Below are 57671 nucleotides of genomic sequence, written 5' to 3' on the forward strand. Positions count from 1 at the left end.
TCCATATTGTAGCACCGGAAAGCGAGAGCGTTGAAGATCTTGAGAAAATAACACTCGACGAGGATGACGTGGCGCTTTTGTCCGCTCGTTTCGAAGCGCAGTGGAAACGCCCTCCAAGCGATTCGGAACTGAAGGCTTTGGTCGACGCATCCATTCGTGAAGAGGTTCTGGTCAGGGAGGCAAGACAACTTGGTCTGGATCGCGGAGATCCCTTGATAAGGACCCGGCTGAGCCAAAAAATGGATTATCTGACCGAAGCCATTGCCACTTCCATCGTTCCGAATGACGAAGATCTGGAGGTTTTTCTTCAGGAAAACGCGGAACGCTATGCAACGCCTGTCATGGTGGCCTTTAATCAGGTCTTTCTTGGAGAGGAGCCCGGAGAGGCCGAAATCGAGAAAGCACTGGCCACCCTGCGCGCCAAGCAGGAAATCTCCGAACTGGGCGGTTCGACCTTGCTGCCGGCGTCAATGCCTTTGTCCGCGACGCGGGTTGTCGAGTCGGTCTTTGGAGGAGGGTTTTCGCAAAGCATCACAGAGGTCGAAACAGGTCAGTGGACGGGTCCGATCCGGTCAGGTTACGGTATCCACCTTGTCGAGGTCGTTGCTGTCGAGCCCAGCCGAACACCTCCTTTGGCTGAAATCCACGACGCGGTGCTGCGGGATTGGCGCCGCGCGATGAGTGAAGACTTGGCGCAAGCGCAATATCAGTCTCTGGCCGAAAAATACGAGATTGTGGCCCCCGATCTTTCAGGCCCAGCCAAATGAGAGCTTTGATCTGCTTCCTGCTTGCGCTGCTGTTTGTGTGGCCTGCAAATTTCGCTGCTGCGCACGCGCTTGATCCGGGATTTCTGGAAATTCGTCAAATTGCCTCTGACACCTGGAGCGTTCATTGGCGAAAGCCCGACGTGAATGGCCAACCGATGGCGATTGACGCAATTTTGCCAGATGGCTGCACTCCGGCGCGTGGCCCGGATCCCATATCCGACGGTCGAGGGTGGGTTTCGTCCTGGGTCGTCGAATGCCAGGCGGGTATCGCGGGCCAACCCATTGCCATCGAGGGCCTTGAGACTCAAAGAAACGATGTGCTGGCGCGTGTGCATCCCGTTGATGCTCAACCTTCTACCCTTCGTTTTACACCGGATATCAATGCCCAAATCATACCTTCTGAACAGTCGACATGGTCAGTGTTTGCCGCATATTCCCGGTTGGGTTTTGAACACATATTGGAAGGTTGGGATCACCTTCTGTTTGTCTTCGCGCTGTTTGTTTTGGTCCGCGACCCATGGAAACTTGTCGGAGCCGTAACAGCGTTCACACTTGCGCATTCAATAACCTTGGCGCTGGCAACGATGGGCGTTTTGAATGTTCCCGGACCACCGGTCGAGGCCGTTATCGCACTGTCCATCGTTTTTCTGGCGATGGAGATCGTCAAAGGCGGCGAAGAACGGTTCCGGCTTTCAAAGCAGAAACCCTGGATCGTATGCTTCGGGTTTGGGCTTTTGCACGGCCTTGGTTTTGCAGGGGCATTGGCAGATATCGGGTTGCCCCCTGACGATATTCCCGCGGCATTGCTGGCCTTCAACCTCGGTGTCGAAGCCGGGCAACTGAGTTTTATTGCGGCTTTGGCTCTTCTGATGGCGACCTGGCGGCTGATCGCGCTTCCGGTTGGCAAACATGCCACGGTTTTGACCGCCTATGGCATCGGGTCAGTGTCAATGTACTGGCTGATAGAACGCGTAAGCGGTTTTTGAACCGCAGCGAAGTCGCGAGAGTTGAGCAAGATTTTGTGGATCATGACGGCGCATGACCCTGAAAAGTAATACGGCCCGGGCCTGACCTGCTGAGCTTTCGCGCGGTTTCGGATTTGCTTCGATGAAAGGCCATGGTCACAAACAGCACAAAGCCCAGTGTTTTCAATCGACAGTTGCTGATGGCAATTCGCCGAAACACTTTTTGTAATCTTGTGAGAACTGCCCGATATGCCAAAAGCCGTATCGGTTTGCGGCGTCAGAAATCGACAGATCTTTGCCTTGTTCTGCAAGCAGGCTTCGAACCCTGTTAAGGCGGAGCCTTGTGTAATAGGCCTTTGGGCCGATACCGAATTTTTCGTTGAACGCGCGTTCCAATGTGCGCAATGACACGCTGATATCCCCGCAGATCTCGCTGATGGGGACGTTTTCGTCCGGGGTCGCCGTCATCCGATCAATGGCCGCAGCAAGTGCCAGCGCTTTTCGGTTTATCCGCGGCTCCCTGCGATCCGCCCCGCCCCCCAAAGCGATCCGCAGTATCTCTTCGATCAAATGGGTTTCGCCCTGTTCTGACGAATTCGGGTTCGCCAACAAAGTCTGAATGTCGTTCAAAAGCGCAGCCGAGCGATCAGGTGGCGTTGCAGGCAACAAAAATGCCCCGAATTCTGTATCAGAGACTGCGATCCCCAGCTTCTCGCCTATTTTCATCGCATTCTCAGTTTCAACGGTCATCGTATATCCGCCGAACCCGCTGTCGCTGATACAGTCGAACTCATCGCCGCTGCCGAAGGACAGAAACGGTGGCGTTTCGATGCTGGTACCGTTCCAGTCCGTCAGTCTTGAATGGGTAGGGATGCCAAATGTGATGTGCCCCTTCGGAGACGCGCCGATCTGGTGCACACGCCGCGAGAAACCAAACTTCATAACGGAAATCAGTGGGCCGGATCTGACCTTGAAATCCGCCTGCATTTCGCCGTCTTCGATCTGACGGAAATCCATATCCCATTTGGATATTGCGGCGATTTGGTTCGGATCACGGAAAGTGGCCGCAAAAAACCGGGGCGCTTCGGGCGGGGCCAAGTCTGGTTTTGTCGATTTTTTGATGCGGTGCAAAATATCTCCCCTGTAGTTTGCATGAAAAGCTTAGTCGAAACATAGGAATATGTTCAAATGAAATTGCCCGATCCGCTTGCCGCGCCCAAACGTGGTCGCCCTCCGCTTCCGAAAGCAGAACTGCGGTCGGAACGGATCGTGACCCTTCTTACACCCTCACAGCGTCACAGGCTTACGCGTCTTGCGGATTCAACCGGTCAGACACTGTCCACTATCGCCCATGATCTTATCGCACAGGGTCTGGAGCGAGAAGAAAACCCAAGGAAAAAGGATACCTAAAAATGGATCTCAAGTTGTTTTTGCTGGGTTCTCTGGCGATCAGCGCACCTGCCCACGCGCAGGATGCACCCATTGCGCATGATTCCGAGTTTTATATCCTTCAGGCCCAGAACAAGGATGCCTGGGAACAGGACGATTCCGCCGTTGATCAGGCTCTCGCGGCATTTCGAGACGAGAACGGTGGCAACCCCCCGAACATCATCAGTATTCTGGTCGATGACATCGGTTTTGGGGATATGGGTATCCCAGAATTGAACGCGGTACGCGGCATCAGCACCCCAAACATCAACGATTTTTCTGACGAAGCGATGCGCATGGTGCGCATGTATACCGAGCCATCCTGCACCCCGACACGTGTGGCCCAGACGACCGGTCGTCTGCCGGTTCGGATCGGAATGGGTGATACTACCGTCGACATCGCCGGTTTCGGTTTGCCCGGAGAGGAAGTAACGCTTGCCGAGGTTCTGAAGGCCGAAGGATATGCAACCTCGCATGTCGGGAAGTGGCACATGGGTGACATTGCCGAGAGCTGGGCAATGAACCAGGGGTTCGACTATGCGCAGCACGCCGTTCATCAACAGGGCCAGTTGACGATTTTCAATGACGATGCAATCCGCGAGCAGGTTTCGGTTGGTATCGCAGATTTTGTCGACGATTACACGATCGACGACTGGTTCCGCCCCGATGCATCGGCCATGGCCACGGTGATCGAAGGAAATGCCGGCGGACCTGTTCGTGAGATCCGAATGGAGCCGGGTGAGCGTTGGAACGCAGCCAAATATGATGAGATGAACCAAGCATTTCAGGACAAAACCCTGAGTGAACTGGACCGCTTGGCCGGCGGTACTGAGCCTTTCTTCCTACAGTACTGGCCGATGATCCCGCTGGACAACACGCGGGCCGGGCGTGACGGGCCGGAAAGCGTCAATGGAGGTCTGTACGCCGACAAACTGCAAGAGCTGGACACGTATTTGGGCGAAATCTTCACGCGCATGGACGAGCTTGGCGTGGCGGATAATACGATTGTCGTGTTGATGGGCGACAACGGCCATTTCACCAAGTATTCACCGGCATCCGGTTTTACGCCAATGGTCTTTCGCGGAGGCAAAGGCGATACGACCGAGGGCGGGGTTCGGGTGGACGCTTTCATAAGGTGGCCGGGTCTGATTGAACCAGACAGCATGATCAACAACATTATTCATGTGTCTGATCTTTATACGACGCTGGCTCGGTTCGGCGGTGCGGTTCAGCATATTCCCCGGGACCGGTTGATTGATGGCGTGGATCAATCAGCCTCGATCCTGTTTCAAGATGAAAGCAAAGGTCGGCGTGATCACGTGATCATCTATTCGGTGAGTACCCCAAAGGCGGTCGTCAAGGACAAGCTGAAGCTCAACCTGCCCGGGCCGGGGCAAAACGCGATCATTGCTGATTTCTTTGATGTGATGCGCGACACGCATGAAAAGTACCCGGTTTCGACCGAAGTTGGTGCTTGGGGCGGGCAGGAGTTCGTCCGCATACTGGGACGCCACATGGCGAGAAAAGAGCTGTTCCCCGATACTGGCCCCGCCACAGGTATGCCTTATGAAGGAATAGAAAACCTGCGGCCGGAAACGCAACAGGCAGTCGAGGCTTTCATGGTCAAACGATCTGCGGCGCAACAATGAAACAGGGCCGCGCGCGTCAACAGAAATGCGCGGCCGCGAAATCGACACGCAAATAGGGCAAGCGTTGGCGTACGTCGTGGCCGCATCCGAAACCAATATTGCGCCCCGCTGGTATCAGCAGCTCTGCGCAATGGAGTAAACATATGCTTATTGTCTTGGGTCTCTATTTCGGAGTGATCTGGGTGGTGTTTTCCAAGCTGGGGCTGCTTCCATGGAACCGGTTCTGGAAATCTGTCGTCTATGGGGGGGCCGCAATCATTGCTCTGGTTGTAATCGGAGCCCTCAACCACACCACACCGACAGGGCCTGTTTCGGTGCAAGGCGTTGCCACCAACATTGCCCCCAATGTGTCAGGTACCGTCGTTGAGGTTTCGGTCCGCCCCAACGAACGGGTCGCGAAAGGGGATCCGCTGTTCCGGATTGACGATACACCCTTTCGGATCGAAGTCGCCCGGCTGACAGCCAGTCTTGAAACTGCGCGTTCTGCGGCAGATCAGTTACAGTCCGACCTGGCAGCGGCGGAAGCCGACATTGAATCCCTCACCGCGCAATTGACCTTTGGCGTCCAGCGCCGTGACGACATTGTCGATCTTGAAAAGCGGGGGGCATCGACGACCTTCCAGTTGCAGGAAGCCGTGTCTGCCATCGATCAACTGTCCGCAAGCCTGCGCGCGGCCGAGGCGCGCAAAGCCGGTCTGGAGCGGCGGATTGCCGCCAAGATCGACGGCATCGATGCCGGCGTGGTAGAGGCTGAGCAGGCTTTGGCGCAGGCGCTTTGGAATCTGGAACAAACAGTCGTGCGCGCACCGGAAGACGGCTTTGTCACCGCCGTTTCTCTGCGTCCCGGAAATCGTGTATCTATCGCACAGGGGGCGATCTCTTTTGTTGTCCCCGATGACCGCCATCTGATCGCAAGTTTGCCCCAATCAAGTCGCATGAACGTTTCCGTCGGCGACCAGATCCGCCTTGCGCTGCGAATCCAGCCGGGCGGCGAAATACCTGGGACCGTCATATCGTTGCCCGTAGGAACGGCAGAGGGCGTTGTTGACTCGCGCACGGGCCTTCCTTCACTGCGCGATCTGGCTGGCGTGTCCAGCTATCCGGTGCTGATCGAAGTTCCGGACCAGATCAATATCGAAGATTTTCCATTCGGGACTTCTGGCACGGCACTGGTAATTACGGGCAAGGCGGGCGCAATCAGTGTGTTGGCGGAAGTCCTGTTCTGGATCACCAAAAAGCTGAATTACATCTGAAACATTGGAGGGACGAGATGAAAACAGAACTAGCAATGAAAGGCGCGGGTTTGGCCTTGGTTGCGGCGTTTGGCACAACCGCTTCCGCGCAGCAAAGCGATTGGTCCTATGAAGCGACGATTTACCTTTTCATGCCTGAAACGGAAACGTCTATCGAAACCCCGTCAGGAACATTGGACGGCACGTTGAGTTTTTCTGACGCTCTGAGCAACCTGGATTTCGCCTTTATGGGCGCGTTTGCGGCATCCAATGGGCGTTGGAGCCTGCTGGCTGACTACAATTATACAAATTTATCCTTCAGCAACAGTGGTCTCGGTCCGTCTGGATCCACTCTCGACACATCATTCACCACCCAGTTCCTAAGTGGGTACGTGGCCTATCGGGTCTATGAAGATCCTTCCGTTCAACTGGACATTGCCGGTGGTTTCAGATGGTTCAGCACCGAAACCAATTTCACACTAACGTCTGGTTCGGCACCTGGGCGCACGACCGTTGTTGACGACGATTGGGTAGACCCGGTCATTGGCGCAAGAATACGTTACGTTTTTTCTGACAAATGGACGGGAACCGGGTTCGTTGATTATGGCGGCTTCCGCAGTGACAGCGAAACGTGGCAGGTTCTGTTGACGGCAGATTATGCCATCAATGACAGATGGGTCATCCGTGGCGGATATCGCTATATCGCCTTCGACCATGAGATCGGCGGCAATGATTTCGAGTTCCATCAATCCGGGCCGGTGATTGGGGCGACCTACCGATTCTGATTGATTGTAAACGAATATTGTCTTCGGCTTCGACTTGGTACAAGACGTCAGTCGGGGAGGCGTGCATGTTTGGTCGGTGCAAACCTCCTTTTTTTCAAGTTGTTTGCTGCGTTCCGCGAGCAGGAGTTCCAGCAACCATCCTGCTTTTCGGCGTGATGAAGGGCTGCAAATCTGGTGGCGCGGGTAAAAGCGGGATGGGTCGCAACCGGTCTGCTGCCGGATTGGCCGCCTGATCCAGTATCCAGGCGGCCCTGCCTGTCAGAACCAGCGACCAATGGCTGTGACGGATGGCGCCAAGGCTGCCGCATCCGAGATCGCCGAGAAGACAATGAATGTCGATTGGGACGACGAAGGTGTATCAAACCCGGTAAATCGGGTTGCAACGCCTCCAGTGCCGTTCAGGTTCGGGGGCGTCGAAAAGTCAGCCGGAAAATCCCAGGTTATTGGGCTGCTTTTGAAAAGAGCACCCTCAGCAGTCGTACAGGCCACGGGCGCAAGCATGGCCGTACAGATCTGAGTGCCGTCGGCAAACCGCACATAATCTCCGTTGGCGTTGCTGCCGCGCTCAATGACAGCGCCGGTCGGAACACCTGAGTTTTCGGTCACTGTTCCAAGAAGGTTTCCAGGCCCGTATCCATAGTCGGCGCGCATCAGTCGGCCCGAAGTCGTATCGCTGGCATCGGCCTGAACAGCTGCCCCCGACACGGTTCCGGCTACGGGATCAAAGGTCATCGCTTCAGTCCAATTGCCGCCGTCAGGAGACACTTTGATGGAAAATCCGGTTGTGCCAGACAGTCCCATTTCCGCGTGACCCGTCCAGTTCGATTGGAACAACAGCGACGCGGTATCACCTGCGCTGGCTTTGTTGATCTTCAGCTGATGCCCGCCGCCTTCGTGGCTCAGCAAGGTCGCCGGGCTGCGAACGGACAAACGGTTCGTACTGTCTGAATTGGTCGCAACCCCGACTCCGTCCAGGTTCTGAGTACTGACAGGCAGGGGGGCCCAGGCTGTTCCTGTCCAGTATTTCAGATCTCCGGCCGCTTCATCCCAGGCGCGCCAGCCAATGTCGGGGGTCACGAAATGCCAGGCGTTGTCCAGCCAGGCGGCAAGTTCACCGGCATGTCCTGTCCAGTCCCCGGTCGGGTTGGCGCCAAGGGCATGAACTTCGCCTTGCTCGGGGACAACAGGAGGTGTCGCGGAATCTGTTGACCGTACCGAGAGTTGCACGACCAGATCGAGCTGTCTCAGGGCTTCGTTGTGGGTAACGTGTTTTTGCGCTTGTGCCGGTTGCAGCAAGGGCAGGTTCAATCGGGGGGATGTTTGTGACACGGGGGGTCCTCCTGTGGCGTCGGTCCGAAGCTTCGGTTGCGCGCTACCCTGCCGCAAAGCGCGTCAATCCTGTCTGACCGGGCCGACCGCCCAGGGAAGATTTTGGTAAGATTCTGATGTCTGCGGGGAACCCGCCGATGGGTGTTCCCGTGCAGAGCAATGCCCGGGAATCAATCGCGGGCGTAAATGTCTTCGTATCGGATGATGTCGTCTTCACCCAGATAGGTGCCAGTCTGTACTTCGATCAAAACCATGGGAACTTTCCCGGGGTTTTCCATTCGGTGTGTCGCTCCCAGTGGGATATAGACGGATTGGTTTTCGGTTACCAAACGCTCCTGATCATCGATGGTGACCTTGGCCGTGCCTTCAACCACGATCCAATGCTCGGAACGATGATGGTGAGATTGCAGGCTGAGCGACGCGCCAGGATGCACATGGATGCGTTTGACCTAAAATCTGTCTCCGATCACAAGGCTTTCGAACCAGCCCCACGGACGATGATCCACCGGCAGGGATTCTTCCTGCTTCGCCCCCTTGGCCTTCAGCGCTGCAACGGCCTGTTTCACGTCCTGTGCCTTGTCCATGCTCGCGACCAGAACCGCATCGGGCATCGCAACGGCGATTACGTTTTCAAGACCCATTGCCACGACTTCTTGCGCCGGCGACTCGGACCGTATCAGTGCATTGCGGCAGTCGATTGCCGTTACTTCTCCGTTGGTCGCAACACTGTCTTCATCGGGGTTCGACAGCTCTTGAACCGCGGTCCAGCTTCCGACATCGGACCAGCCAGCGGAATAAGGCACCACGCTCAGGTTCAGGGCCTTTTCCATCACTGCGTAGTCTATTGAAATGTCTTCCACACCCGCCCATGCCGCTGGGTCCAGTCGAAGAAATCCCAAATCCGTTTTTGCCTCTGCAACGGCCTTTTGAACCGGCGGGATCAGTTCGCTCGCGTGCTGTTCAAAAGCTGCCAGGATATCGCGAACTGCAAACAGGAAGATCCCCGAGTTCCAAAGATAGCTGCCATCTGACAACATCGCCTCGGCCGTTTTTCGGTCAGGTTTTTCCACAAAACGATCCAATGGGACAGCCTCATGGGTCGTATCCGGCGGATGGCGGAGTTTGAGATAGCCGTATCCGGTTTCCGGGTGCGTTGGAGTGATGCCGAAAGTTACCAGATCGCGCCGTTCACTTATTGCCCGTACGCCTTCGGCGACGGCTTGATGAAAGGCGCCCATGTCCGGAACCACGTGATCAGACGGCGCCACCAGCATGATGCCATCCGGATCACGCGCCGCCAGATACAAGGCTGCGGCAAGAACAGCGGGGGCGGTGTTTCGACCTTCGGGCTCGATCAGAATTGGACCGGCGTCAATTCCGACGGCCACCAATTGTTCCGGGACAATAAAGCGAAAAGCCTCGTTGGTCAGAACAAGTGGCTTTGCATACGGTGCCTGAGAAGGGCCGAGCATCCGTTCCGCGCAATTCTGCAACAGGCTTGTTTCGCCGACCAGAGGAACGAATTGCTTGGGATAGCTTTTGCATCACAGGGGCCACAAACGTGTTCCCGAATCACCGCAAAGAATGACGGGGTAGACTGTACTGGTCATGCACGTGCCTTTGAATTGCGGGTGACTGACGGTATTGCCATGTTTTTAGTCAAGTAAAACAACCTGTGGCTACTGAGCAGCTTTCCCCGTGGCGACAATGTCATTCAGATATTGGCTCAGATCATCGCGCAGGTCTTCGCGGGCAAGAGCAAAAGCAACGGTGGCTTGCAGAAAGCCTGATTTTGAACCGCAATCAAAACGCTGACCGTCGAATTTATAGCCGTAGGCCGGCACTCCCGCGGCAATGTCCTGGGCGATGGCGTCGGTCAGCTGGATTTCACCGCCGCTTCCGGTTTTTTTTGCGTTGAGGTTGTTCAAAACGGACGGCCGAAGCACATACCGACCGATGACCGCCAGATTGGATGGTGCTTCCGATGGGTCAGGCTTTTCAACCATTCCTCGGGTAGGGACGACAGACCCGATATTGTCGCCAACATCGAGCACGCCGTAGGAACTTGTCTTTTCTTTTGGAACTTCCATCGCCGCGACCATGTTGCCACCGGTGTCTTCGTAGGCCTCGATCATCTGTTGCAGACAGGGTTTGTCGGCGGCGATGACGTCGTCAGGCAGCATGACGGCAAATGGTTCATCGCCGATCAGCCGTCGGGCGCACCAGACCGCGTGTCCCAGCCCCAGAGCTTTGTGCTGGCGGATATAAGCTATCGCGCCGCTTTCCATATTCGTTTTGTTCAGCACATCCAGAAGTTTGTTTTTGCCTTTGGCTTTCAGCTCCTGCTCCAGCACCAGGTTGTGGTCGAAATAATCTTCCAGCGCGGATTTGCCGCGTGACGTTACAAAAATAAACTCCTTGATCCCGGCGGCACGGGCCTCGTCAATTGCGTATTGCACCAATGGACGATCCACCAGCGTCATGATCTCTTTCGGAACGGATTTGGTTGCTGGCAAAAAACGCGTTCCCATGCCCGCTACTGGAAAAACCGCTTTGGTAACTTTGCGTGTCATGGTGCCTCTCAATTATCAAGTTTTGCCAGCAGAGCAGGAAATGTCCGGAATGTCCTCATAGGCTGCAATACCCTGTCAATCAATGATGCCTGATGGATCAGGCTGCTATCAGTCAAATCGTGCCACCTTGCCAAGGAGGAGTCAAAAGCCCGGTCTGATGCGGTATCAATACAATACTTGTGCACAAGGTGCTTGGATCATTGGCTGACTGCACGGCGTAGAGCGGGACACATCACCGCCGGTCCATTACGAAAAATTCATAGGCTTGTTCTTCGCGGCTTGTCTTGCAGCTCATGGCGTTCCCTGAACCGACCCGACCGGGTTGCCGCGCCGCGTATCATGTTATTTTTGCGTGGTTTTCCGACGCGGAAAACCGCAACCCGCCCAAAGTCGCCCACAACCCTCTTTTCGGAAGCAAACGGCTTGAAGGACAAGCCGCGTCAAAGGGTGCAGACGGACAGAGTATCTTCCTTGGCAAAAGGGCGGCTGACCGCCTTGTTCAACGCATCCGAGTTTTTGATTTGCCCTTTCAAATTCTGTTCTCGAATGGGCAACAATTGTCACGCGGTTCCATAGATAGGTTCTGGGAACGCCTGATTGTTGCACATTGGATCGATGAGCAGGCCGGATGTCAGAGTCGGCTGGACACCTTGGTTTGCCTCACGGGGCCAGGCTTGTTTTCATCAGCGCATCCGGAAAGCAGGTCTGTTCGATGCCCACGGTCTCTTGCCATCGACCTATCGAACGACGCGTTTTGAACCCCGGCAGTCCATCGACTCCTCCGACATCATGTCCTTTTTGTTCCAACGCCTGCTGCATCTTGGCAATATCGGATCTGTACAGCCCGCCGACCTTTCCCCAAGCGCCATTGAAATCGCCGATTCCGTATTGAATACGGTCGCCAACATGGCCGACAAACAAGGCATACAGGTCGCTTTTGTTGTATTCCTTTAGAACGTAGAAGTTTGGCGTAACCAGAAAAGCCGGACCATGTCGTCCTGCGGGCATCATCAAATACCCGTCACCACGCAGCTCATGGGCCGGAAAGGGGTTGCCCGAGACGCGACGTACACCCATCTCAACCCAGTCCTGAATAGGTCGCCCCTGATCAGGGCCTTCCAAAGCGCAAGAGACATTTTGGGGTACGAAAACCTCGAATCCCCAGTCCCGTGCAGGAACCCAGCCGTGCTTCATGAGGTAGTTTCCGATTGAAGCAATCGTATCTTCGGGTGACCCCCAAATATCAGCCGCCCCGTCGCCGTTGCCGTCGACAGCATAAGACAAGTAGTTGGACGGCAGGAACTGAGGCTGACCCAAAGCGCCAGCCCAACTGCTTTTCATTTGCCGGGCGGGCTGGTGCCCTGCCTCTGCGATTTGCAGGGCGGCAACAAGTTCGGTTGTGAAATAGTCTGCACGGGTGCTCATAAAGGCCTTGGTCGACAGTACCCTGAAAGCATCATGCCGGATCGGAACCTGTCCGTATCCGCTCTCTCTTCCCCAGATCGCCAGAATAATGCGGGCAGGAACGCCGGTTTCGGCTTCGACCGCCGCCAGAGTTGCGGTATGGCGCCGTGCCATTCTACGTCCTGCCGATGTTGCGCCTTGTACCGACCCCGGATTGAAATAGCGACCGGGTGAGCCAAACTCGGCCTGTTTCTGGACCTTGGGAGTTATGCGCGTGCTTCCCGGTGGCACCAGATCCGGCAATTTCCAGTCAAGGGTCACGTCAGAGAGGGCTTGTCGCATCGTCTCTCGTGTCACACCTTTGGCCTTTGCCCGGGGCCAAACGGTTTCCTGCAACCACGACTGAAACTGGCGTTCGATCGCCGCACGATCCTGCGCCAACGAGGGCTGAAAGAGCAGGATCAACCCGAAGGAGAATACCAGAATACGCATCTTCATTTTGTCTGTCCCGGTTGGGATTGCAAGTCAATGGGAAGATACCGCGCATCCTTGGTTCTATATACCCGAAGTTGAATCGGGTTAGACTTGGGCAATTTGTGGTTTGAAAAACTCTTGAGAAAATTCACGCACTTGTCGATAGTCGAATGATATTTTGTTTGAGGAAAGGGCAGTCAGTTGTGGCACAAGTAAAAATGCCCAATCAAGTCCCTCGGCTCGCGATGGCGTTGATCCTGTTTGTGTCGATGCCGCACATGGTTTCCGCCAGCGACAGTTTCATGGATCCGCAAGGACCCATTGCCGCCATCCAGAAAACGCATCTGCTGCGGGCGACCGCTTTGATCATGGTGGCTGTTATCCCTGTCCTGATACTGGTGCCGTTGATCGCGTTTCGTTATCGACGCCGAAGGAACAGTCACGCGGCCTACCGACCGGATTGGGATTTTTCCGCAAAACTGGAATTTCTCATGTGGGGTGTGCCCGTTGTCATTGTGGCGCTCCTGTCGTTCTACCTTTGGAAGGCCACCCATCGGCTTGATCCGTATACGTCGACATTTGGCGAAGACCCGGCCTTGCGCGTGCAGGTTGTCGGGCTGGATTGGAAGTGGCTGTTCATCTACCCCGATCTTGGTATCGCCAGTGTGGGCGAGTTCGGCATTCCCACCAAAAGGCAAGTGGCCATGACGCTGACCACCGATACCGTCATGCAATCCTTCATGATCCCTGCGCTGGCGGGCCAGATTTACGCGATGCCGGGAATGACCACCCAACTGCATCTGGTCGCAGACGTCCCCGAGGTCATGCAAGGCGAGAACACGCAGTACAACGGGCGGGGTTTTACCAAGCAGAAATTTCGTACCGTTGCCATGAACAGTGATGAATTTGAAAGCTGGGCCCGGAAAGTCCGCGAAAATGGTATCCGACTGGACCCGGAAACGTATCAGATGCTCGCGATGCGGACAGACAGGGATGAGGTGCAGGCAGCGCTGGGCACCGACAAGATGCCAAAGGACGCGCTGTACTTCACGATGGAACAAGATTTGTTTCAAACGATCCTGCACCGCTATCACAGCGGCAAAGCGCTGCCGGTGGATCAACAGCCGGGAACGGCATCCTTCGGGCAGGAGGTGCAGCAATGACGCCGTCCTATTCAGGATTCCTCGGCCGCCTCGACTGGGATGCGCTTCCGATCACAGGGTTGATCCAGAACCCGAACGCGAATGAGATCGTTGCCAACGCCGCGGCCGCAATCGTCTTGGTTGGCGTTGTCGTCGTGGTCGGCTTGCTCAGCTGGTTTCGGTTGTGGACGCCCCTTTGGCGCGATTGGCTGACCAGTGTTGATCACAAGAAGATAGGGATCATGTATGTCGTCTTTGCCATCGTCATGCTGGCGCGCGGCGTGTTGGAAGGCGTTGTCATGCGCGCGCAGCAGGCTGCCGGCCCGGGCGACGGGTTCCTGGAAGCCGAACATTTCGCCGAGCTGTTCAGTACCCATGGCACGATCATGATTTTCTTCGTCGCGGTGCCCTTTGTCTTTGGCATCGCGAACTATGTCGTCCCGCTGATGATCGGGGCGCGGGATGTGGCGTTCCCACGCTTGAACCAGATCAGTCTGGGCCTGACGGTGTCCTCCGGCATGATGCTTATGGTTTCGCTGGTCGTGGGGCGGTTCTCGACCGGTGGCTGGACGGCCTACCCACCGTATACCGGCGCCGCTTTCAATCCGGGAGTTGGGCCGGACTATTGGATCTGGGCGATCGTTGTTTCGGGTGTCGGCACGACGCTTACCGGTATCAATTTTGCCGTTACGATCTACAAGATGCGCGCGCCGGGCATGACCTTCATGCGGTTGCCGATGTATTGCTGGACCATCATATGCAGTTCGATCCTGATCGTCTTTGCCATGCCGCCGTTGGGCGTCGCGGCGCTTTTGCTGGCTGCGGACCGCTATTTGGACTTCCACTTTTTCACTAATGACCTCGGCGGCAACATGATGAACTACGCCAATCTGTTCTGGCTGTTCGGCCACCCCGAGGTTTACCTGCTGGTTCTGCCCGCTTACGGCATCTACTCCGAAGTTTTTGCGACTTTTTCGGCCAAGAGGCTCTACGGCTACAACTCGCTCGTCATCGCTACGATGTCTATCGCGGTTTTGTCGTTTACCGTCTGGCTGCACCACTTCTTCACCATGGGGCAGAGCGCCCTGATCAACACCGTTTTTGGCATCGCAACCATGCTGATCGCCATTCCCACCGGTGTAAAAGTCTATGACTGGATGGCGACTTTGTGGCGGGGGCGCATCCGATTCTCGGTGCCGATGCTGTATGGATTGGCATTTTTGATGTTGTTCGTGATTGGTGGCCTGAGCGGGGTGATCCTGGCCAATCCGACCGTGGATTATCAGGTACACAATACACTGTTCCTGGTGGCCCACTTTCACAACGTACTGTTGCCGGGTGTGCTGTTTGGACTTTTGGCCGCCTATAACTACTGGTTCCCCAAGGCATTCGGATTTCGCCTGAACGAATTCTGGGGCCGCGTGACTGTCGCCCTCTGGACCATAGGGTTTTTGCTGACCTTCATGCCGCTTTATTTCGTCGGGCTGATGGGGATGCCGCGCCGTTCTTTCAGCTATGATGACCCATCTTTCCATCCCTTCATGATGGTGGCGATCGTCGGGGCGCTGGTGATTACCTGCGCGTTGCTCTCGGTTCTGATCCAACTTTGGGTCAGCATCCGCGACCGCGAAAAGACCCGCGTACCCGTTGGAGATCCATGGGATGGGCGGACGTTGGAATGGTCTATATCGTCGCCGCCGCCGCCGTACAACTTTGCGATCATCCCAACCGTTACGGACCGGGATGATTTTGCGGCAGCAAAGGAAAAGGGGGCAGCCTACCCAACGCCCGACGCCTATGAAGATATCGATTTGCCGCGCAATACAGGCATTGGTTTCGTTCTGTGTGTCATGAGTGGTATCTGGATGTTCGCGCTGGTCTGGTGGATCTGGTGGTTGGCTGCATTGATGACGGTTCTGATGATCCTGGCGGTGATCGTATGGACGTTCGACGACAGTACCGAGCTGACCATACCGGCGGAAGAAGTGCGCAAGGATCACGAAGCCTGGCTCGCACTGGTTCACGGTGAAAAGGCGGTGGATCGCGATTTCGAGACGTCTCCGGAAAATCGCGGCCTCGCCCGCCCCGATCTGGAGGCGGCGACATGAAGCGCGCGCCCACCCACAGCTATCCGGGTATCAACCTGGGGGAACGTCACGCGAGTGCTCACAAGGCGACCGAGGTCGTCACCTTCGGGTTCTGGGTCTTTTTGATGAGCGACCTGGTCTATTTCGGCCTGATGTTTGCGATTTACATCACGATGATCGATGCACAGGCCGGTGGTCCCGGCCCGCACGAGCTGTTTGATCTCAAAAGCGTCTTTGCGCAGACGCTCATCCTGTTGACAAGCAGCCTGACGGTTGGCCTTGCCATGCTGGCGCTGAAATACAATCTGCCGCGCGCTCGCATTGTCTTGTGGTTTGGCGTCACGCTTTTTCTGGGCATCAGTTTCCTGGTGCTGGAGGTGCGTGATTTCATGTCCATGGCGGAACAAGGTGGCATTCCGCAGCGCAGCGGTTTCTTGTCGGCCTTCTTCGGACTTGTTCCGCTGCATGGTCTGCATGTCGCCGCGGGGTGCCTGTGGCTGATCGTTCTGGGTATTCAGCTGCGCGTGAAAGGGATGACGGACGTCATTATCTCGCGTGTGGTGCGGTTGGCGCTGTTCTGGCATTTTCTGGACCTGATCTGGATCGGGATCATTACCATCGTTTATTTCGGAGGTCTGACCTATGGATAAACGCTCTGAAATGCACCGTCGCGAGCGTCGGCGCTATGTGATCGGATACGGTGGTTCGCTGCTGTTGACTTTTGCGACCTTCGGCGTGGCCCATCTGTTTGGGATCGAAACCCCCGGTGTTTACCTGACAATTGGATTGTTGGGTCTGGCCCAACTTGTTCTGCAACTTGTTTATTTCCTGCACATCGATCGCCGGCGCAGCAGCCGCGAAGACCTGCATCTGGTTCTGTTTTCCACGATGGTTCTGTTGATCATGATTTTTGGAACGGTCTGGGTGCTGGGCAATCTGGCAATTCGAATGCACATGCATGTGATGTGATGCGCATGGGTCGTGCGCAGAAAGGGATACGAAAATGAAGCCACTCAAAATCGCAGCCGTGGCTTTGATACTTGCAGCAATTGCAGTCGGTCTTGTTCTGTTCTGGAGGCACGAAGAGCGCTACCCGTCCACTCAGGATGCATATCTGGGCGCGAACATCATCTATGTCGCTGCGCAGGTGACAGGGCAGGTGGACGATGTACATGTGATCGAAAACCAGCCCGTGAAAAACGGCGATCTGCTTTTCACGATCGACGACACTCAATTCAAGGCTTCGGTGGATGCAGCCAAAGCCAATCTGGACAGTGCGATACAACAGGCCAAATCCTATTCCACACAGATTGCCGCGGCTGAGGCTTCGGTGGACAGCGCCCAATCGGCCTACGATACTGCATTGAAGAGTTTTGAACGTGCGAAAGCCCTGTTTGCATCAGGCGATGTCGCACAGGCATCGCTGGATCAGACGGCCTCGGATTTCGCCCAAGCCTCTGCAAGGTTGACGACCAGCCAGTCCAGCCTTTTGGCACTGAAAAGTGGGTTGCAGGCGAAACAGGATGATATCCTGTCTGCGCGGGCACAGCTTGAAATAGCAGAAACCAACCTTGCCTGGACCAAGATCCATGCCGCAGCCGACGGATGGATCGCCAATCTGACCCTTCGCCCCGGATCCTCGGTGTCCGCCAATGCCCCACAATTTTCGATTGTCGAATCGTCCGATTGGTGGGTGGACGCGAACTTCAAAGAGACCGCATTGGCGCGCATTCGTCCGGGTCAGCCGGTCACGATACGTGTCGATATGCTCCCTGGGACGACGCTCACAGGTAAGGTGGCGTCGATCGGGCGAGGGTCCGGGGACACGTTTTCCTTGTTGCCCTCGGAAAACGCGAGCGGGAATTGGGTCAAGGTCACCCGGCGATTTCCAGTTCGGATCGAGCTTGACCCGACCGATGCGCCCTTGCGTGTCGGAGGCAGCAGCAAAGTTGTCGTAGATACAACAGGCCCGGTGGACGGCAAATGACCCCTGCGGCGTCCGGCCATGTGAACATGGTGATCGTGATCGCCGTTGTTCTCAGCGCCATTCTGGAAGTCCTGGACAGTACGATCGTCAATGTGGCGTTGCCGCATATCCAGGCCGCATTCGGGGCGACCACGGATCAGGCGACATGGATTCTGACCAGCTATATCGTTTCCGCGGTGGTCATCATGCCGTTGACAGGGTTCGTCGCCCGACGCGTGGGCCGACGACGGTTGATCCTGACGGCGGTGACTGGTTTTGCCGTCATGTCGATGATGTGCGGCATGTCCTGGAGCCTTGAGGTCATCGTTGCCTTTCGGCTGGCTCAGGGCATGTTCGGCGCCTTCCTGATCCCCTTGTCCCAGTCCATTCTGTTTGATGCCTTCCCGCGGGAAAAGCGCGGACAGGCAATGGCCATCTTCGGTCTGGGCGTCGTGGTGGCGCCGGTTCTGGGGCCAACGGTCGGTGCGATCCTGACCGAATATTTTTCCTGGCGGATGGTCTTCTTCGTCAATCTTCCCGTGGCGGCCCTTGCACTGCTTCTGCTGGCCGGAGAATTGCCGGAGGACAAAACCGAGGAGGTTCAGATCGACTGGAAAGGCCTTGCTCTGCTGGCTCTTGGAATCGGGTGCCTGCAATTCGTTCTGGATCAAGGCGAGACACTGGATTGGATGTCATCCCGCGTCATCCAGGTGGCCGTGATCGCAGCAGTTATCGGGGCGTTTGGTTTCATTTTTCACGCGTTGACTTCGCGCAATTCGGTTGTGGACCTGCGTCTGTTCGCAGACCGAAACTTTGCCTTGTGCAATCTGATCATCGCGGGTTTTGCCGTGTCTCTGTTCGGGGGCATCGCGATTTTGCCGACGCTTGTTCAAAGCCTGCTGGATTTCCCTGTCATCGCGTCGGGCCATCTGTTCATTCCGCGTGGCCTGACCGCAGGGCTGTCCATGGTTCTGACCGGCGCAGTTCTGGTAAACCGCTTTGATCCGCGCCTGCTGGCGGGCATCGGTCTGTTGCTGACGGCGATCGGGAATTTCATGATGGGGGCCATCAACCTCAATGCCGGTTTTTGGGAGCTCGCATGGCCGGGGGCCATCAGCGGCCTCGGTATGGGTCTTGTGTTCGTGCCCATATCGATACTGGCTTTCGAGAGCATCAGCAAAGGCCGGCAGGATGAAGCCTCTGGTCTGTTCAACGTGACAAGGCAATTGGGATCGTCGGTTGGCATCTCGCTGGTCGGCACCTGGGTTGTACGCGGGTTGCAGACCAATACGGCGGTGCTCAGCCAGAATGTGACGCCCTACAACCCCGCGGCCCAGGCGTATCTGAGCCCGCTTGGCCTTGCGCCGGACAGCGCTGAAGGTGCTGCCATTCTGGGCCAGGAAATCATGAAGCAGGCCGAGATGATTTCCTATTTGACCGTATTCAACAATCTGGGTCTGCTTGCCTTGGCGACAATTCCATTGCTTTTCTTTTGTCGTGCTCCGAAGCCCGGGTCACATGTTGCCGCTCATGTGCATTAGCGCGTCAAGGTCAGCCCAAGCCACAGGGCGAACCAGCACAGCGCCAGGCTGATCAGGATATTGCCAGCTGCCAGAACCAGAGTCCGCTCGCGCCGAAGTTCAAGAGATTGATAGGCAAAGCTGGAAAACGTGGTGAACCCGCCGCAGAATCCAAAGACCAGCCGTCTTTGATCCTCGGGGATGTCGACAGGGCCGCCCAGATAGCCGATCCAGATCCCCAGCAGCAGGCTGCCCACTACATTGACGATCAACGTCGAAAAGGGCAAATCGTGCCGCACTTTCAAAGCCAGCCAATGACGTAGGACCGCCCCCAGGCCTCCGCCCAGTCCGAACATCGCATGAAGATAGAGGTCATTCATGACGGTGACCTCTCGGAATGAAAATGGTTGCCCAGCTTCTCTCCGACCAGCGCCGCGCCAATGCCAAAAGCGATTTCCAACCCGACAGCAAGCGGCACGGCCCAAAGATCACTTTCGGCAATACGTTCCAGATCAGCTACGAAAGACGAAAAGGTGGACAACCCACCACAAAACCCGACCGCGCCCAGATGCAGCACGTGCGCGTGCACCTTGTGACGTATTGAATACAGCCACCCCAACACGAAACAGGCCGCCACGTTGATGCCGAAGGTCGACGTGAGGAAGCTGAGGCCGGGGATTTCCAGCGCGAATACTTCGCGCAACAACGAACCCAGCGCCCCTCCGACAAAGACGGCGAGGAACATAAGGCTCTTTCGGTCGCGCCGGGGTTGGGAATGCGTCTTTGTCAAGTGAATGCCTGTTGTCTTCTGGTATGCGTGGCATATCCACTGGCGACACCCTGTTCAACTGTTGAGCCGCCGTAACGCGTTTTCACGTTTTCGTCTTCGGGCGGATTAATTCCCGCGAAAGCTTGCAATTGAAATTCAATCTGTTTCACGTTGAGTGCTGTTGGAACGCGCAACGACCGGTCGAAAACACGAGGAGACAGGAACATGATTGTACGCAGGATCTACTATTTTCTGAGCTATGTCTGCCTGCCGCTCGTGTTGCTGTTGGGGTTCTTCTGGCCGCCCGTACATTGGCTTTTGGTTATCCTGGTGCCCTACGCGGTCATCGGTCTCTATGACATTCTGACTACCAAGCACAATGTGCTGAACAACTATCCGGTTCTGGGGCATTTCCGGTACATGCTTGAATTCGTCAGCCCGGAAATTCGACAGTATTTCGTTGAAACCAACGAAAGCGGCCGACCTTACAACCGGATCGTACGCGGGCTGGTCTATTCCCGCGCCAAGGGCCAGATGGATACGCAGGCCTTCGGAACGCAATACGACATAAACGAGGTTGGATATCACCGCGCAAATCATTCGCTTGCGCCCAAACATGTGGACAAAAGCGAAGATCGCGTCATGTTGGGCGGGCCACAATGCACGAAGCCGTACAGCGCCTCGCGTCTCAATGTTTCTGCCATGAGCTTCGGCGCGCTGAGCGCCAACGCCATCCGCGCGCTGAACGGCGGGGCAAAAGACGGAGGCTTTGCCCACAATACCGGTGAAGGCGGGTTGTCTCCTCACCACCTGACCGAAGGCGGCGACATCATCTGGCAGATCGGGACGGGCTATTTTGGGTGTCGAACGGCGGAAGGCGGGTTTGACAAGGACAAGTTTGCCGAAAGGGCCACAAAGGATGTGGTCAAGGCAATTGAGATCAAATTGTCCCAAGGTGCCAAGCCTGCGCATGGGGGCGTTCTGCCCGCTGCCAAGGTCGATGCCGAAATTGCCGAAATCCGCGGGGTGCCCGAGCATCAGGATGTGATTTCCCCCCCAACTCACAGTGCTTTTGACGGGCCCTCGGGGTTGATGCATTTTGTTCAACATTTGCGCGAAATGTCCGGCGGTAAACCTGTCGGCTTCAAATTGTGTATTGGCAACCCGTCCGAATTCATGTCGATCTGCAAGGCCATGCTCGAGACAGGGATTTTGCCGGACTTCATCACCATTGATGGATCGGAAGGGGGAACGGGCGCGGCTCCGGTCGAGTTCACCAACCGTCTGGGCATGCCCCTGAACGAGGCGCTGATTTTCGTAAACAATTGCCTGCGTGGCGTTGGGCTGCGCGACAAGATCCGTATCATTTGTGCGGGCAAAGTGGCGACCGGATACGACATGGTCGAGAAATTCGCGCTTGGTGCGGATATGTGCAATGCGGCACGGGCGATGATGTTTGCGGTGGGCTGCATTCAGGCCTTGCATTGCAACACCAACCGTTGTCCGTCCGGGGTCGCCACCCAGGATCCGGTTCGCGGACGCGCGGTGAACATCCCGCAAAAGCGGCGGCGTGTGCACCGGTATCACGACGCAACACTGGAAAGTTTCCGCGAACTCTTGGGTGCGATGGGAAAGGAAAAAGTGTCCGAGCTGCATCCGCGCGACATTTTGCGGCGCACGGCGGACGAGCATGAGCGCACCTATGGCGAGCTTTACACCTATCTGGAGGATGGTGCGTTGCTGGCAGATGTGGTTCCCGAGGAATTCGCGGCGGATTGGGAACGCGCTTCGGCATCTCGTTTCTGAGACCCGATCCGTCACAAACAACCGTTTACCCAGAACAGGCGTGAGCGAACTGCGCCCGCGCTCACCGTTTTGTCATGTGGATCAACTCAACTGGGGTTCGATCTGGGATTGTTGGCCACATGCGTGTTGATCCTGCGAATGCTCCATTCAACGGAATCCCGCATCGCGCGTCCCAAGGCCAAATCAAACGCTTTGATCAGATCTGATGTCTGGTCGCTTGCGGCAACGACATTTTCCTGAAACGAATTCGAAGCGATGATCTTGTCGTCGTATTCATCGATGACCTTGATGTTCATGCGCACTTCAATACGGATTTTGTCTCCGTTCTCGGGGTCCGCGACAACGATGCCCTGAAACTCGCGCAGGTCCGGTGCGATCACGTAATCAGCGCGCAGACCAACCGTTGACCGTCCGACGGCAGCGACTTTGCCAGAGTTCTCAAAGCTTTCGATCAACAGCGTCTGAACGATCAGGGGTGCGCGATCCACCCATCGCGCCCGTGGCAAATACTGAACCTGAAACGGGGTGGGCTGAATGGCGATCTGATCCGTGTTCACCGCGGCGGTTGCCGTTGGTTCTTCAACAACGATCTGTTTCTGTATTCGCGGCAGCGCTGACGAAAACGTGCTTTTGGGTGTCAACAGATACAGATCGTTGGGTTTCGCGGCTTGTTTCAAAGTGCCCAACCCGGCACATCCACCGACCAATGCAAACGTCAGAATTGCAATTGCAGGCTTGATCATTGACGGAACTCCGATGCTTGGGTGCCCAGCAGAAACCGCGCAGGATCACGTTCGACCTTGTCCACCAGACGGTCGAGGCTGATTACCAGGCGTTGGGATTCTTCGACGAAGCGGATAAATTGCGGCAGACCCACGCGCAGGAAGTCTGACACCTGCCGGCGGTTGGTCTGAACGATGCCGTCTATTGTCCCCAGCAGCTCTGAGGCAGAGTTCGACGCGCTCAGAACATCGTCTGAAATCTGATCGATCTTACCGGTGATGTTCGAAACTGTTTCGGTGACCTGGTTGGCCGCCTTCCGGATATCTTCCGCAACGGGCGCCACGTCTTCTTCCATGACGCGGTTGGCTGACTCAAAGGCCGTTTCCGCCGAAGACAGCGCACCCTTGGCCGTGTCCATTGCGGATGTGATCGAACCAAGTGTCGTGTTGGCGTTCAAAACGGTCTCGTTCACGATCCCCAAAGTGACGCTGCCCTCATCCGACAAGTGGGTCAACCGTTCGGCCAGTTGCGACCCGCGTTCGATGAAAGGTCGAACGTCCTGCTGCAAGATGCGGTCTGCCGTTTCGATCGTCGTTTTCGCTTCGTCCAGCGCGGCCCTGGCTGACTCGGACGCGGACTTGACCGAATTGAGCGTCTCCGTGCCGGTCTTGAGGGTTGTATCCGCCGTTTCGATCAAAGGGTCCAGACGTTTTGAAAATTCACCGATATCCTTGGCTGCACTGCCAATGTCGCTGGCCACGGATTCAAAGCTTGTCAATGTTTTGTCCAGCCGACCGGTCGCAGAGGCAAGGTTGTCCAGAATGCTGCTCACGGCTTGCCGGTTCTTGTCGTCGACGACCTTGTTCAGGCTTTCCAGAAGTGTAACGGCCTCGTCCAGCACTTTTGGTGCGCCTTCAAACAAGGACTGGATGGTGCTGCGCTTGCTTTTGATCACGCTGTCCTGCGGCAGTCTTTTGGCAGTTGGTGACCCGCCGGTAAGTTCAACGTAACCGACGCCGGTAACACCCAGCGATTGAAGCTGGGCGATCGTTTCTTCGGTGATCGGAATATCTGCATCCACTTCTATTCGCACCCGAACCTTGGAGGGATCGTCCTCGTCCAGGTTCAAAGAGATCACCTGCCCAACAGGAAGGCCGTTGAAATTCACCCCGCCCGCCGCCGAAAGCCCCGAGACGTTATCGAACAATACATCGTAATAAGCGTATTGGCGGGTCACTTCGAATTTCGCCAACCACAGGAAAAAGCCGAAAACGCCCAACAGCCCCGCAAGGGTGAACGCGCCGATCAGGATGTAATTTGCTCTGGTTTCCATCGCCTTTACCTGTCCTGACCCTTCTGTTGCGCCGCGCGGGCGCGGGGCCCTGTGAAATATTCCTGCACCCAAGGATGATCCACTTTGGTCATATCCTCAATCGGACCTTCAACCAGCACGCGTTTTTCTGCAAGCACTGCAATTCGGTCACAGATGGCGTAAAGGCTGTCCAGATCATGGGTGACCATGAAAACAGTCAACCCAAGTGCCTGCTGCAATTCGCCGATCAGTTCATCATATGCAGCCGCGCCAATCGGGTCCAATCCGGCGGTCGGCTCATCCAGAAAAACGATTTCGGGATCAAGCGCCAGCGCCCGTGCCAGGGCGGCGCGCTTTCGCATGCCGCCCGACAGTTCCGATGGAAACTTGCCGCAACTCAGCTGGGGCAGACCCACAAGGCTGATCTTCAACGCACCCAGCGATTCCATCAGTTTTTCACTGATGCCCGTATGTTCTCGAAGTGGGGCCATCACGTTTTGCAATACGGTCAGCGATGAAAACAGCGCACCGTCCTGAAAGGCCACGCCCCAGCGGCGTTCGATCCTGCGGCGTTCCTCTTCGGGGCCGTTCAGGACATCCACTCCCAGCACTTCTATACTGCCAGCAGCAGGTTTGTTCAGACCCACAATTGTACGAAGCAAGACGGATTTTCCGGTTCCGGACCCGCCTACGATGCCCAGAACCTCACCGCGCCAGACATCAAGGTTCAGATCGTCATGAACCACCTGCGTTCCGAATTGGTTCCTGAGACCGCGAACGCTGATCACGGCGTCACGCCGCGATGTGGTCTGTTCCGTTTCGTGTTGCGTGCCGTCGTTCATGTCAGATTCCGATTTCGGAAAAGAAAATCGAAAACAATGCGTCGATTGCAATCACCATGAAAATGGATTGCACAACCGATGCGGTTGTACGCTGCCCCACACTCTGGGCCGACCCTTTGACCTGCAAGGCCTGCCAGCATGCTATGACCCCGATGACCAGCGCAAAGAACGGTGCCTTGATCAACCCAACTGCAAGTTGCCAGACGTCGGTGTTTTCCTTCAAACGGGTGACAAACATGCCCGGGCTTACGCCCAGATCGATCCAGCTCATCAGCGCGCCGCCGAACAGGCCGGCCATATCTGCGACAAACCCAAGAATGGGCAGCATGATGAGCAACGCCAAAACACGTGGAATGACAAGAACCTCGATCGGGTCAAGGCCCAGCGTCCGCATGGCGTCGATCTCTTCCTGTACTTTCATCGAACCGATCGAGGCCGTGAATGCCGAACCCGAGCGACCGGCAACAATAATCGCGGTCAGCAAAATTCCCAGCTCTCGCAGAATCGAGATCGAAATCAGTTCGACCACAAAGATCTCGGCCCCGAACTGTTTCAATTGTGTCGCACCCTGAAAGGCCAGCACGACACCGATCAGAAAACCCATCAGGGCCACGATGGGAAGGGCTTTGACCCCGGTCTCCTCCATATGAGTGACAAGGGCCGCTTTGCGCAGGCGCCACGGCATGACCAGGGTCCGAAACAAGCGGTGCAGGGTAAGGCCCAGAAATTCGAGGATCGACAGGGTATCCTTCCAGGCTCCGAATGTGCCCTGACCCACATGAGCGACCCAGTCCAGAAAACCGCGAGGGTCCTCGAGCTTGCCGGGTTTGTCCGGGATGCTGCGTGTCACCGTGTCTATCAGTGTCGCATGTGCGGGTTTCACGCCTTGAAACTCCAGCGTGGCACCGTTTGACGTGAACCTCCGGCCTAGGTCCGCAACCAGCCAGGCCCCGCCCGTATCCAGTGCTTCTATGCCGGACAGATCAAAAACGACCTTGCCCCCACAAGGTTGGACCGCAGCAAAATCATGCTCCACGGTTTGCAGGGATTGCGTGAGCAACTCACCAGATATGCGCACTTGATTGCCGCTGGCGTCGCGCTCTGATGTGATCGTTGGCTGCGTCATGGTGCCATGTGAAGTAAAACATTCAATGCCTGCAATGACTTTGTGCCCATTGACCCGGTTTTTGCCGCAAAGGATGGCCTTGGCGTCACGCCGGACCATGAGCAGGAGCTAGCATAACTAGAGACATTTCCGTTACTTTTCGCGGCTCAAGTCAGGCCGGAAAAGAAAACGCAGGGCTGTTCGACTAATCGGTTGCGCGAAAAACGGAAGCGGGACACATTCCGCTGCGGAACCCTGGGTGCGGAATTCGGAGAAGTCGGTATGCATCACGCCAAGAACGTTCTGTTCATCATCATCGATCAATTGAGGGCAGATTGCCTGAACGGCGCTCTGGCCGAGCACGTGCAGCTACCGAACCTACGGGCTTTCATGGACGAGGCGGTAAGTTTTACGCGCCACTTCTCTGTCACCAATCCCTGTGGGCCATCCCGCGCATCGATTTTGACCGGCCAGTACGCGATGAACCATCGTTCCGTGCGAAATGGAACTCCGCTGCGTCATGATACGCCGAACATCGCCACGGAAATGCGAAAGGCGGGTTATATGCCGATGCTGTTCGGGTACACCGATACGTCTGCCGATCCCCGAGTCCATGATCCCAACGACCCCGTGCTCAAATCTTACGAACAATCGATGAACGGGTTCCTTGAAGTTGTCGAAATGCGCCTGGAAGAGTCATACCCTTGGCGATCATATTTGATGAAAAATGGTTATACGTTCGATACATATTGGGATGTTTACAAACCTGTCTCACCGGATGGTCAAACGCCCAAGCTGAACGACCCGGCGATGTATCGGGCAGAACACAGCGACACAGCCTTCCTGACCGATGCGTTTCTGGACGGGATTGCACCTCATCAAGGCGAGGGATGGTTTGCTCATCTGACTTACATCCGTCCGCATCCTCCTTTGGTTGCGCCTGCCCCGTATAACGACATGTACGATCCGGCGGAAATCCCTTTGCCGAAACGCCTGCCGAGCGAAGCCGCTGAGAAGGCGCTGCATCCGTTTTTCGGGCCAAAGCTGGACGCCTACACGGCAGAAAAGTTTGTTCATGGCTTTGCTGACGTTGAGCCAACGGATGAAAACATTCGCACTTTGCGCGCCGTTTATCTGGGATTGGCGACTGAGGTCGATCACCATATCGGGCGCGTCGTTCAGTATCTCAAGGACAGCGGGCAATACGACGATACCATGCTGGTCATTACGGCTGATCATGGCGAAATGTTGGGCGACAGGTACAGCTGGGGCAAAATGACTGTGTACGACGCGGCCTATCACACACCGTTGATGATACGCCTTCCGGGGAACGAGGCCATGGCCGGCGCGAAAGTGACCGTTCCTACCGAGTCGATTGATGTCACGCCGACTATCCTTGATTGGATTGGGCAGACTGTTCCAAACGCCATGGATGGCAGGTCTTTGCTGCCCTTGTTGCACGGCGACATTCCTGATGATTGGCGCAGCTATTCCTTCAGCGAGCTGGATTTCTCGGAACCCGAAGAACCGACCCTCTGGCAACGGAGGTTGGGAACGAGCAACAGTGATTCCTGTCTGGGAATATTGCGGGACGAACGATTCACGTTGATCGAATTTGCAGCTGACCTGGCGCCGATGCTGTTTGATCACCAGGGACAGGGAGAATTCGAAAACCTTGCGGAAAACCCCGCGTTTGCGGCTGATCTTGCCCGGTTGGGCAGACAGATGCTGCGCCATCGGATGCGAAACATGGATCATACCTTGTCGTTGCACTCCATCACGTCCGAAGGCGCGAAGTCCCGTTCCAGATATTAGGATCACGGCACGCTTTCGCGTTCTTTTCAGTCGGATCAGGCAAGTTGCATGAGACGTTTTGTCGTGCATCAATTCCACTACCGGCGCATCAATTCTGATGGTACCCATGGGGCGTGGAGAAGACGAACCTGGACATTACCGAACAGCGCATAAAGGCGATGACGACTGCCGGACTGAATCTCATCGGTCAGGCGCTTTCGATCTATGACAGCAACCTGAAACTGGTGCTGAGCAATCGTCGGTTCAAAGAAATGTTCGACCTGCCGGACGAGCTGGTCGAACGCGGAGCCTTGTTTCGGGATACCATCCATTTTCTCGCCAGCCGTGGCGAATACGGTGACGACGAAAGTGTGGACGAAATGGTCAACCTGCGCGTCGAGCAGGCTTTGGCTTTCGAGCCCCATTACATGGAACGCGTAAGGCCCAATGGGCAGGTTATCTCGATAGAGGGCGCGCCGTTGCCACAGGGCGGATGGGTCGCGGTCTACACTGACATTACCGGCACCCGGCGTGCCGAAAACCTGCTGCGGGCGCGATCAGAAGAACTGTCGGAACAATTGCTCGGCCACGCCGAAGAACTGTCTGCAACCAACCGAAAGCTTGCGGCCACGATCAAGGCATTGGAAGAGGCCAAACGCGAGCTGACCGAAATCGAAGCCCGCACACGCATGATGACCGAAATGATGCCGGCTCATATCGCGCATTTGGACAGCACTGGTCGATATGACTACTCCAACCGCCGTTTGAGCGCGGTTCTGCCCGGACGTCCGTCCGAGATTCTTGGGCTTCACATATCCGAAGCGCTTGGTGCCGCCGCGTATCGGCGGGTCAAAGCGCATCTGGCAAAAGCCTATGACGGAGAAACCTCCGTATTCGAGTTCAACGAGGATCAGGATTCCCGACGCATCCGCGTTTCGTTCACGCCGGATGACGCCGGTGGCGTCTATGTAATGTCGGTTGATATCACCGAAGAAACGCAGGCGCGCGTCGTTTTGCAGCAAACGCGCCGCCGGGCTATGGCCGCCCAAATGACCAGTGGATTGGCTCATGACTTCTCCAACTTGCTGACGATCATCCTTGGGATGCAGTCCAAACTGAACAAAATGGACCTGTCGGATGAAGCACATGAGCTGGTTGCCGCGACACAGCAAACGGCGCGTCGGGGTGGGCAATTGCTGAACCGGATTGCGGACATGACCGGGAACCGAACGCCACATCCTCAGGCCACGGACATGAAGGCGCTGTTGGAAGACCTGAGAATATTGGCTTCGCCTTCTTTGCCGCGCGGCGTCGGTTTGTCGGTGGTCAACACTTTGCCCGACCGGGCTTTGATGTTGGACCCGGGAATGGTGCAGGATGCGTTGCTGAACCTGGTGTTGAATGCGCGGGATGCCTGCGGCAGTTCGGGCCAGATTACAATCAGCGCGCATACCATCGGAGAAATTTGGGTTGAAATCACCGTATCGGACACTGGCCCAGGCTTTACGCTAGAGGCGCTGGAAAAGGCGCTGAACCCGTTCTTTACCACCAAGGGAAGCGACGGGTCGGGGCTTGGACTGCCCATGGTGTATGACACTGTCAAGCTGGCCGGGGGCGATCTGAACCTCAAGAACACGCCATCGGGCGCATCCGTCGTTTTGCGGTTGCCCTATCGGCCAGCTCCGCCCGTGCAAGGCGGTTTGGTGCTTCTGGTCGAAGACAGCGAAGATTTGCGGGGGCAGTTTCGGGATATGCTGGTAGAGCTGGGCTTCGCCGTCATCGAGGCCAATTCGGTAGATGAGGCGCTGGCGTTGATAGACAGCGTTGAAGACATTTCTCTTGTCCTGTCCGATATCCGTCTCGAAGGAAGTGGTACCGGTCTGGATATTTTGCGGCAGGTGAAGCCGGGATTGCCATGTATCCTTATGACATCGCTGCCCAGTTCGGACCCGTTGTACCAGCGCGCCCTTGCGTTGGCCCCGGTGTTGCGTAAACCGTTTTCGCAGGCTCAATTGTCAGCCCTGATCCAAACCGAGGCCGCCTGATGACGCAACCGCTGGTTACCATCCTCGACGACGAACCCGAAATCCGACGCATCCTGACGGACGCTTTGGAGGATGCCGGTTTCCGTACGCAGAGTTTTTCCCGCGCGCGAGAATTCGAGGCTGCGCTCAACCGTGTGACGCCCGATGTCTGTCTGGTCGACCTGTCATTGCCGGATACGGATGGGCTGGCGTTGGTTCATCGTCTGGCGTTGGAACAAGGCGCGGCCGTGATCATCATTTCGGGGCGCGCGCAGGTGCAGGACCGTGTTACGGGGCTGGAACTTGGGGCAGACGATTATATTACAAAACCGTTTGACCCTGCGGAAGTCGTGGCGCGGATCAGGGCAAGATTAAGAACACCCCGCACTCAGACCTCTCATTCGGACACGGCGGAATTCAACGGCTGGACCGCACATTTTGACCGATACGTCCTTGAAAGTGAATCAGGTGACGAAACGCCGTTCAGCCATGCAGAGGGGGAAGTCCTGCGGCTGTTTCTGGAAAGCCCCAAGCGGCTGATCAGCAGGGGACAAATGCAGGAGTCCCTGGGCGGCGCAGCCGGAGACAGTTTTGACAGGGCGATGGATGTTCGGATTTCCAGGTTGCGTACCAAGCTGGGAGAGGATCCCAAGAACCCGCGGTTGATCAAGACGATCTATGGGGCGGGTTATATATTCTTGGGTGATGTCGGTTGGAAGTAGACGCAGATCCAACCGGCCGAGACTTGGTCAGATGAGTTGTTTTCCATGTCTGTTTGACCCTTTCGAGCCTTCCGTGCTGAAGCTGCTGACACCGAGATTTCCGTATCGGAAGTGACACATCTGTCCCCAATTGCCCCATCGCTCATTCGCGCAATGCCTGATCCTTTATCTTCACAACCGGTTGCAGAATATAATCCAGCACTGTTTTGCGACCAGACAGAATGTCCACTTCGGCGATCATTCCAGGTATGATTTCGACCGCTATGCCATTTCCATCAAGCATGGTGCTTTTGGTTCGGATCTCGACCACAAAGACCTCTTCGTCATTCCGCTCTGATCGTGTGACCGTGTCTGCACCGATGCGGATGATTTCACCATCCAGCGCCCCGTATCGTGCAAAATCATAAGCCGTGATTTTGACCTTCACAGGCTGACCAGCGTGCAAAAACGCGATATCCTCAGGCTTTACATAGGCTTCAACCAGCAATGTGTCGTCCAGCGGCACGATTTCAACAAGGTCCTCTCCACTGCGGGCGAGACCGCCGATGGTTGAGCGATGAATCCGGTTTACAATGCCGCGTACCGGAGACCGAACCTGTGCCCTTGACGCCCGGTCGCGCAAAGCGGGCAGGGCGGATTGCAAGGCAGCCAGCTCGGCAGTGGCAAGCGCCAGATCCGTCAGCGCGGCGCTGCGAAACCGGCTTCGCACCGCTTGAATCCGATCGTCGATTTCGTCCAAGCCCGTTTGCAACCTGTTGGTCACAGCTTCTGCCCGCACCTTGCGACCGCGCCATTCGGCTTCACTCCGCCGCAACGCAAGCAATGTTGTTGCAGGCTCCATTTGACGCTCGACCAGCGGCGCCATGATGGCCCTCTCTTCGGCCAGGACCAGCAGGGTTTCTTCTGCCATCACTTGATCGACCAGGCCTTCCTCAAACTCTCGCTGTTTTTGCTGACGCTGACGCTCCAGGATGGCTATTTCTGCCTCCAACTCAGCCTGCCGGCCTTGGTACAGTGCAGTTTCGGATTGCACGACGGTAGGCGCGCCGTTGATCAGTTGAACATCGAAATCCAGTTGTGTCCCATCAATTTCGGACCGAAGACGTTGGATGCGCGTCATCAGCCCGAACGCGCGTTGCTGTTCCTGACTGAGCTGACTGTCAATTTGGGTTGTTTCCAGTTCCATCAGCAGTGAACCTTTTTCGACCAGTTGGCCTTCGCGTACGTGCAATGACTGCAATACGCCGGGCTCGGTGGCTTCGATCAGCTGGATGTCTCCGGAAGGCACGATCCGGCCGTCCACGCGCGTGACATCGTCCAGTTCGGTCAGATGCGCCCACAATAGCGCGGCGATCAGGCAGAGCAGAATCACCAAAAGCAGCAAGGAACTCCGAACAGGAGAGCGTCCCTGCATCTCACGCGCCAGGGTGGCCAGATCAGGATGCTGCGACATTCAGGTGCCTCCCTGTCCGACGAACATGTTGCGTCAGCATGCTTTTGGGGCCATCCGCCGCGATTTTCCCGTGTTCAAGGATGATGACTCTGTCAACAAGCTCCAACAGGCTGGTTCTGTGTGTAATGACAACCATGGTGGACTCTGCCGTGCATTCTTTCAGACGTTGGATAACCTGGGCTTCGGTTTTGACATCCATCGCGCTTGTTGGTTCATCCAGCAGGAGAACCGGCGGACGGCCTATGAGTGCCCTTGCCAGGGCAATGGCTTGCCGCTGTCCGCCAGAGAGGCCTTCGCCGCGTTCCGCGAGTTGAAGATCGTAACCCCCGGGATGGTTGGCCACGAAATCCTCAACCCCGGCGGCGCGGCCTGCTTCGATCAGTTCGTGATCTTTTGGCCGGATTGCGCCACTTGCGATATTGTCCCGGACTGATCCGGAAAAGAGCCATATGTCCTGCAGGACGGATCCGATATTGCGTCGCAGATCACCAGGATCGATCTGGCGGATATCAAGGCCTTCGAATGTGACAGATCCTACACGCGGCGCGTACAATCCAAGCAAAAGACGTGCGATGGTGCTTTTCCCGCAGCCAATCTGACCCAGGATCGCCACCTTTTCACCCGGTTTGATCGTGAATGAAACGCCTCGCAGGGTATCTTCCCCCTGATCAGGGTAGGAAAAATACACGTTGTTGAAGGCGATCGCCCCTTTGAAATGGGGCCGGTTCACCCATGTTCGGCCTTGTGGGCGTTCGCTTTCCGCCATCATCAACGCGTTGAGGTTTCGGTATGCACTTCGGGCTTGGTTAAGCCTTGTCAAGGTCTGCGCCAGCTGCCCTAAAGGCGCCAGCGCCCGCCCTGTCAGCATCACCGAGGCAACCAAAGCGCCCATGCTGGTCTGACCGTCTGTGATCAGAAAAACACCATAAAATACGATCAACACCTGTGCCGCTTGTTGCGTAAAACCGGTGAGGTTGAGAGCAAATTGTGTAACGGCCCGGCTCTGAGCACCGTGCGAGGATTGCCGTTCTATCGCCTGCTCCCATCGGGAACGCATTTGCCGGCCCGCGGCCGTTGTCTTTATCGTTTCAAGGCCCGAGACAGCTTCTACGAGGACCGATTGTTTGGATTGCCCGTCAGACAGGCTCTTTTCTGCCATGCGGGACAGAAGCGGCTGTACGGCCAAACCTGTCAGCAGAACCACAGGCACGGCCAGAGCCGGGACCAATGCCAGTTGTCCGCCGACCAGGTAAATCACAAATATGAACAACCCGATGAACGGCAGATCCACGACTGCAACAAGCGTTGCGGACGTGAAGAACTCGCGCAGGGTCTCGAATTCACGGATGGTACTGGTCATGGCGCCGGTGGAACCCGCGCGTGACTTCATCTGGATGTTCAGAACGTGGTCGAAAATTCGCCGCCCCATGAACAAGTCGGCTTTTTGCCCGGCCTTGTCGATGAACGCTGCCCGCAGCAATTTCAGCGCGAAGTCAAATAGCAGCGCAAGAGCCACGCCCGCCGTCAAGGCAATGAGCGATTCGGTTGCCTCATTGGGCAACACGCGATCATAGACAACCATGATGAAAACTGAGGTCGACAAGCCAAGAAGGTTTGCCAGTGCCGCAGCGAGAGCAACCTGTATGTAAGTCCATCGATTGGCGGACAGCGCCGCGCGAAACCAATGACCTCGGTAAGCCGTGTGACCGGTGTCCAATTCATCTGTATGATTTCGCCGAAACAAGACCGCGAAACCGGTGTAGGACTTGGCCAGCTGTTCTTCTGAAACCTCACCGATTCCTTCACCAAGTTCCGGGTCATAGACCAGCAAGGCACCGTTTTTTGCGCGACCGTGGTACACAACCGCCTTGTTTTCGGACATCAGCAACAAGGCCGGAGCCAATGGTTCGTCAAAACTCGCGATGTGCCGCGCGCCATAGCCCGCCTGTAGACCTGTGTTTTCCGCCACCGAGAGGATGTCACGAACAGTCAGATCCCCGTCCGAACCGGTCTGCGACGCCTGGATCGTTGCAAGGGTCAAAGGGCGTTCAAGCGTCGCGGCGATATTCAGAAGGCAGGCTTCGTAGCATGTCAAACGAGCGCGGTCCTGCATTGATTTCAACGTGCTCATTTCACCTCGTTCCAATTGCCAAGCGAAATTCCGAGCAGGTCCAGAATGTCTCCGGTAAGGCTCAGTGCCGCGTAGTTGGTCAGAAAATAACTCTGTTCGGCCAGAATCAGGCGTTCTTGCGCATTTACGTAATCGCGTTGAGCGTCCAGGATTTCGATCAGGCTGCGGCGCCCGATCGAGAACTGTGCGCGGGATGCAGCAACACTGTCGGCATTGGCACTTGCCGCAATACGGGCCGCGCGCAGCCGTTCTGCGCCTGCTTTTTGATCGGATCGAATAAAGCCCAGCTCCCGCATGATTTCGCGAACCAATTGCTCTCTGGCGAACTCCGCTTCTTTCACTTTGGCTTCTGCTGCTGCGATGGCGGCGCGGCGTTGGCCGGTGCTGTCCAGCTCGTAGTTGAAAGAAAGATCCACGCCAAAATTCGCATCCCGAGTGTCATCCTGGTTGGCAAATGCGGCGACCCGAACGTTCGGTTTGCGCCGTGCCTGCGCGGCCGACCATTCGGCTTTGGCTGCCAGCAAGCCAGCATCCGCCCGGCGGATCTGAGGGCTGTTCATCACGATCTGGCCATCACTTTTGTTCAGCGGTGGAGCTGGTACAGGCGGGGGCAATGAGCCGGGAAAAGTCCCGAACACTTCTCGAAACCGCGCTTCGGCCCGATCAGTTCGTGATCGTGCGTCAGCCAGTCTTGTGCGTGCATCTGCCATTCTGGACTGCGCGGTCAGAACATCAGCATTCGAACCGGCGCCGCCCGCTGTGCGATCCGAAATCTGGCGCACCAGTTCTTCATGAACCGAAACATTGTCAGCCGCGATGCGGAGTAACTTTCTTTGATCAATGACAAGGACATAGGTCTCGATGGCGGCCAGCGCCGTGGCCGATGCCGTCTGAATTTGATCGCCCCGTGTTTCCAGAACACGTGCCCGGGCTGCTGTCAGATCCCCCGAGGCAGCCCCGCCGTCATAAACCAATTGGGAAATTCTCAGATAGGGTGAAACATCTGCAATATCCGATTCGACCCGTTCGGACCGAGCATTTATTCCCAACGATATCTGCGGAAGAAAGGCGCCTTCAGCCGCATCTTGATTGGCTGATGCGATATCCATCCTGGTATTGCTTTGCGCCAGTGTCGGGCTTGTTTCTACCGCCTGGCGCACGCGTTGCCCGAATGCACTACTGCTGAGCTTTGCCGATGGCTTTGCTGCCCCGGCACCGGTGGTTCCGGGTGCAAAAGACACTGCCACTGGAGTCAAATCAGGAAGGGGCGTGCAGGCGGACAACGGTATTGCGAGCAGAGCGAACGCAACCCAGGACAAAACTGCTTTACAGGAACGCATGATGACCCTCCTGCCTGCAATGGTCCATGGCTTCTTCTTTCTGTTGCGCCGCAACCAACGCGTCCAAGAACCCTGAAACACCGGTGGTCTGTTGTGTCAGAGAAGTATCAGCTTCCCGATGCGCGCGGGCATGTGCGTGTGTCAGCCAGATACTGTGGGTCAGCGAAATCTGATGAGCGTGAATCAGTCGCAACCCCCCATTCGAAGTAAGCAGTGACAAGTGCGCGCGGGGAATTTTCTCCAGGGCGTTCTGCGTGACGCCAAAATGCCCGCTCGGAAACTCAACTCCCTGAAAAGTGGTCAGTGAACCAAACAATCCCATGTCAGCAAGAACACGACACAGATGCGTTGTGTGTTTCATCGACTCTTTCAGGGCGCGAAAGAAAGCTGCGACTTTTTTCAGTTCCGGCGCAAGTTGACCTGATTTGTCGAAGAATACCTCGTCTTCCGGATTGTCAGTGATAAGCCCCGCCGTTTCGTCGACAAGCAATTCGTCACGGCCGTTACCATCCGGTTCAGTCAGTCGTGGCCGGAACGGAGCACAGCGCAAGACGCATGGCACATAAGTCGCGAGCCATTTGCCATGTGCTGACACAAATGGCGTAGGCTGGTCCGGTTGCACGGACAATACAGCCACTGGATAAAACCCGTGTTCAGATTTCCGAAAAGTGATTGGAAATGTGGCGGCGGCCTGAAGAATTTCTAGTTCGACCACAGGGCAATCTGCCATAGTCCGTGCGAAATCGAACGAGGTGAACCGCCTCCAGAACCGATGACCATGTCGTCCAAGACTGACCTGAGTTAAGCCATTCTGTGCCATAACCGCCTCATGATGTTGAATTACGTCTGTATGTGCGCCGGTCTGGATCAGGCCGTTGCCCCGGTCGGGTCGGTGTGCAGGATGTTATCTGCGGTCAGGCCGCTCAGATCGCTCAGGTCTTGGAACGTGGCCACGGTTTCAACGCTGGCATCGTTCGCCGCCTGGAAATCTACCTTGACCAGAACACTGTCTGTTCCGTCGGTTGCCATCAAGTAAAGCTCATCGCCCGCCATGACTCCGGCAAGACTCTCGACAGCGGCTTCGATTGTGCTGAGGTTGAGGTCGGTGAGTACCGTGCTGAGGCCGACAAATCCGGTGTTCGTGCCCAACGTGTCTCCGGTGGAAAGCAATTCGAATCCGGTGCCATCACCGCGAAACGTATTGGTGTCCAGCCCGTGGAACATCAGTGCGTCGGTTACATCCGCAGCCGGGCCAATCGTAAAGCCAGTCACACTGTCTGTACCATTGCTGGCCGGGTCGGCCTCGAAGACGACGATGTCTCGCCCTGCTGCAGAAACATCAATGGTATCGTCGCCGTCACCGCCGCGCGTGATGGTGTCCGTATTCGCAGCGGTGAGCGTGTCATCACCATTGGTGCCAAACTGCACTGTCGTCGGCCCGCCATCAGACGTTTTGATTGTCAGCTCAATAGGCTGGCTGGAGTCCTGGATCGTCATCGTGAAGGTGACAAGCGGCTGAGAAAGATCTGTAAAGGTTGTCGCGGCGCCGGCAAAATTCATCGCGCCCCCGGCGCCCGGGCTGGCCAAGAACAAATCGAAGGCGTTGTTTCCCGAAACCGACGCCGTGTTGAATGTGACAACCGAAGGGTCAAATCCAAGCTCTGCCGTCAAAGCCAGACCGCCAGAGATATCGCGGTCGGCTTCGGCATAGATTGCGAATGTTACAGTAGATCCCGAGCGCCCAACTTCAGAGATCACATAGGCGGCGGGTTCGTGCGCAACGGCCTGCTCGGAAACCGGCAGCGGATCTGGTCCACCCGCAACTGTCGCCTGCGCGGAAAAGACAAGGTCATCACCTGCCTCCACTGCCGAAAAGTTGGACGCCGCGACAGCCAGCGACCAGGATCCGTCTGCGGCCACCGTTGCAGATCCGACCGAACTGCCGTTTAACGTGACATCCACCGACTGGCCGATTGACAATCCGGTCGATGACCCGCCGAGAGTAATTCCGGAAGCTTTGGCATCGGCAAGACCAATCGAATTGTTGACCCCGACATCGTTCAACGTCAACAGGGGGCGAAAATCTGTGGAAAGTGAGCTGTTCGCCGCGGCCGAGCTGTTTCCGGCCAGATCGTCAACAGTGGCGGAAATGGTATAGCTCGTTCCGTCAGAGAGCATTCCAAGATCACTTGCTGGAACGGTAACTGCCCACGAACCATTTGATGCAACGCCTGTATTGGTTTGCCCGCCGAATGTGACCGAAACGGTCTGGCCATCTTCAGCCGTGGTCGTGCCTGAGATTGCAAGATCCACGCCCCTCTCGGTCACGTCCAACACGGCACCCACAGGCAGACTGTTTATGGTTATCGAAGGTGCTGTGAAGTCAGTGGCAAAGCTTGTCGTGGTTTGATTGTTGTTTCCCGCCGCGTCCGAGATCGACGCATTGACATTGTAAGTCTCGTTGTCTTGCAGGGCAGACAAATCTGTCGCGGTTGCCGTATAGGTCCAAGTACCCCCGGTTACCGTTGCCGTTCCGGTGACGTCCGTAGTGCCGTCAGCGCGCGTGATTTCAACGGTAACAACGGTTCCGTCCGGCGCATCGGACGTTCCTGACACCGTCAGGTCGGTTCCTTGTTCAGCGGCGTTCATGACGGCCCCGTCGGATACGGTTGAAATTCCGATCGTCGGTGGCGTGAAATCGGTGGTAAAGCTGTTGTTCGCTTGCAGAGCCGGATTCCCGGCAGCGTCCGAGACATCCGCGGTTACGGTGACGGTCGACGCGTCAGATAGACCTGTCAGATCCGAAGCAGGTACAGTTACGCTCCAATTGCCGCCGGAAACCGTTGCGCTATAGGACTGCCCGTTCAGACTGACGGTTACGATTTGTCCGTCTTCAGCTGTCGTACTGCCCGAGATGGAAAGATCCGTGGCCCGCTCGGCTGCATTCATGACAGCTCCGTCCGAGAAACTGTCGATGCTGAGCGTCGGCGCGGTCACATCCTTGGAAAAAGTCACTGCGGCCTGCGGTGCCGTAACGCCACTGGCGTCGTCGACATCTGCGGTAACCGAGAAGTTGCCTCCATCCGACAAGGACGCCAGATCCCCAGCTGGCACAGTCACGTTCCAAGCCCCGCCGGATACTGTTCCGGAATATGTTTGACCATCGAGGGTTACGGTAACTTGCTGACCATCTTCAACGTTTGAGGTCAGCCCGCTGATGGTCAAGTCGGATCCGGCTTCGGTTGCGTTCAGTACGGAACCAACAGGAAGCGGTGTTATCGAAATGGAAGGGCCGGTCAGGTCCACGGGAACCGATACAAGAAGCGGCACTGCCGGATTGCCCGACACATCCTCGACGGCTACCAGAACAGATGCAGGTACTCCGGTGGAAAGGCTGCTCAGATCGGAATTGGGGATCGTTACACTCCAGCTTCCGCCAGAAGCGGTACCTGTATGCACTTGTCCGTTGAACGTGACGATGATGGTCTGACCATCCTCTGCCGTGGTGGAACCGGTCAAGGCCAGGTCGCCGGCGACGTCGATCAGTTCTATCGAGCCGCCAGCCACGGGATCCAGAGAAACAGTTGGTGCAGTGAAATCAGTATCAAAGCTTCCGCTCGCCGGTTGCGCGGGATTTCCCGCCGCGTCGGCAGCATCCGCGGTAACGGCAATCGTCGCGCCATCAGGAAGGGCCGAGAGGTCTGCCGCCGGAACGGTGACGCTCCATTGTCCGTTGGATACCGTGCCCGAATAGTTTTGCCCGTTCATAGAGACGGTAACGGTCTGCCCGTCTTCCGCATCGGTTGTTCCGGTGACCGTCAGATCCGTTGCCTGTTCGATCGCATTCAAAACAGCGCCATCGGAAAACCCGGTGATCGACAGGGTTGGCGGAATTGTATCAATGTCGAACTTGACGGATTCGCTGGACAGTTCCGTGCCTGAATCGTCCAGATGCCTGACTGTCACCGTAGAGACGCCTTGCGGAAGCGCATTTGCTTCGGCCGACGTAAGAGAAATGCTCCAACCGCCGTCATCGTTGGGTGTTACGGTTTTGACCAGCGAACCTATCGTGACCTCGACTGTCGATGTTCCTTCGGGTGCGGCGGCATTGGTAATGGCACTGTTCAATGCCGTTGCCTGAAGTTCGGCCAGGTTCAGGCTGGTATAGCTCGGTTCCGGTTGGGGTTGGGGTTTAGGCGCTGGCGCGACAGGTTCCGGGGAATCGCCGCCGCCGCCACCTCCTCCGCCCGCAGCGGCAGCTGCACCGGCCAGCCCGAGGCCGCCCAGTGCAGCCCCGGCGCCGCTGATTCCGCCAGCTGCAACGCCGGCTTCAGCTGCGCTGAACTGGGCGATTTCAGCAACCGCCGCTTCCGCGATCATGATTGCGCCGCTGTCCAGGACCTGCACGTTTTCCGCCGCCACGATCATCGTCCGACCGTCAGCCATTTTCAGAAGAACATCGCCGTTTTTCAGCAGCTTGGCGGAGCGCACACCCGGAATGGTCTCTGCGAACTGGAAGGCGTAAAGCTCTTCGATGGTTGCTTGTGACAAGGCAGGCAACGCCATCAACGTGGACATGAGGCCGCCAGCCGCGCCGCGACCCGCCCAACGACCAAGCTTACCATTGATCCATTGTTGAACTTGAGATTTGCGATCTCCGTCCGTTGAGTCAGCCGCCGGACGATTGTTGGCCTCAGGTGCTTTGGTCATCTTGCCCTCGCATGTGGTGTCCGCGATCATCGGAACAGGAAAGGATGTGGTGTTTGGCGTTTTGCTCATCTGTCTTTCCCATTTGTTGCCGTAGCGATCGGACCTGAAAAAATTGAGTTAAACTGAAACCGAACTTCTCGTTTTCACCACAATTCTGCTTCGGTTTCGGTCTGCTCATCTGGTCATCTTGCCGTAACTGCCAGGGGTGGCGCGGGAGGTGATGGCTGTGATGCTTCAGTTCGAAAGTGTAGTGGCAACGGGGAGCACGGCGCTCGATTCAGGTATCGGCGATACGGCTTTAAAAACGCTTAACGGGAATACGTATCTCTACACGGTGTCCGGCCCGGGTGGCGGCGTCGCGGTCTGGCGGCTGGTCGACGGTGCCCTGCCGCAGCTGGTTGATACCGAGTATTACAGCGGTTCGATCACCTTTCAGGTGGGGCGCAGTGCCACGCCGATAACGCTGGCGGGAACCGAGCAGATCGCGCTTGACATCAATACTGCCACGGGCCTAGTCGGGTATGACGTGAACGCGGACGGAACGATCGGTAACCTGAAGGAAACGGGCGTACTCAACGGAGGCGGAGATATCTCGGCCATCGTGCAGTTTTCACTTGGCTCTTCGGATGTCCTTGCGATGGCGCATGAGGATACCGGCAATATCGGAACCTACCATGTGAACGCGAACGGGACGCTCGGTCTTGCGGGTTTGATTGCCGGCACGGCGGATGCCATGCAGACGTTGCGGTCGGGTTCGGAAACTTTTCTGATCTCAAGTGACGCGGCAACAAACGCTGTTTCGACATATCGCATCGATTCCGGCACCGGCACGTTAACCGAGATCAACAATGATTCGGCGCTCGGAACCCTAGGTGTTTCTACTCCAACGGATGTCGAGACCGTGGAGGCATACGGTAAATCCTGGGTCGTGGTGGCGGGGTCCGGCAGCAACTCTCTCAGTGTTCTTCAATTGAACAGCGATGGAAGTTTGAAGGCGACGGACCATGTGCTTGATACACTTCACACGCGGTTTGAATCGGTTCAGGATCTGGCGGTCATAGACGTGAACGGCCGGGTCTTTGTGGTTGCAGGCGGCGGCGATGATGGCCTGTCTCTATTCACTCTGACACCCGAAGGTCAACTTGTTCATATGGACAGTTTCGCGGATACGCTGGCCAGCGGGTTGCAGAATGTCGAATCGCTGGCGGTTGCACATGTGGGCGACGAGCTGCAAATTCTCGTGACGTCACAACAGGATGCCGGGGTGAACGTCCTGACGGTCCCGGTCGATGATCTGGGTGTGGTGCGCAAGGGGTTCGGTACCGTGAACGGAAGCGCGTCGGACGATATCCTCAGCGGCGGTATTCTGGACACGACCCTGTTGGGAGGTGCCGGAGACGACATTCTCATCGCGGGGAAGGGTGCGACGACGATGTCGGGTGGTGCAGGGGCCGACATCTTCGTGATGCAATCCGGTAGTGGTCTGACCACAATAACTGATTTTCAGGCGGGCTTGGATCGTCTGGATATGTTCGACTACCTGCTGTTGCGGTCGCCTCAGCAACTAACCTTTACCAGCACGGCAAACGGGGCTCAGATCGAATATCGTGGCGAGGTCGTGCAGGTCCAATCCGCCTCGGGCGGCGCTTTGACAAGCACGGATATCTTTGGCGCAGGCTTCGCCGGACCGGATCACATCCCGGTAGATTTCGGGGACCTGGGCGGGCAGACACCGGGCAGCTCTGGTGGATTGGTCGGGCAGATTACGGTGGACAGCGAGGCTGCGAATCCGGGGCTGACGGATGCGGAAATCCGGTTCACGCCGGACGGCGGGGGCACGGTATCCGCCACCGCAGATGATCAGGGGCGGTTCGATCTGGAATTGCCCGATGGCACCTTTCCCGGAGTGCTGGACATCACCAAACACTATTCCACGGCAAGCGGAAAGATTGACGCGCTGGACGCCTTGCAAGTGTTGCGCATCTCGGTTGGTCTCGACCCGACATGGGGTCCCGCGACCGCGGAAAACCTGATAGCCGCAGACGTCAACAGGGATGGCACCGTAAACGCCCTGGATGCGCTTGCAATTTTGCAAGTCGCCGTCGGGCAGCCCACGGCCCATGACCCTGAATGGGTCTTTCTGGATGAGAACGCGGACCTTTCCGGGATTACCAAGGACAATGTAACCTATCAGACGGGTGTCGACGTCGTGGCGGTGGATGGGGTCATCAACGTGGACATGACCTCCATCTTGTTGGGAAATCTCGAAGCGGCCTGAGCGCCGAAAGATATCTCGGCCAAAGCAGGCTTGTACCTTTTCAAGCAGTAAGGTGCGGATCGGCTTTTGCGGCCAAATTGACACGTCCCAGCCTCAGCGCTCGAATACCGCCCCATGTCGCGGTGCTTTTGGTTTCGACCCAAGCGTTGGCGCGCCTGCGGCTTCACTATCTGTTCCATCCCTGTGTTTTCATGCAGAGATGGTCCAATAATTTCAATGAATTCTACCAGAATCGCAACTTGCCTGCGATAATCGCCCGACCTTCGGAACCGATAAGCCGCTCAAATTGCTGATCGGACAACATAGGTCTTGGCGTCGGTGGAGCAAATGTGACATAGCAGGCCGAGACATCAACACATAGATGAAAATTAGTAACAATGGAAATATTGGCGCTTTCCATTCCGGAAGTGAAACTGATCACCCCGAAGCGTTTTGGCGATCATCGCGGGTTCTTTGAGGAAACCTACAATGCCGACAGTTTTGCGGCACAAGGGATTCATACGCAATTCGTTCAGGACAATCATTCCCTTTCGAGCACGGTGAACACGGTACGCGGATTGCATTTTCAGGCCCCGCCAAGGGCGCAGGCCAAGCTGGTGCGCTGCGGTCGTGGGCGGCTGTTTGATGTCGCGGTCGATATCCGCAAAGGCTCGCCCACTTATGGCCGCTGGGTCGGTGAAGAACTGAGTTTCGAGAACGGGCGGATGCTGTTGGTTCCTGCGGGGTTCGCGCATGGCTTCGTGACGTTGGGGCCGGAGACCGAGATCGTCTACAAGTGTTCTGACACTTACGCGCCGGAAACTGAAGGCGCGGTTCGTTGGGACGATCCCGATATCGGCATTGAATGGCCACAGAGCAATTCTGAACCCCAGCTGTCCGAGAAAGATCGGATCGCACCACTTCTGCGCGAAATTGAATCTCCTTTCGTATTCGAGGACACACAATGAAAATTCTGGTTACGGGCGGGGCGGGCTTTATCGGGTCTGCCGTTATCCGTCGTGCGATTGCCGATGGGCATTCGGTCGTCAATGTCGATGCCCTGACCTACGCGGCCTGTCTGGACAATGTTGCCTCTGTCGTGGATGCGCCGGGATACGTTTTTGAACATGCGGATATCCGGGATGCCGCCGCCATGTCGGCGATACTGGACAAGCACCAGCCAGACGCGATCATGCATCTGGCCGCTGAAAGCCATGTTGACCGTTCGATCGATGGCCCGGCCGCGTTCATCGACACGAACCTGACCGGTACCTATGTATTGCTGGAAGCCGCACGCGCCTATTGGGTGGGTGCCGGCCGGCCCGAGCATTTCCGGTTTCATCACATATCAACCGACGAGGTTTTTGGGTCCTTGGGAAAAACCGGGTTTTTCACCGAAGACAGCCCATACCAGCCGAACTCACCCTATTCGGCCTCGAAAGCAGGATCGGATCATCTCGTGCGGGCGTGGCGTGAAACATACGGCCTGCCAGTGGTTCTTACAAATTGCTCCAACAACTACGGCCCTTACCAGTTTCCGGAAAAGCTGATCCCCGTGGTCATCCTCAGCGCGCTGGCGGGCAAACCGATCCCGATTTACGGGAAAGGCGACAACATTCGCGACTGGCTGCATGTCGATGACCATGCCGAAGCCCTGTTGCTGGTGCTCGAAAAGGGTGAACTGGGCCGCAGCTACAACATCGGTGGCGAGAATGAGATGACCAATCTTGATCTTGTCAGAATGCTGTGTTCGATTCTGGATCGCCTCAAGCCGGGTGAAACGCCCTATGCGGATTTGATCACGTTCGTCGCTGACCGCCCCGGTCACGATCAGCGTTATGCCATCGATCCGACCCGGATTCGCACCGAACTGAACTGGCGTCCCTCCTACACGCCTGAAACCGGGCTGGAACAGACGGTTCAGTGGTATCTGGACAACAGCGCATGGTTGAACGCCTTGCAGGCCCGCAGTGGCGTGGGCGAGCGGCTGGGTGTTGCCAAATGAAGGCGCTGGTGTTCGGCCACGGGGGGCAGGTGGCGACCGAGTTGCGGCGTCGCGGACAGGCGCATGGTGTCTTGGTTGAAGCTCTGGATCGCGCCGCGGCGGACCTGTCTGACCCGTCGCAATGTGCAGACGCCATCCGGCATACGGATGCGGACGTGATCATCAATGCGGCCGCCTATACGGCGGTGGACAAGGCCGAAGAAGAAAGCGACCTGGCGCAACGGATCAACGGAGATTCACCCGGTGCAATGGCGCGTGCCGCCGCGGCCCGCGACCTGCCTTTTCTGCATATTTCCACGGATTACGTTTTTGACGGCTCTGGTACGACCCCCTGGAACACCGATGACCCCACCGGGCCCTTGGGGGCCTATGGTCGAACCAAGCTGGACGGCGAACACCAGATCGCAGAGGCTGGCGGCCACTATGCCATTTTGCGCACAAGCTGGGTGTTTTCGGCCCACGGAAAGAACTTTGCAAAGACCATTCTCCGACTGGCAGAGACCCGTGACAAGCTGACCATCGTCGCAGATCAGATCGGTGGGCCAACACCTGCTGCCGACATCGCCGAAACCTTGCTGAAAATGGCCAAGGCCGGCCTCGAAGCCAAAGGGGGGGTGTTTCACTATTCCGGTGCACCCGATGCCAGCTGGGCGGATTTCGCCCGTGAAATTGTTTCTCAATCCGGCTTGTCGGTCGAAATCGAGGATATTCCAACCGAGGCTTACCCAACGCCGGCGCCCAGGCCGCTGAACTCACGTATGGACTGTTCGCGGCTGGAAAATGTGTTCGGAATCCAGAGACCCGACTGGAAAGCCGGACTGGCCGAGATATTGAGCGAGTTGAAGTCAGCGACCAGCTGAACCTTGAAAGGACAGATTATGCAGCGCAAAGGCATTATTCTTGCCGGTGGGTCCGGAACCCGGCTTTACCCGATCACCATGGCGATATCGAAGCAATTGCTGCCGATCTACGACAAACCGATGATCTTTTATCCGCTGAGTGTTTTGATGCTGTCGCAGATCCGCGAAATCGCGATCATCACCACCCCCCAGGATCAGGATCAGTTTCAGCGCCTGTTGGGGGATGGCAGTCAATACGGGTTGTCCTTGACCTGGATCGTGCAACCGTCTCCTGACGGTCTGGCCCAGGCTTATACTCTGGCCGAGGATTTTCTGGACGGTGCCCCGTCAGCGTTGATTCTGGGTGACAACATCTTCTTCGGACATGGCCTTCCGGACCTGCTGCTCGAGGCGGATCAACTGAAGCGCGGCGGTACGGTTTTTGCGTACCGGGTCGCTGACCCAGAACGCTACGGCGTTGTGGATTTCCAAGGGAACAAAGCCCGCGCGATCGTCGAAAAGCCCAAGGTGCCTCCGTCGAATTACGCGGTGACGGGTCTTTATTTTCTGGATGGCGATGCTCCGGCCCGCGCGCATGAGGTCAAACCGTCTGATCGCGGCGAGCTGGAAATCACGTCGCTGCTGGAGATGTATCTGGACGAAGGTTTGCTGGATGTGCAGACCATGGGGCGCGGTTTTGCCTGGCTGGATACCGGTACGCATGGGTCTTTGCTGGATGCGGGAAATTTCGTGCGCACGATCACGGAACGTCAGGGAATGCAGACCGGCAGCCTGGATGAAATCGCATGGGCAAATGGCTGGATCGACGACGAGGCTCTTGAGGCGCGCGCGCGCCTGTTCGCCAAGTCCACTTACGGCACCTATCTGAAAGGGCTTCTGAGCTAGGCCGCGACCTGTCTCATGGTTACGTGTTCAGGCTGGAATTGCGTGGGCTGCAAACTGTTTCACGCTTTGTGATCAAGGTCTGAACGGGGCTGGTCGGGCATTCCGGCCATGCCAAACGCCGCGCAAGAAGGCCCATTGTTTGGCGCGTTTTCTCGCTGAAAACAACACAGCTGGAGACAGCACTTGCAGCAGCGCCGATGCCAGGGCCCGACCGAAGGCCATCGGGACTTCATGCTTGCGGGCGACGTAAACGCGCGATTGCCCCATATACCAGCCCTTCAGGCCAGCGATAGCTGGGCTTCCCGGCGAGGATTTGCCTCTGGCGTGGCGCATCTGAGCGTTGTGAACGTAGTACAGTGGCCCGCAAACGGCTTTGAGCCGCAGGCTCAGATCATCGTCCTCATGATACAGAAAGATTTCTGGATCAAACCCGCCGACCGCTTCGAACGCTTCGCGGGGACCAGGAAGGCGGCGCCGACGAGGACCGGCAATTCAAAGTCGGAATCGGCTGTTTTCCTGGGCAGTGTTTCATTTCGGGGAATGATTACACTGTATCGCCTGAAACGAGGTGCCCCCTTCCGGTCCAGAATTGCAGGGTTGAAGGCTGACGCATCCGGATGATTGTCGGCCCCCTTTTGCAACGCGTCCAATGCTCCGGGCAGCAAATGGGAATCCGGGTTCAGAAATAATAGCAGGTCCGTTGTTGCCTTGGCGGCACTAAGGTTGCGTGCGCGGCCAAACCCGATGTTGTCGGGGCTTTCGATCAGAGTTGCGCCATGTGTCTCGGCCATTTGCCGAACCGCTTCTATTTCATCCGAGCCATTGTCGACCGAAATTGTCGGCACGCCCTCTGGGATGGAATTCAGCATCTTCGGCAGTACACCACTGCTGTAGTAACAAACGCTTATGATCGTAATCTGTGACAATCCTGCCTGCCGTACCTGTGGAATGGGCATAATCGTTACTTCCTCGCAAACACAGTTAGGTTCCAGACTCATTGATTTACAGCCAGAACAATACGGTAGCCGCGAGCGCGATGGCTGAGAGAAAGACCTTCGGGCACCTGTCGTAACGAGTAGCGACACGGCGCCAGTCTTTCAGGCGACCGAACATGATTTCAATTCTATTTCGTCGTTTGTAGCGGCGCTTGTCGTACCGGGCAGGCTTGTCGCGTGATTTCCGGCCCGGGATGCAGGTCTTTATGCCTTTGTCCATCAGGGCTTCGCGGAACCAATCCGCATCATAACCGCGATCACCAAGCAACCAATCAGCCGATGGCAGGCTGTTCACCAGAGCCCTGGCGCCCGTGTAATCGCTCACCTGCCCAGCGGAAATGAAGAAGCGTATCGGGCGCCCGAGACGATCGGTAATGGCATGCAACTTCGTATTCATACCGCCCTTGGTTCGCCCGATCAGCCTGCCGCGTCCCCCTTTTTCAACCGCAGGCTTGAGGCCGTGCGGTGCGCTTTGAGGTAGGTCGCGTCAATCATGATAGTCTTGTGATCGGTCCCCTCTGCAGCCAGCCCGGACATGATCCGAGCAAACACGCCCATATCGCTCCACCGCTTCCAACGGTTGTATAGCGTCTTTGGTGGTCCGTATTCGCGAGGGGCATCAGACCACCGCAACCCATTGCGGTTAATGAAGATAATCCCGCTCAGAACACGCCGGTCGTCAACCCTCGGCTTGCCATGGCTCTTCGGAAAGTAGGGCTGGAGACGCTCCATGTGTTCGTCAGTCAGCCAGAATAGATTGCTCATGATACACCTCTGAAACTCAGGGGCTTGAATCATGCAACCGACATAGCGGCATCGAATTTAATGGGTCCAGAGCCTAGGGTCAACCCCGGTTCCAGTACGACGGATCCGGGCTGCTGAATAAGGTCTGTGATCTTTTGCATTGAGCGACGCCAATCTGAGAAACGATTGAATTGGTTTTTCACCGGTGAAGCGAAAGCAAGAAACCGATCATCAAGCGCAGCCAAATGGCAAAGCCGCGTTAAGGGATGCAAAGCCTTTTTTGATCGGAGCGGCAAGATTGTCCGTCATCGAATGAAGTGTTCCGATTGAGCTGACGGCGTTTAGGACGGCCTGGCTCATTGATTGCGATCTTACGCGGCGCTCCCGAGATTGAGCAAGCGTCGCTGTTTCAGTGTTCTTTCCTTGATGGTTCTCCTTTCCTTCAGAATGCCGTCGCTGCGACCGAAGTAGACATCGGCCGGTGTCAGATTGCCGAGACTCTCTTGATAGCGGCGGTGATTGTAGTGGTCGACGAAGGCTCTGATCGCTTCCTCGAGTGCGCCCGGTAGGTAATAGTTCTCCAACAGGATGCGGTTCTTGAGCGTTTGGTGCCACCGCTCGATCTTGCCCTGGGTCTGCGGATGATTTGATGCCCCTCGAACGTGGTCCATTCCTTGATCTTGGAGCCAATCCGCCAGGTCACCAGAGATGTATGATGAGCCGTTGTCGCTGAGTAGCCTCGGTTCATGTCGGACGGTCGCCTACGAACAGCCTGATGCCTCCAACGCCAGTTCCAGAGTGTCAGTAACATCGTAGGCCTTCATGGTTGTGCAATGCTTTCATGCCACGATGTAACGACTGAAGTCGCCCAGGATCGTCGAGAGAAAAAACCAACCCCAGCCAGTCACCTTCAGGTAGGTGAAGTCGGTCTGCCAAAGTTGGTTCGGTCTCGTGGTCTTGTCATGGAACTCGTCGGCTGCCTTGATCACGCTGAACGCCGGCCCAGTAATCAGATCCTGCTCCTTTAGGATACGATAGACCGAAGGCTCTAACACAAAGTACTTTTTCGTGTCTGTAAAGCGGAATGCCAGCTCGCGGGGCGATAGTTTCGGCTCATCAAGAGCGAGGTCAACGACGGCCTTCCGGATCTCGTCAGGGATGCGGTTCCAGACCCGGCCGGGGTGTGGACGGCGATCTTCAAGCCCGGCTTCACCAAACGCCTCATAGCGGGCACACCAGCGGTAGAACCTGGTTTTCGAAATGCTCAGCCTCGACAGCGTCATCTTCGTTGGCAAGTGGGACTGCTCGACAAGTCGGATGATCTCGAGCTTCTCCGTTGCGAGGTATCTCATACGTCGTCGTTCCCATCACCGAGCATACTTTTTTTGAGTAGGCGGTTTCCAGGGCAAGGTTGGTAATGGCCTCCTTCAGGGCCGACGCCTCGGCCCACAGCTCCTTCACTTCGGGGCTCGTCGCTTGCCTGGCTGTGTCGCCTGCCAGCCGCTTGTTTCCGGCCTCCAGGAACTCTTTCGACCAGGAATAGTACGGGCTCGTGGCAATCCCCTCGTGACGGCAAAGCGCGGCGATGCTCTCCTCGCCGCGCAAACCCTCCAGCACAATGCGGATCTTCTTCTCCGCAGAATGGTGCTTGCGTGTCTTGCGGCGAATGTCCTTGACGACCTGTTCAGCTGTAGGTTTGTCGGTTCCAGCTTTCCGTCTCATCTTCACTCCTAAACGGTTCAGATGAGCCAGAAACCTTCCGTTATGCAAATCCTCCAATCAGGCCCACAGGTCCTGATGTCAGATACTATTTGCTGACCGCAGCGTCGAAACTCAGCCCACCTTTGTTGCCACGTACGGCAAGGCGGTTCAGAAATTCGGCCAAGAAAAGAGACCCCAAAAGGGGTTGGGAAAAACCGGGGCAATCCAACAGGCAGGGTTTTGAAGCCATCGGTCGGGCCGACGAGTTCAAACCCTTCGACCCGCCTGCTAAAGCTGAAGAGGCACAAAGCTGGGGCGAGCCGGACCTGTATCTCATAGCTGCCCAGACTTTCGATATCGGCGACCCCGAGAAACTGGGTTTTGACGCTGCTATGGAGTTCCCGCCGCATCAGGTAAAGCGCACCGACATCACGGATGAGATGGGGATCTACAATCCAGAGTTCACAGGAGCCGTTCTGGATTACCGGGCCGTGGTCGAGGCAGAGCTTCAAAAGCCGGAACCCCGGTACAAGCTGTTTCGGTCCTCCACGCTCTCATGGGACAATACCGCGCGCAATCAGGATGCCCCCCGGATTATGGGGCGGTTCGCGATCGATGCCTACAAGCGCTGGACGGAACATTTGTGCCGCCAGGTTCGTGCGCAGGAAAAATACAGTGCCGACGAAAAAATCGTTTTCGTAAACGCGTGGAACGAGTGGGCAGAGGGGACTCATCTGGAGCCTGACCGAAGATATGGCTTTGCCTATCTTCAGGCGACCTATGACGCGTTACCCAAGAAATCTGCAAGTCAGATCAACACGTGACGCGTCCGACCTTGAGGTTTCGCGGACCTGACAGTTGGCGCCTCTGATATCCTGTCGTCACATGGTACCCGGGGTTCCGTATCAATTCTGATCGACCCTAAGATGCTGTTCCGTATCGTTCGCTCTGACGGTGCGACTTGCGATTTGGTCGAATATCCATTGTACGGCTTCGTCGCCGTCGGACCGGATATGCCGAAAAAGGCGAAGTTCGATCGGAGGCACTTCAACCGGCAGCCTCAACATGCGCAGCCCCATTTCACGCGCACTGCACTCGGTCAGCGTGGCAACCATATCTGTCTTGTGCAGAATATCCCGGATGTTCAGATAGCTTTGCATCTGAAGCCCGAGTTTGCGCCGCGCGCCCAGTTTGCGCAGAACGATGTCGACCGGACTCGCCCCCTGAGGTCGTGAGGAAACATGCAGATGTGTCAGCTGAAGATAACGCTCCAGCGTCAATGGGCCCGAACCCAGCGGGTGGTCGGGTCGCATGGCACAGACATAGCGGTCCTTCATGATGGTTCGGCTGATCAGATCCGAACTGTCCGGCATCGGAATGTCCGACGCGATATCGATCGTGCCCTGCTGCAACGCCTTGCGCGTATCCCGGCGGGGAATGCGCACGAGGCTGAGTTCGACCTGGGGTGCCGTGCGTTGAAACCCGGACAAAAGCCCGGGCAGGATGATGAGGCTGTGAAGATCGACCAAACTGACCCGGAACAGCCGTTTGCTGGTGAACGGGTCGAACCGTTCACCCTGCGCCGATGCGGCTTGCAACTGGTGAAGAGCGGCTGAGATCCTGTCCGAAATGCTCTCTGCCAGCGCCGTGGGCTGCATCCCCGTGCCGGTCTTCACGAAAAGCGGGTCGTTCAGTGTCTTGCGCAACCGGGTCAGGGCGTTGCTGACGGCCGGTTGCGTGATCGACAGGCGTTCGGCAACGCGGGTCAGATTTCGTTCGGTGTAGATGGCGTCAAAAATAACGAAAAGGTTCAGGTCGATCTTGTTGAGCTTGGTCGTCATGTCATTCACCAGATTTATGCTGACGATCATGCAAGTAAATTTCACAAATGTCATTGGGGGCGGTAAGCTTAATCGTATCCCGGCGGAATACGGAGTTTCATGCATGACCTCATCCGGCCTCGAACTCGATACCGAGCGGCTTTCGACATATTTGGGGCGCCATATCGAAGGCTTCGCCGGCCCATTGTCCTATCGCAAGTTTTCGGGCGGGCAGTCGAACCCAACCTATCTGCTGAAGGCCGGTGGTTCGAAATACGTGCTGCGCCGCAAACCGCCAGGTGGCCTGCTGCCTTCGGCCCATGCCGTGGATCGGGAATATCGTGTTCTCAAGGCACTTCATGGCACTGCGGTTCCGGTCGCCAAACCTTACGTGCTGTGTGAGGACACGGATGTCATCGGTTCCATGTTCTATGTCATGAGCTTCCAGGAAGGCCGGATTTTCTGGAATCCGGCGCTGCCCGAGTTGAACGTGGCCGACCATCATCCGGTTTTCGACGAAATGATCCGGGTTCTGGCCGCGCTGCATTCGGTTGACACAGGCGCCGTCGGCCTGTCGGACTTCGGCAAGCCGGGAAACTATTTCCAACGCCAGTACAGCCGCTGGACCAAACAGTATCGCGCCGCAGAAACAAGTACCCTTCCCGAGATGGAACAGCTTATGGGCTGGCTGTCGCGCAACCTGCCCGATGGTGACGGTTCGGTCAGTCTGATCCACGGTGACTTTCGCATAGACAATTTTATCTTCGCTTCGGATGCCCCGCAGATCGCCGCGGTTCTGGATTGGGAACTGTCGACGCTGGGCCATCCGATGGCTGATCTGGGCTATTTCTGTGTGTGTCTCAGATTGCCGCCCACCGGTCTGATCCGAGGGCTGCAAGGGCTGGATCGCGCTGCTTTGAACATCCCTTCCGAAGCTGAGATGATCGAGCGGTATTGTTCGCTGCGTGACCTGCCGGAGATCGAAAACTGGACTTTCTATCTGGCGTTTTCCTTTTTCCGGATGGCTGCGATTGCACAGGGTGTTTACAGCCGTGCGCTGGCGGGAAACGCATCGAACGAGAACGCAATGGCGTTCAAGGGGCTGGTGGCCCCTCTGGCGCAAATGGCGCTCGACGAAATCGCTGCTGCAACGCACTGAAGAGGATCACAATGGATTTTGCTCTATCGCCACGCGCCACGGAAATGCACGACCGGCTGAAAGCCTTCATGGAGGCGCATATCTATCCACGCATTCGCGACCACAAAGAGGAAATAGAAGCCGGCAATTTCCCCGTTTCGTTCATGGAAGACCTCAAGTCGCTGGCCCGCGCCGAAGGGCTTTGGAACATGTTCCTGCCCTCTTTGCGGGATGATGAGCCCGGAACGCGGCTCAGCAATCTTGATTACGCGCCCCTGGCCGAGCTGATGGGTCAGGTGAGCTGGTCTTCGGAAGTCTTCAACTGCAACGCGCCGGATACCGGGAACATGGAGTTGCTGCACATGTTCGCCACGCCCGAGCAGCGCGAAGACTGGTTGGTGCCGCTGTTGAACGGCAAGATCCGCTCGGCCTTTGCCATGACCGAACCCGACGTGGCCAGTTCGGACGCGACCAACATAACGACATCCATCCGGCGCGAGGGTGACGAATACGTCATCAATGGCCGCAAGTGGTTCATCACCAATGCGTGCCACCCCAAAACCAGACTGTTCATCGTCATGGGCAAAACCGACCCGAACGCCGATCGCCATAAACAGCAAAGCATGATCATCGTTCCAAGGAATACGCCCGGTTTGGAGATCGTGCGCAATCCGACGATCCTGAACATGCACGATCCCGAAGGCCATGCTGAACTGGTGTTCAGGGACGTGCGCGTCCCGGTCGGCAATCTGCTGGGCGAAGAAGGCAGCGGTTTTGCACTGGCTCAGGCGCGGCTTGGGCCGGGGCGAATTCACCATTGCATGCGCTCGATCGGGGCGGCGGAAATGGCACTGAACCTGATGGTGGAACGTGCCCAGGAACGGAAGACCTTTGGCAAGAAACTCTCGGAACAAGGCGTGATCCGTGAATGGATCGCCAAATCCCGGTTGGAAATTGAACAGGCGCGGCTGTTGACCCTGAAGGCGGCCTGGAAAATAGATCAGGTGGGGGCGAAAAAGGCCTTCCGCGAAATTTCCCTGATCAAGGTCGTGGCGCCCCAGGTACATGCAAAGGTTACGGATCGTGCAATGCAGGTCTTTGGCGCAATGGGCATGACGCCCGACACGCCATTGGCCGACAGTTACACTTGGGCCCGGGCGTTGCGCTATGCGGATGGACCGGATGAGGTCCATCTTCAGGCTATTGCCAAACAGGAGTTGAAGAATTCCAACTATGGGATGTCGGCGCAGTGGCTGACGCCGCCTCTGCGCTAGGTCAGGGCAGGGATGGCATCACCGGACTTTCCCTGAGATCTGCAAGCCGAGTTGCCCAGTTTTCCTGGGATCCGGATACGCGGCCTGCCGCGCTATGTTCCGGCGGCAAGCAAGTCACTCGCCTTTTCTCCGATCATGATCGCGGGGGCGTTTGTGTTGCCGCTGACGATTTCCGGCATGATCGAACAATCCGCGACCCGCAGGTTTCCGATGCCGCGCACCTTTAGCGCGGGGTCAACGACTGCGGTTTCATTCGTACCCATCGCGCAGGTCCCTGTTGGGTGATAGATCGAAACGGAATTCGACCTGACCCAGTCCAGCGTGCCCTCGTAATCGTCGGTCGAAAGTTGTGACGTCGGGCGGAACTCTTCGGAAATCTTCGATGCCAGCGGATTGTGCTGTGCGATTCTGCGGGCGATGTTCACGCCGTCAACGATGGTTCGGCAATCCGTTTCCGTCGACAGATAGTTCGGAATGATCTTTACATGCTGTGATGGGTCCGGGCCGTTCAGATGCAGTTCACCCCTGCTTTCCGGCCGCAGCTGGCACACGGACATGGTAAAGGCGGAAAACGGGTGCACGCCTTCGCCGGGGCTGTCGGCGGACCAAGGCTGTACATGGAATTGAATGTCGGGTGTTTCCACGTCCGGGCGCGTTTTCATGAATCCGGTCGCAAGGCTGGCCGCCATGGTCATCGGACCGGCGCGGAACAAAGCGTATTTGAGCGCGATACGGGCCTGGTTGATCAGGCTGCGCACCTCGTCATTCAATGTGGGCTCATTGCATTTGAAAACGAGACGGGCCTGCAAGTGATCCTGTAGTCTTTTGCCGACATTGGGCAAGGCATGGACCGGATCGATGCCGTTTTTCTTCAGGTGGTCCGGGTCGCCGATACCCGACAGCATAAGAATCTGAGGAGAGTTGATTGCACCACCGGACAGGATGATTTCGCGTCGTACCTTCAGGGTTTTCTCATTGCCTGCGCGATCCCGATAGACAAGTCCGGTCGCCTGTTTCCCATCCAGCGTTATGCGTGTCACCAATGCGTTCGTGATGATGTTCAGGTTTTGTCGGTTTCGAATGGGTTTCAGATACGCCACGGCCGAGCTGCACCTGCGCCCATTGCGGGTGGTCAGCTGAAAATACCCTACGCCTTCCTGATCTGCGCCGTTGTAATCCGGATTGAACGGGTATCCGGCGGCTTGCGCTGCCGCGACCCATGCGTCGCAGATCGGTCGCTGAATGCGCATGTTTGACACCGACAGCGGCCCACCGACACCGTGATACGGGTCTTCGCCGCGTTCTTGATCTTCGCTGCGTTTGAACAGAGGCAGCACATCTTCCCAGCCCCAGCCGACATTCCCCATCTGGCGCCAGCGGTCATAATCTTCCTTTTGGCCGCGCACATAGAGCAGACCGTTCAGAGAGGATGAGCCGCCCAGCACCTTGCCGCGTGGCCAGTCGATCGAGCGCCCGTTCAGGCCCGGATCGGGCTCGGTCCTGTAACACCAGTCCACCGAAGGGTTGTGCATGGTTTTGAAATAGCCAACCGGGATGTGGATCCAGGGATTGGTGTCGCGGCCGCCAGCCTCCAACAACGCGACGGTCGTGTTGGGGTCGGCGCTGAGCCGATTGGCGATGACACAGCCCGAAGACCCCGCGCCAACTACCGCATAATCCACTTCCATGACCGCCTCCTTCCAACGTCGTTGAAAAAAACTCTATGCAAGATGCACGAAATATACTAGCCTTTTTTGATACAAAACGTCTCAATAATTGCGAACAGGGAGGTAAGCAATGGAGATTGGTCGGAAACTGAGTGGTATTTCTCGGCGGGATTTTTTCCGGGTGGCAGGGCGCTACGGCATGAGCTCGACGCTGCTTGCAGCAGGAGGGTTTGGCGGGGCAATGAGCCTGGCCAATCTGGCGCAAGCGGCGGAATCCACGTATGAAAAACGCTTTTCGAAAGAACCGAAGCACACGTTGAAATTTGGTGCGTCGGGCTTCAACACCCGCAACCTGCTGATCGAGCGCGCCGGCGCCATCGAGTTTGCACGCGATCTGGAAGAGCGCACGGATGGCGAGATTCGGATCGAGTTCATCGGCGACAACCAGATCTGCGGACAACTCAGCTGTGTTGAAAAAACCCAGCAGGGAATCGTCGATATCTACGCAGCCTCGACCCAGAATTCGGCCGGCGGTGCGCCTTATCTGAACGTCCTGGACTATGCCTATATGTTCCCCAGCCGGGCGGCGCAGTATCATTTCTTTTACAGCCCCGCCAGCCAGCGCATCCTGCGCGACCCGCTTGAAAAGCGTCACGGGCTGAAATTCCTGTTCACCCATTGTGAATTGCGTGGTCTGCAAATGGGCTCGACCTTTGCCGACAAGCCGACCGTCACCAAGCTGGAAGAGTTGTTCGGCACCAAGAACCGCGTGACCGGTACGCAGCTGGGTCGGATCGCGATGCAACTGCTGAACCTGAACCCTGTTCCGGTGGCATGGGAAGAGACGCTGGATGCGCTCAAGACCGGTCTGATCGACGGTGCGGAAACCTGGGCCTCGGCGGTGGCATATGCGAACATGGCACCTGTGGTCTCGCAATCGGTGAACCTGAAGTTCTTCTGCGGTACCGAACACACTTCGATGTCTGCCAAAGTGTTCGACGGGCTGGGCGGTGAATTGCAGGATGCCGTGATGGAGTCTTCCTACTTCACACAGGCGTTGATCCAAGGTGCGAACGAGGCGGCACTACTGAACACTGTCGGATTCTCGGATCCGCAATTGCCGCAAACCATTTTTGCGGAAAACGGCGTGCGCCCGGCCTTCCTGCCGGAGGACCAGATCAAGCTGGCCGAAGAAATGTGCGCTCCGAACTACAACCCCGAGCCGTGGGCGCAGTGGCGCGAGCGGCTGAACAAATGGGCCGGTGGCATCGACACATACCAGGAGATCTACGACATCGCGCGCGAGATCCCAGCGGACACGCTGCCGGAAAATGTCGAGCCGCGCCGCTGGTGGAAGGGCGAGGCCTGATTAGACTGCCAGAACCGGCCCGAACGGGCCGGTTCAATCAATACCCACTGGGAGGACGGGCTTCATGTCACTTTGGGCAGATATTGGCGCAATATTCAGCGCTTTTCTCAGCCAGGATTCTTTCGAGATTCAACTTGCTCTGGAATCCGACGCCGCTTGGATCGTTGGTGCGGTCGTTGCCGCGATCGGGGGTTTGCTGGTCATGCTGATCTATCGCAAGGTGCCGTTGATCGAACGTCATCTGGAACGGTCGGTCATGGTGTATTCCTATCTTGCCATCGCGCTGATCATTTTCTGGGGCGTGATCGACCGGTTTGTCTTCAATGATCAGGAACCCTGGTCCACGACCATTCCTCCGCTTCTTTTCATGGTGATGGCCTGGTTTGGAGCGTCCTACAACGTACGCCTGCGCACGCACCTGAGTTTCAGTGAATTCCGCACCGCCATGCCCCGCGGCGGGCAACTGGCCTGCCTGTTTCTTGACGCGGTGCTGTGGTTCATCTTTGCGGTGATCGTCATCGTGACCACCTCGCGACTGGTGGCGCTTTCGGCCTCGAACTTTCAGATCGTTCTGGGCACGGACAATATCATGCAGTGGTGGTTCCTGCTGGCTGCTCCATTGTCATTCTTCTTGATGGTCGGTCGCGTGTTTCAGAACCTCGCCGATGATTTGCACAACTGGAAAACAGGCGAGCCGCTGATCAAGCAGGCCGTGATCGGGGCAGACTGATGACAGACGGAACACTTGTTACACTGATCTCGCTGGGGGTCACCTTTCTGTTCATGCTGGGCGTGCCGGTGCTGCTGGTCATCGGTTACTGGGTCATTGGATGTTCCTTTGTCCTTGGTCTGACGCTGGACAATATGGGGGCCGAACTGCTGAACGTCTTCAACAAGGGCTTCG

47 protein-coding genes and 2 pseudogenes (2 of these 49 only partly in view) are annotated in these 57671 nt (G+C 56.6%); 27 read left to right on the top strand and 22 right to left on the bottom strand.

Annotation, left to right across the window (positions count from 1 at the left end):
- A protein-coding gene (locus tag GOW60_RS11810) for a peptidyl-prolyl cis-trans isomerase (RefSeq protein ID WP_171229425.1) crosses the window boundary here: on the top strand, positions 1–767 show its 3' portion. 28 nt of this gene lie to the left of the window's left edge; the window shows 767 of its 795 coding nt (coding positions 29–795); its start codon lies beyond the left edge, outside the window; its stop codon occupies positions 765–767.
- On the top strand, positions 764–1753 hold the full coding sequence (locus GOW60_RS11815) for a HupE/UreJ family protein (protein ID WP_171229426.1): 990 nt from the start codon (positions 764–766) through the stop codon (positions 1751–1753). Before GOW60_RS11810 ends, GOW60_RS11815 begins: the two co-directional genes overlap by 4 nt.
- Positions 1754–1915: 162 nt before the next feature.
- Here GOW60_RS11815 and GOW60_RS11820 read toward each other — a convergent pair whose 3' ends face one another.
- Positions 1916–2830 (bottom strand): helix-turn-helix domain-containing protein, encoded by a 915-nt coding sequence (locus GOW60_RS11820; protein ID WP_171229427.1) that lies wholly within the window; start codon positions 2828–2830, stop codon positions 1916–1918.
- A 90-nt stretch (positions 2831–2920) separates the two neighbouring features.
- Between GOW60_RS11820 and GOW60_RS11825 the strand changes: the two genes are divergently transcribed.
- The 4 genes from GOW60_RS11825 (at position 2921) to GOW60_RS11840 (ending at position 6826) form a co-directional block, all read left to right on the top strand.
- Positions 2921–3142 (top strand): hypothetical protein, encoded by a 222-nt coding sequence (locus GOW60_RS11825; RefSeq protein ID WP_171229428.1) that lies wholly within the window; start codon positions 2921–2923, stop codon positions 3140–3142.
- A gap of 2 nt (positions 3143–3144) precedes the next feature.
- On the top strand, positions 3145–4809 hold the full coding sequence (locus GOW60_RS11830; RefSeq protein ID WP_171229429.1) for a sulfatase-like hydrolase/transferase: 1665 nt from the start codon (positions 3145–3147) through the stop codon (positions 4807–4809).
- A 143-nt stretch (positions 4810–4952) separates the two neighbouring features.
- Positions 4953–6062, top strand: coding sequence for an HlyD family secretion protein (locus GOW60_RS11835; RefSeq protein WP_171229430.1), 1110 nt, complete (start codon positions 4953–4955; stop codon positions 6060–6062).
- A 17-nt stretch (positions 6063–6079) separates the two neighbouring features.
- The gene (locus tag GOW60_RS11840) at positions 6080–6826 is read left to right on the top strand and encodes an outer membrane protein (protein ID WP_254443922.1); all 747 of its coding nucleotides are present in this window, start codon (positions 6080–6082) and stop codon (positions 6824–6826) included.
- Positions 6827–7084: 258 nt separating this feature from the next.
- Here GOW60_RS11840 and GOW60_RS11845 read toward each other — a convergent pair whose 3' ends face one another.
- From GOW60_RS11845 to GOW60_RS11860, 4 genes and pseudogenes are all read right to left on the bottom strand, one after another.
- A complete protein-coding gene (locus tag GOW60_RS11845) occupies positions 7085–8155 on the bottom strand; it encodes a DUF2793 domain-containing protein (protein WP_171229431.1) in 1071 nt (356 codons plus the stop codon).
- A 170-nt stretch (positions 8156–8325) separates the two neighbouring features.
- A pseudogene (locus GOW60_RS11850) lies at positions 8326–9765 on the bottom strand (mannose-1-phosphate guanylyltransferase/mannose-6-phosphate isomerase).
- Positions 9766–9834: 69 nt separating this feature from the next.
- Entirely contained in the window at positions 9835–10728 is an 894-nt protein-coding gene (gene galU, locus GOW60_RS11855; RefSeq protein ID WP_171229432.1) for a UTP--glucose-1-phosphate uridylyltransferase GalU, read from the bottom strand.
- Positions 10729–11388: 660 nt separating this feature from the next.
- The gene (locus GOW60_RS11860; protein ID WP_171229433.1) at positions 11389–12630 is read right to left on the bottom strand and encodes a lytic murein transglycosylase; all 1242 of its coding nucleotides are present in this window, start codon (positions 12628–12630) and stop codon (positions 11389–11391) included.
- Between the two features lie 194 nt (positions 12631–12824).
- On the opposite strand from GOW60_RS11860, the gene GOW60_RS11865 reads away from it, so the two are divergent.
- From GOW60_RS11865 to GOW60_RS11890, 6 genes are read left to right on the top strand one after another with little or no spacing between them, the layout of a single operon-like run.
- Positions 12825–13769: a cytochrome ubiquinol oxidase subunit II gene (locus tag GOW60_RS11865; RefSeq protein WP_254443923.1), complete on the top strand. Its 945-nt coding sequence runs from the start codon at positions 12825–12827 to the stop codon at positions 13767–13769.
- A complete protein-coding gene (locus GOW60_RS11870) occupies positions 13766–15856 on the top strand; it encodes a cbb3-type cytochrome c oxidase subunit I (protein WP_171229434.1) in 2091 nt (696 codons plus the stop codon). The genes GOW60_RS11865 and GOW60_RS11870 overlap by 4 nt, the downstream gene beginning before the upstream one ends.
- Entirely contained in the window at positions 15853–16485 is a 633-nt protein-coding gene (locus GOW60_RS11875) for a cytochrome c oxidase subunit 3 (RefSeq protein WP_171229435.1), read from the top strand. The genes GOW60_RS11870 and GOW60_RS11875 overlap by 4 nt, the downstream gene beginning before the upstream one ends.
- Complete coding sequence (locus GOW60_RS11880) at positions 16478–16804, top strand: cytochrome o ubiquinol/quinol oxidase subunit IV (RefSeq protein WP_224856200.1); 327 nt, start codon at positions 16478–16480, stop codon at positions 16802–16804. Before GOW60_RS11875 ends, GOW60_RS11880 begins: the two co-directional genes overlap by 8 nt.
- A gap of 34 nt (positions 16805–16838) precedes the next feature.
- Positions 16839–17822, top strand: coding sequence for an HlyD family secretion protein (locus tag GOW60_RS11885; protein WP_171229436.1), 984 nt, complete (start codon positions 16839–16841; stop codon positions 17820–17822).
- Positions 17819–19342, top strand: coding sequence for a DHA2 family efflux MFS transporter permease subunit (locus GOW60_RS11890; protein ID WP_171229437.1), 1524 nt, complete (start codon positions 17819–17821; stop codon positions 19340–19342). The genes GOW60_RS11885 and GOW60_RS11890 overlap by 4 nt, the downstream gene beginning before the upstream one ends.
- On the opposite strand, the gene crcB is transcribed toward GOW60_RS11890, so the two are convergent.
- From crcB to GOW60_RS11905, 3 genes are read right to left on the bottom strand one after another with little or no spacing between them, the layout of a single operon-like run.
- Positions 19339–19701: a fluoride efflux transporter CrcB gene (gene crcB, locus GOW60_RS11895; protein WP_171229438.1), complete on the bottom strand. Its 363-nt coding sequence runs from the start codon at positions 19699–19701 to the stop codon at positions 19339–19341. The genes GOW60_RS11890 and crcB overlap by 4 nt on opposite strands.
- Positions 19698–20066 (bottom strand): CrcB family protein, encoded by a 369-nt coding sequence (locus tag GOW60_RS11900; protein WP_171229439.1) that lies wholly within the window; start codon positions 20064–20066, stop codon positions 19698–19700. Before GOW60_RS11900 ends, crcB begins: the two co-directional genes overlap by 4 nt.
- Before the next feature lie 41 nt (positions 20067–20107).
- Entirely contained in the window at positions 20108–20317 is a 210-nt protein-coding gene (locus GOW60_RS11905) for a hypothetical protein (RefSeq protein ID WP_171229440.1), read from the bottom strand.
- On the opposite strand from GOW60_RS11905, the gene GOW60_RS11910 reads away from it, so the two are divergent.
- Positions 20316–21896 (top strand): FMN-binding glutamate synthase family protein, encoded by a 1581-nt coding sequence (locus GOW60_RS11910; RefSeq protein WP_171229441.1) that lies wholly within the window; start codon positions 20316–20318, stop codon positions 21894–21896. The two genes, GOW60_RS11905 and GOW60_RS11910, sit on opposite strands and share 2 nt — an antisense overlap.
- A gap of 86 nt (positions 21897–21982) precedes the next feature.
- On the opposite strand, the gene GOW60_RS11915 is transcribed toward GOW60_RS11910, so the two are convergent.
- Genes GOW60_RS11915 through GOW60_RS11930 form a run of 4 tightly spaced genes read right to left on the bottom strand, consistent with a single transcriptional unit; the run spans position 21983 to position 25899 of the window.
- Complete coding sequence (locus GOW60_RS11915; protein ID WP_152460495.1) at positions 21983–22639, bottom strand: ABC-type transport auxiliary lipoprotein family protein; 657 nt, start codon at positions 22637–22639, stop codon at positions 21983–21985.
- Positions 22636–23952 carry an MlaD family protein gene (locus GOW60_RS11920; protein ID WP_171229442.1) on the bottom strand — a complete coding sequence of 439 codons (1317 nt, stop codon included), beginning with the start codon at positions 23950–23952 and terminating at the stop codon, positions 22636–22638. Before GOW60_RS11920 ends, GOW60_RS11915 begins: the two co-directional genes overlap by 4 nt.
- Before the next feature lie 5 nt (positions 23953–23957).
- Complete coding sequence (locus tag GOW60_RS11925; protein ID WP_171229443.1) at positions 23958–24773, bottom strand: ABC transporter ATP-binding protein; 816 nt, start codon at positions 24771–24773, stop codon at positions 23958–23960.
- 1 nt (position 24774) lies between these two features.
- Positions 24775–25899: an MlaE family lipid ABC transporter permease subunit gene (locus GOW60_RS11930; RefSeq protein ID WP_171229444.1), complete on the bottom strand. Its 1125-nt coding sequence runs from the start codon at positions 25897–25899 to the stop codon at positions 24775–24777.
- 261 nt (positions 25900–26160) lie between these two features.
- Between GOW60_RS11930 and GOW60_RS11935 the strand changes: the two genes are divergently transcribed.
- The 3 genes from GOW60_RS11935 (at position 26161) to GOW60_RS11945 (ending at position 30418) form a co-directional block, all read left to right on the top strand.
- Positions 26161–27693 carry an alkaline phosphatase family protein gene (locus tag GOW60_RS11935; protein ID WP_171229491.1) on the top strand — a complete coding sequence of 511 codons (1533 nt, stop codon included), beginning with the start codon at positions 26161–26163 and terminating at the stop codon, positions 27691–27693.
- 158 nt (positions 27694–27851) lie between these two features.
- Positions 27852–29717, top strand: coding sequence for a PAS-domain containing protein (locus GOW60_RS11940; protein ID WP_371813355.1), 1866 nt, complete (start codon positions 27852–27854; stop codon positions 29715–29717).
- The gene (locus GOW60_RS11945; RefSeq protein WP_152460491.1) at positions 29717–30418 is read left to right on the top strand and encodes a response regulator transcription factor; all 702 of its coding nucleotides are present in this window, start codon (positions 29717–29719) and stop codon (positions 30416–30418) included. Before GOW60_RS11940 ends, GOW60_RS11945 begins: the two co-directional genes overlap by 1 nt.
- Positions 30419–30560: 142 nt before the next feature.
- Here the strand turns inward: GOW60_RS11945 and GOW60_RS11950 are convergent, their stop codons facing one another.
- The 5 genes from GOW60_RS11950 to GOW60_RS11970 all read right to left on the bottom strand — a co-directional run bounded on the left by GOW60_RS11950 (position 30561) and on the right by GOW60_RS11970 (position 40121).
- Positions 30561–31871 (bottom strand): HlyD family type I secretion periplasmic adaptor subunit, encoded by a 1311-nt coding sequence (locus tag GOW60_RS11950; protein ID WP_171229445.1) that lies wholly within the window; start codon positions 31869–31871, stop codon positions 30561–30563.
- A complete protein-coding gene (locus GOW60_RS11955) occupies positions 31855–34002 on the bottom strand; it encodes a type I secretion system permease/ATPase (protein ID WP_254443925.1) in 2148 nt (715 codons plus the stop codon). The genes GOW60_RS11950 and GOW60_RS11955 overlap by 17 nt, the downstream gene beginning before the upstream one ends.
- Positions 33999–35162, bottom strand: a complete 1164-nt coding sequence (locus GOW60_RS11960; RefSeq protein WP_171229446.1) for a TolC family protein — start codon at positions 35160–35162, stop codon at positions 33999–34001. The genes GOW60_RS11955 and GOW60_RS11960 overlap by 4 nt, the downstream gene beginning before the upstream one ends.
- A 166-nt stretch (positions 35163–35328) precedes the next feature.
- A complete protein-coding gene (locus GOW60_RS11965) occupies positions 35329–36162 on the bottom strand; it encodes a SapC family protein (protein WP_171229447.1) in 834 nt (277 codons plus the stop codon).
- 47 nt (positions 36163–36209) lie between these two features.
- Entirely contained in the window at positions 36210–40121 is a 3912-nt protein-coding gene (locus GOW60_RS11970; protein WP_254443928.1) for an Ig-like domain-containing protein, read from the bottom strand.
- Positions 40122–40281: 160 nt separating this feature from the next.
- On the opposite strand from GOW60_RS11970, the gene GOW60_RS11975 reads away from it, so the two are divergent.
- The 5 genes from GOW60_RS11975 (at position 40282) to rfbA (ending at position 46059) form a co-directional block, all read left to right on the top strand.
- On the top strand, positions 40282–42330 hold the full coding sequence (locus GOW60_RS11975; protein ID WP_254443931.1) for a dockerin type I domain-containing protein: 2049 nt from the start codon (positions 40282–40284) through the stop codon (positions 42328–42330).
- A gap of 377 nt (positions 42331–42707) precedes the next feature.
- Positions 42708–43277 (top strand): dTDP-4-dehydrorhamnose 3,5-epimerase, encoded by a 570-nt coding sequence (gene rfbC / locus GOW60_RS11980; RefSeq protein ID WP_171229448.1) that lies wholly within the window; start codon positions 42708–42710, stop codon positions 43275–43277.
- Positions 43274–44314, top strand: coding sequence for a dTDP-glucose 4,6-dehydratase (gene rfbB, locus GOW60_RS11985; RefSeq protein WP_171229449.1), 1041 nt, complete (start codon positions 43274–43276; stop codon positions 44312–44314). The genes rfbC and rfbB overlap by 4 nt, the downstream gene beginning before the upstream one ends.
- Positions 44311–45174, top strand: coding sequence for a dTDP-4-dehydrorhamnose reductase (gene rfbD / locus GOW60_RS11990; RefSeq protein WP_171229450.1), 864 nt, complete (start codon positions 44311–44313; stop codon positions 45172–45174). The genes rfbB and rfbD overlap by 4 nt, the downstream gene beginning before the upstream one ends.
- An 18-nt stretch (positions 45175–45192) precedes the next feature.
- The gene (rfbA, locus tag GOW60_RS11995) at positions 45193–46059 is read left to right on the top strand and encodes a glucose-1-phosphate thymidylyltransferase RfbA (RefSeq protein WP_171229451.1); all 867 of its coding nucleotides are present in this window, start codon (positions 45193–45195) and stop codon (positions 46057–46059) included.
- Positions 46060–46445: 386 nt separating this feature from the next.
- Here rfbA and GOW60_RS21435 read toward each other — a convergent pair whose 3' ends face one another.
- From GOW60_RS21435 to GOW60_RS12010, 3 genes and pseudogenes are all read right to left on the bottom strand, one after another.
- On the bottom strand, positions 46446–47015 hold the full coding sequence (locus GOW60_RS21435; protein WP_371813352.1) for a glycosyltransferase: 570 nt from the start codon (positions 47013–47015) through the stop codon (positions 46446–46448).
- 46 nt (positions 47016–47061) lie between these two features.
- Positions 47062–47819 (bottom strand): IS5 family transposase gene (locus tag GOW60_RS12005; protein ID WP_171229452.1). Its coding sequence is split into 2 segments (ribosomal slippage): positions 47062–47498 and positions 47498–47819, totalling 759 coding nucleotides; the frame shifts between segments, so codons are not numbered across the junction.
- Positions 47820–48169: 350 nt separating this feature from the next.
- A pseudogene (locus GOW60_RS12010) lies at positions 48170–49520 on the bottom strand (IS3 family transposase).
- An 89-nt stretch (positions 49521–49609) separates the two neighbouring features.
- Between GOW60_RS12010 and GOW60_RS12015 the strand changes: the two are divergent.
- Positions 49610–50323, top strand: coding sequence for a glycoside hydrolase family 99-like domain-containing protein (locus GOW60_RS12015; RefSeq protein ID WP_171229453.1), 714 nt, complete (start codon positions 49610–49612; stop codon positions 50321–50323).
- Positions 50324–50404: 81 nt separating this feature from the next.
- Here GOW60_RS12015 and GOW60_RS12020 read toward each other — a convergent pair whose 3' ends face one another.
- The gene (locus GOW60_RS12020) at positions 50405–51370 is read right to left on the bottom strand and encodes a LysR family transcriptional regulator (protein ID WP_171229454.1); all 966 of its coding nucleotides are present in this window, start codon (positions 51368–51370) and stop codon (positions 50405–50407) included.
- Positions 51371–51443: 73 nt separating this feature from the next.
- Here GOW60_RS12020 and GOW60_RS12025 point away from each other — a divergent pair, with 73 nt between their 5' ends.
- The gene (locus GOW60_RS12025; RefSeq protein WP_171229455.1) at positions 51444–52478 is read left to right on the top strand and encodes a phosphotransferase family protein; all 1035 of its coding nucleotides are present in this window, start codon (positions 51444–51446) and stop codon (positions 52476–52478) included.
- An 11-nt stretch (positions 52479–52489) separates the two neighbouring features.
- Positions 52490–53731, top strand: a complete 1242-nt coding sequence (locus GOW60_RS12030; protein ID WP_171229456.1) for an acyl-CoA dehydrogenase family protein — start codon at positions 52490–52492, stop codon at positions 53729–53731.
- A 92-nt stretch (positions 53732–53823) separates the two neighbouring features.
- Here GOW60_RS12030 and GOW60_RS12035 read toward each other — a convergent pair whose 3' ends face one another.
- Entirely contained in the window at positions 53824–55419 is a 1596-nt protein-coding gene (locus GOW60_RS12035) for a GMC family oxidoreductase (RefSeq protein WP_152460476.1), read from the bottom strand.
- Between the two features lie 109 nt (positions 55420–55528).
- Here GOW60_RS12035 and GOW60_RS12040 point away from each other — a divergent pair, with 109 nt between their 5' ends.
- From GOW60_RS12040 to GOW60_RS12050, 3 genes are all read left to right on the top strand, one after another.
- The gene (locus GOW60_RS12040; protein ID WP_152460475.1) at positions 55529–56767 is read left to right on the top strand and encodes a TRAP transporter substrate-binding protein; all 1239 of its coding nucleotides are present in this window, start codon (positions 55529–55531) and stop codon (positions 56765–56767) included.
- Between the two features lie 64 nt (positions 56768–56831).
- A complete protein-coding gene (locus tag GOW60_RS12045; protein ID WP_152460474.1) occupies positions 56832–57497 on the top strand; it encodes a TRAP transporter small permease in 666 nt (221 codons plus the stop codon).
- Positions 57497–57671: the 5' portion of a TRAP transporter large permease gene (locus tag GOW60_RS12050; protein ID WP_171205791.1), read on the top strand. It continues 1184 nt past the right edge of the window; 175 of the gene's 1359 nt are visible here — the first part of the coding sequence; the start codon lies at positions 57497–57499; the stop codon falls past the right edge of the window. Before GOW60_RS12045 ends, GOW60_RS12050 begins: the two co-directional genes overlap by 1 nt.

Origin of the sequence: Ruegeria sp. HKCCA4008 (assembly GCF_013033125.1) — a bacterium.
Taxonomy (GTDB): Bacteria; Pseudomonadota; Alphaproteobacteria; order Rhodobacterales; family Rhodobacteraceae; genus Ruegeria.

What these genes read in the sequence shown, in the direction of transcription:
- GOW60_RS11815 (WP_171229426.1), top strand. Translation starts at nt 764, where the DNA reads ATGAGAGCTTTGATCTGCTTCCTGCTTGCGCTGCTGTTTGTGTGGCCT.
- GOW60_RS11825 (WP_171229428.1), top strand. Translation starts at nt 2,921, where the DNA reads ATGAAATTGCCCGATCCGCTTGCCGCGCCCAAACGTGGTCGCCCTCCG.
- GOW60_RS11830 (WP_171229429.1), top strand. Translation starts at nt 3,145, where the DNA reads ATGGATCTCAAGTTGTTTTTGCTGGGTTCTCTGGCGATCAGCGCACCT.
- GOW60_RS11835 (WP_171229430.1), top strand. Translation starts at nt 4,953, where the DNA reads ATGCTTATTGTCTTGGGTCTCTATTTCGGAGTGATCTGGGTGGTGTTT.
- GOW60_RS11840 (WP_254443922.1), top strand. Translation starts at nt 6,080, where the DNA reads ATGAAAACAGAACTAGCAATGAAAGGCGCGGGTTTGGCCTTGGTTGCG.
- galU (WP_171229432.1), bottom strand. Translation starts at nt 10,728, where the DNA reads ATGACACGCAAAGTTACCAAAGCGGTTTTTCCAGTAGCGGGCATGGGA.
- GOW60_RS11860 (WP_171229433.1), bottom strand. Translation starts at nt 12,630, where the DNA reads ATGAAGATGCGTATTCTGGTATTCTCCTTCGGGTTGATCCTGCTCTTT.
- GOW60_RS11865 (WP_254443923.1), top strand. Translation starts at nt 12,825, where the DNA reads ATGCCCAATCAAGTCCCTCGGCTCGCGATGGCGTTGATCCTGTTTGTG.
- GOW60_RS11870 (WP_171229434.1), top strand. Translation starts at nt 13,766, where the DNA reads ATGACGCCGTCCTATTCAGGATTCCTCGGCCGCCTCGACTGGGATGCG.
- GOW60_RS11875 (WP_171229435.1), top strand. Translation starts at nt 15,853, where the DNA reads ATGAAGCGCGCGCCCACCCACAGCTATCCGGGTATCAACCTGGGGGAA.
- GOW60_RS11880 (WP_224856200.1), top strand. Translation starts at nt 16,478, where the DNA reads ATGGATAAACGCTCTGAAATGCACCGTCGCGAGCGTCGGCGCTATGTG.
- GOW60_RS11885 (WP_171229436.1), top strand. Translation starts at nt 16,839, where the DNA reads ATGAAGCCACTCAAAATCGCAGCCGTGGCTTTGATACTTGCAGCAATT.
- GOW60_RS11890 (WP_171229437.1), top strand. Translation starts at nt 17,819, where the DNA reads ATGACCCCTGCGGCGTCCGGCCATGTGAACATGGTGATCGTGATCGCC.
- crcB (WP_171229438.1), bottom strand. Translation starts at nt 19,701, where the DNA reads ATGAATGACCTCTATCTTCATGCGATGTTCGGACTGGGCGGAGGCCTG.
- GOW60_RS11900 (WP_171229439.1), bottom strand. Translation starts at nt 20,066, where the DNA reads ATGTTCCTCGCCGTCTTTGTCGGAGGGGCGCTGGGTTCGTTGTTGCGC.
- GOW60_RS11910 (WP_171229441.1), top strand. Translation starts at nt 20,316, where the DNA reads ATGATTGTACGCAGGATCTACTATTTTCTGAGCTATGTCTGCCTGCCG.
- GOW60_RS11905 (WP_171229440.1), bottom strand. Translation starts at nt 20,317, where the DNA reads ATGTTCCTGTCTCCTCGTGTTTTCGACCGGTCGTTGCGCGTTCCAACA.
- GOW60_RS11915 (WP_152460495.1), bottom strand. Translation starts at nt 22,639, where the DNA reads ATGATCAAGCCTGCAATTGCAATTCTGACGTTTGCATTGGTCGGTGGA.
- GOW60_RS11920 (WP_171229442.1), bottom strand. Translation starts at nt 23,952, where the DNA reads ATGGAAACCAGAGCAAATTACATCCTGATCGGCGCGTTCACCCTTGCG.
- GOW60_RS11925 (WP_171229443.1), bottom strand. Translation starts at nt 24,773, where the DNA reads ATGAACGACGGCACGCAACACGAAACGGAACAGACCACATCGCGGCGT.
- GOW60_RS11930 (WP_171229444.1), bottom strand. Translation starts at nt 25,899, where the DNA reads ATGACGCAGCCAACGATCACATCAGAGCGCGACGCCAGCGGCAATCAA.
- GOW60_RS11935 (WP_171229491.1), top strand. Translation starts at nt 26,161, where the DNA reads ATGCATCACGCCAAGAACGTTCTGTTCATCATCATCGATCAATTGAGG.
- GOW60_RS11940 (WP_371813355.1), top strand. Translation starts at nt 27,852, where the DNA reads ATGACGACTGCCGGACTGAATCTCATCGGTCAGGCGCTTTCGATCTAT.
- GOW60_RS11945 (WP_152460491.1), top strand. Translation starts at nt 29,717, where the DNA reads ATGACGCAACCGCTGGTTACCATCCTCGACGACGAACCCGAAATCCGA.
- GOW60_RS11950 (WP_171229445.1), bottom strand. Translation starts at nt 31,871, where the DNA reads ATGTCGCAGCATCCTGATCTGGCCACCCTGGCGCGTGAGATGCAGGGA.
- GOW60_RS11955 (WP_254443925.1), bottom strand. Translation starts at nt 34,002, where the DNA reads ATGAGCACGTTGAAATCAATGCAGGACCGCGCTCGTTTGACATGCTAC.
- GOW60_RS11965 (WP_171229447.1), bottom strand. Translation starts at nt 36,162, where the DNA reads ATGGCACAGAATGGCTTAACTCAGGTCAGTCTTGGACGACATGGTCAT.
- GOW60_RS11970 (WP_254443928.1), bottom strand. Translation starts at nt 40,121, where the DNA reads ATGAGCAAAACGCCAAACACCACATCCTTTCCTGTTCCGATGATCGCG.
- GOW60_RS11975 (WP_254443931.1), top strand. Translation starts at nt 40,282, where the DNA reads ATGCTTCAGTTCGAAAGTGTAGTGGCAACGGGGAGCACGGCGCTCGAT.
- rfbC (WP_171229448.1), top strand. Translation starts at nt 42,708, where the DNA reads ATGGAAATATTGGCGCTTTCCATTCCGGAAGTGAAACTGATCACCCCG.
- rfbB (WP_171229449.1), top strand. Translation starts at nt 43,274, where the DNA reads ATGAAAATTCTGGTTACGGGCGGGGCGGGCTTTATCGGGTCTGCCGTT.
- rfbD (WP_171229450.1), top strand. Translation starts at nt 44,311, where the DNA reads ATGAAGGCGCTGGTGTTCGGCCACGGGGGGCAGGTGGCGACCGAGTTG.
- rfbA (WP_171229451.1), top strand. Translation starts at nt 45,193, where the DNA reads ATGCAGCGCAAAGGCATTATTCTTGCCGGTGGGTCCGGAACCCGGCTT.
- GOW60_RS21435 (WP_371813352.1), bottom strand. Translation starts at nt 47,015, where the DNA reads ATGCCCATTCCACAGGTACGGCAGGCAGGATTGTCACAGATTACGATC.
- GOW60_RS12020 (WP_171229454.1), bottom strand. Translation starts at nt 51,370, where the DNA reads ATGATCGTCAGCATAAATCTGGTGAATGACATGACGACCAAGCTCAAC.
- GOW60_RS12025 (WP_171229455.1), top strand. Translation starts at nt 51,444, where the DNA reads ATGACCTCATCCGGCCTCGAACTCGATACCGAGCGGCTTTCGACATAT.
- GOW60_RS12030 (WP_171229456.1), top strand. Translation starts at nt 52,490, where the DNA reads ATGGATTTTGCTCTATCGCCACGCGCCACGGAAATGCACGACCGGCTG.
- GOW60_RS12035 (WP_152460476.1), bottom strand. Translation starts at nt 55,419, where the DNA reads ATGGAAGTGGATTATGCGGTAGTTGGCGCGGGGTCTTCGGGCTGTGTC.
- GOW60_RS12040 (WP_152460475.1), top strand. Translation starts at nt 55,529, where the DNA reads ATGGAGATTGGTCGGAAACTGAGTGGTATTTCTCGGCGGGATTTTTTC.
- GOW60_RS12045 (WP_152460474.1), top strand. Translation starts at nt 56,832, where the DNA reads ATGTCACTTTGGGCAGATATTGGCGCAATATTCAGCGCTTTTCTCAGC.